The organism is Scytonema hankhaensis NUACC26 (assembly GCF_045865695.1).
Classification (GTDB): Bacteria; Cyanobacteriota; Cyanobacteriia; order Cyanobacteriales; family Nostocaceae; genus Scytonema.
The window spans coordinates 1-40,893 of sequence record NZ_BAACAP010000159.1 but is presented as its reverse complement, the minus strand read 5'-3'; the positions used below and the strand labels follow the sequence as shown (position 1 = coordinate 40,893).

Below are 40,893 nucleotides of genomic sequence, written 5' to 3'. Positions count from 1 at the left end.
GAGTTGATAAGTTCAGCAGACACAATTATCGGCATTCTCCCATTCTTTCATAGCTACGGACTGCAAATTTTCTTAAACTATAGCCTTTATTGCGGAGCTACCGTAGTTGTGATGCCGCAATTCGATTTAGAGACTTTTTTGAGACTAGTGCAGAAGTATAAAATTACTCGCGTTCATTTAGTCCCTCCGATAGTCTTAGCCTTAGCAAAACAACCAATAGTAGATAAATACGACCTTTCTAGCTTAAAGATAATTACCTGTGGAGCCGCTCCACTGGGTAATGAACTGACCTTAGAATGCGAACAGCGTTTAAATTGTGTCGTCAAACAAGCCTACGGTTTGACAGAAACCAGCCCAATAACGCATATCAACCCTGATGAATGTGAAAAAATCAAACCCGGTTCTGTCGGTCCCTGTCTAAGAAATACGGAATGTCAAATTGTAGATATTGAAACAGAGAAACCTTTGGGTTTCCACGAGCAAGGAGAGCTATGGATTCGCGGTCCGCAAGTGATGAAAGGGTATTTAAATAACCTAGAGGCGACTGCAAAAGTCATTGACGCCGATGGTTGGTTTCACACGGGTGACATAGCTTATGTCGATGAAGATGGTTATTTTTACATAGTTGACCGGATTAAAGAGTTAATTAAATACAACGGATATCCAATTGCGCCAGCAGAACTAGAAGCTGTATTGTTATCCCATCCAGCAATAGCTGATGCTGCTGTAATCCCCAGTCCCCATCCAAGCACGGGTGAAGTTCCCAAGGGTTTTGTTGTCCTCAAAAGCGAAGCTACTACTGAAGAAATTATGGAATTTGTAGCAGGGCTTGTCGCACCACATAAAAGAATTCGTCGGTTGGAAATTGTCGATAAAATCCCCAAATCAGCTTCTGGGAAAATTTTGCGTCGGCTTTTAGTGCAACAAGAGATAGCAAATATAGGAGAAAAACCACCAGAACCTCAATTGACTCAAAATTTGCAGTTGCTTCAACAATTAGCATCTTCCTCTGACGAAACAAAACGCCAAGAACTTTTGGTTAATTATATTAGAGAAAAAGTTGTCAAAGTTTTAGGTTTAGATGAATCCCAACATCTAAATTTACAAAAACCACTTAATGAAATGGGTCTCAATTCTCTAAGCAATATCGACCTGAAAAATCAGATTGATACTGAAATTGGTGTAAACTTACCTATAGAAATTTTGCTTGCAGGGTCTAATATTTATCAATTGGTAAATATATTGCTCGAACAATTAACATCAAAAAGTGTTGTAACTCATAATGTCATAGATTTAGAAGCTGAGGTTATTTTAGATCCTGCCATCTACCCAGAACATAATTATGACTCATTTATTAACGAACCAACAGTCATTTTCCTTACAGGAGCGACGGGATTTTTAGGAGCTTTTTTACTGCAAGAACTTCTGCAACAAACTCAAGCTGATATTTATTGCTTAGTTCGTGCAAATGATAAGGATTCTGCTCAAATCAAAGTGCAAAAGAACTTAGAATATTATGGTATTTGGCAGGAGGCTTTTCGTAGCAGAATTATTCCGATTTTAGGCGATTTATCAAAATTTAAGTTGGGTTTGCCAACCGAAGACTTTCAAAGGATTGCTAGTGAAATTGATGTAATTTATCATAGTGCAGCTTGGCTAAATTATGTTTACCCCTACGAGGCTTTAAAGCCTAGTAATGTTTTGGGAACGCAAGAAATTTTCCGATTGGCAAGTTTTGGTAAAGTTAAACCAGTACATCATATTTCTACCATTGCTGTTTTTGAGTCATCTTTTTATTTAGGAAAAACAGTTAGCGAATCAGACTCACTTGCTCATAGCTTTGGAATGAAACTTTCCTATTCTCAAAGTAAATGGGTTGCAGAAAAATTAGCTACTATTGCACGATCGCGAGGTATTCCCGTTTCTATCTACAGACCCCCCTTTATTTCCGGTCATAGTCAAACAGGTGCTTGGTATACAGATGATGTTATTTGTCGAATGATTAAAGGTTGCATCCAAATGGGAAGTATGGCGGGTATAACTGATGTATTGGATTTATCTCCTGTTGATTATGTCAGCAAAAGCATTGTCTATCTATCAAGACAACGCGAAGCTCTTAATAAATCTTTCCATTTAAACAATCCTCAACCCATTTCTTGGAATCAGCTAAGTGATTTTATTCGTTCTTTAGGCTATCCCATCAAGTATATTTCTTATCAAGATTGGCAGTCACAGCTTAGTAACCAAGCGCGATCGCAATCCAATCCCTTATATCCTCTTTTGCCTTTCTTTCTCAAAAATTCTCCAGAGCATCAACAAGATAGAGAACCAAAAATTAGCTGTCAAGCAACACAGACCGCGCTGGCAGAAAGTTCGATTATCTGTCCTCCGGTAGATACTAAATTGCTGAATACTTATTTTGACTACTTTATTCGTAGCAGTTTTTTGGATGCGAAATGATGAACATCAAACTTTCAAGAAATACAACAGAAGTTATAAAATCTCCCATAGCAACCAGGATGGTGCAAAGAGGCAATTTTATAACATAGACTACAATCGATGCCCGTCCCTCATTATGAAAACTTTACTTATAGTTTTTAGCAGCAGTAAGCAAAAACTAAGCAAAGGAATTAAGCGTTTTCCCGATCTCCCACTCTTCTAATCTCATCCAAAAACTTTAGCTGCTGATACATACAGCTAATCTGTGGTAAATCCACACCTGCTGCAAGCGCTTTCCGTAATGGGTTCCCAAAAATTGCTTCTACTTCCATTGGTCGCCTTTGGTCGTAGTCAATTTTCATGCTGGTACGATAAGGCTTCATCTTCACGGTGTAATCCAGCATTGTTTGAATGAAGCGATCGCTAATGATGTGCTACCACCACCACATCGCATTGTGGCATTTTTTCTACATTATTGTAGGCGTTGACTTGTCTAAGGGTGAAATCACCATCTTTTGACTCAACAACCAAACCAGATTTACTAACATATTCATAATCACTATAGAGCAGAAAGTGGACATCTAAACCAGCTTTTTGCAGTTTGGCACCATAAAAGCCACCTAGTGCACCAGTTCCTAAAATGGCGTAACTACACTCGGACATTTTGCTAACAAAGAGATTTTCTATGACGATTGTAAGGCGAATACGCCGCACACACACAGCCAAAAACTGCCCCACTTTCCAACTGGATGCAACCACCTCCAATTATTCTTTCCTCACATAAACTAAACCTTGGAGCGAAAAGTCAATCCAAGGTATAATTCTTGTGCTTGCTCCCTAATACCATTTGCTAGTCTAAAGGCTTCCTCCTTATTTTCGTCTTCCTACAAATTAGAATTAATTGTAGGTGACGACCCGAATCATCCTCACACCAATGGTAGTTCCCTCGCCTAACAATGGAATGCAATTACACAGATGAATTTGTTCTAAAGATTTATATCTCTTATTTGTTTTGAAAATAAACAATTGTTCTAAAAATAAACAATCATATCTTTGTCGCAAATCAAACTTTAGACGTAAATAATCTCAAAATTTATTAATCTTAAGAGATAATTAAATTTATACACAAGGTTAGTAGGGGCGCGGCGACCTTGTGCCCATACAGTAATGCCTTACCCTTGTACAGTGGTTAATGCTTCTCTCCTATATCTTTTATAGCTACTACTCTTCATTTCGACTTAGATATGAGTGTTTAAGCTTGCTTCTTTAGGTAGTACAAATCATGAGAGGAAAAAGCGTATGAATGAAGAAGTGTAGACATTCTCCACATCTATTTGTTCTGTAGGATATACCAGAATTAGCAATGCTTGGATGGAACCAAGTGAAATTACTACTATGCAAACACTCAATCGTATTTCTTCAAATCTAGAACAACCCGATCGCTTTCGCGACCTTCAACAAACTTTACGCGATCGCTGGCAAACAGTAGAGTTATTTGATAGCAGTGATGCAGATATTTTGATCGTTCCTTCCCTTAGCATCGATCAACGTGAATTGAGAAAAATTGACGGTTGCGAACATTATGAAGAAAGATTATTATTTTCATTGATTCGTTTGCGAAATCCTCGCACTAGGTTAATTTATGTCACATCCCTACCAATACATCCCAGTGTAATTGACTATTATTTACAACTGTTACCTGGAATTCCCTTTTCTCACGCTCGCAATCGCTTGTTATTACTTTCTACTTACGATGCTTCTGTCAAACCGTTAACTCAAAAAATTCTAGAACGTCCCCGCTTGGTAGAAAGAATACGCCAAGCTTTAAGGCATGATAAAGCATTTATGGTGTGCTATAATTCAACCGAAATAGAAGCAGAACTGTCGCTAAAATTGGGCGTACCGCTTTACGCCGCTGCACCAGATTTGCAAATTTGGGGAACAAAAAGTGGTAGTCGGCAAATTTTTGCAGAATGTAAAGTTCCCCATCCAGATGGAAGTCAGAGAGTGTGGAATTCCACAGATTTAGCAGAAGCTGCTGCTAATTTATGGGAACGCCAACCGACATTAAAGCGGATGGTAGTCAAGCTAAATGAAGGAGTTTCAGGGGAAGGAAACGCACTTTTGGATTTAAGACCATTTCAAGAATTAGCGCCCCCCAATGCTAGCTATGCTCAACGGGTAGAAGCGTTGGAAAAAAGCTTTGAGACCCTGCGCTTTCAAGCGAAAAGCGAAACTTGGGAGAATTTTTCTGGAAGAATTTCTGAGTTGGGAGCGATAGTAGAAGCTTTTGTGGAAGGCGAAATCAAGCGTTCTCCTAGTGTCCAGGGGCGCGTTACTCCCAATGGAGATGTAGAAATTCTTTCAACTCACGACCAAATTTTAGGAGGACCGGATGGACAAATATACTTAGGCTGTCGATTTCCTGCAGATGAAGTTTATAGAATGCAGTTGCAGCAGATAGGGTTGAAAATTGGCAAAAATTTGGCAGAAAAAGGAGCATTGGAAAGATTTGGGGTAGATTTTATTGCCGTTAACCGAGGTGATGGACAATGGGATCTGCAAGCGATCGAAATTAACTTACGCAAAGGCGGTACAACCCATCCATTTATGACCCTAAGATTGCTAACTAACGGACGGTACAATCTTTCAACTGGGTTATTTTACAGTCAGCAGGGGCGTCCCAAATACTACGTTGCAACAGACAACCTACAGAAAGATCGCTATCATGGCATAATGCCCAACGATCTAATGGATATTGTCGCCCATCATAGATTGCATTTTGATACAGGAACCGAAACAGGAACAGTTTTTCATTTAATGGGATGTCTTTCCCAGTTTGGGAAATTAGGGGTGACGAGTATTGGTGATTCACCGCAACAGGCGGAAGAAATTTATAACAAAGTCGCCAAAGTCTTAGACGAAGAAAGCGGACGCGAACAGTGGGACAGTTTTATAAATTTACCAGAGATAGCTTTTTGGTAAGAGTTAGTGGTTAGTTGTTAGTTGTTAGTGGTCACTGGTCACTGGTCACTGCTCACTGCTCACTAGTCACTGTCAACCAAGCGCCAATTGTGTACAATCGTGTCAGGCTGTGTCTTTAAGCGCTTGTGTCCCACCTAAATCACAATGCAATTCATTGCATTAACCCTGAATGTCCTCGCCCTTATCCCCAGCTTTGGGGAAACAAGTTCTGCAATAGCTGTGGCGCACCGCTACAGCTATTAGACCGCTATATTCCTTTACAACCTTTGGGCTCTGGTGGTTTTGCCCAGATTTACACTGTTTGGGATGGCAAAACTCAAACTGAGAAGGTGCTGAAGGTTTTGATAGAATCTTCGCCAAAAGCGCTAGAATTGTTCTCCCAAGAAGCAGCAGTTTTAGCCCGGTTGAGACATCCCGGTGTCCCAAAAGTTGAAGTTGATGGTTTTTTCCATATCGAGGTTTTGCAGACAACTTCTTCGCAATCAAAACCTTGTAAACTTCATTGTTTGGTGATGGAAAAAATTTCCGGTCAAACTCTGGAGGAATTGTTTCAGCAGCATTCCCGTGGGTGTCCGCAGGATGTGGTGTTAAACTGGTTCGCTCAAGCTATGGATATTCTACAGGAATTGCACAACCGTAAGATTATCCATCGCGATATCAAGCCTTCTAACTTAATGCTGAGATCTTCCCACAGTAAAGGGGCGACTAAGGGGGAGCGACTGGTGCTTATTGATTTTGGCGGGGCAAAACAGGTGAGTTCCAATCTGTTTCGCAATCAGTCTTCTTCTACTAGGTTGTATTCTACAGGTTACAGTCCTCCAGAGCAAATTGCAGGCGGTGTTGTTAGTCCTGCTGCTGATTTTTATGCCCTCGGTCGAACCACGATTGAGATGTTGACGGGTAAATCTCTCACAGAACTGACAGCAAATCCAGCAACGGGAGAACTTTCATGGCGCGGTGAAGTTAAAGTTAGCCCGCAATTTGCCGATTTGCTTGATGATATGATTCAGGAGGATGTGCGATCGCGTCCAGCAAATGCAGCAATTATTAAAAAGCGGCTGTCAAAGATTTCCCAACTACCCCAGCCTAGTGTTTTCTCCCAAATTGAGAAATCTGTTCGCCAAGGCTTGGGTCAAGCAGGAAGTGTGCTGTCTCAAGTTGAGGTTTCTTTAGGAAAAGCCCTCGGTCGTTCTACTCAAGCTGCAGGCAAAACGACTTTTTTTGTAGTCAAAACAATTGTTTCAGTTATACTCGCTTGTCTCGATACATTGTGGACAATGATTTTAACTGGGGTCGGTGCTAGCTTAGGTGCGATCGCGGGTTTTATTTTAGCATCTCAGATCGCGCTGGACGACCGCTTAGCCCAATTTTTATCAGAACGGTTATTTGAAGCAACGGGAATTTCGCAAACGATTTTTGGCTCGGAGATTCTTTTATTTGTTGGTGCTGGATTGGGAACTGCTTGGGGATTAACCATTGCAGGGGGGTTTGGTCAGCGACGAAGATTTGTCACAGCTTCGGTAATGAGCGTTATCGGCTACAGTTTCGGTTGGTTAATTTTACAACTGATGACTCCTGAAGGAATACCAGAGGCATTGGTAGGATTAGTTTTGGGTAGTGTTTCGCTGTTGACTTTGGGTTTAGGGCTTCGCAGCCATCATATAGTGTATGCTTCGATCGCTGCTTTTGGGAGTGCGATCGTCTTTGCATTCTTAGTCATGTTAGGGTTCCCGACAAATATCTTTAACTTCGTTAGCCCTCCTAGCTTAAGCAAGATATTGCTACCAGTCATCTTTTTTAGCTGTATGGGTATTTTGCAGAGTTTCTGGTTGGGAATCAGTCATTACTTAATTGTGCCTGGGTTGCGCTTTTTGGGATGGAAGTGAGGCGAGCGAGCTATATTGCTAGCAATCTAAAGTATTTTCCATCTCCCAAGGGGTAATATAACTATTGTAGTTATTCCACTCCTGATGTTTCAATTTTAAATATGCTGCCGTGAACCGCTCTCCTAAAGCTTGGGGTAGAACTGTGTTTGCTTTTAGGCTGCGTAAAGCATCCAATAGGTTTGATGGCAACTGTTTTGCTCCATCGCTTGTTTGTGGTTCCGTGTAGCTGTTGGAGTCACAACGCGAACCCGGATCGCGCTTGTTGGTAATTCCATCGAGTCCTGTAGCGATGAGTGCAGCGCTTAGTAGGTAGGGATTAGCCGCACCATCAGCGAGACGAAACTCGAAGCGGTCAACATCAGGAATGCGGATTGCATGAGTGCGGTTATTGCCGCTATAAGTAATGGTACTGGGTGCCCAAGTTGCCCCTGAAGTAGTAACTTTGGCGTTGATTCGTTTGTAGGAATTGACAGTGGGATTTGAAAAAGCACATAACGCCTCGGCAGAATGCAATACGCCCGCAATAAACTGGTAAGCCAGAGGTGAAAGTCCCAATTCTCCCTGCTCGTCGTGGAAGAGATTTGCGCTCAGATCTGTGTTCCAGACAGAGAGGTGAGTGTGACAGCCATTGCCAGTCAAATGAGGAAAAGGCTTGGGCATAAAGGTAGCACGCAATCCATGCTTTTCGGCGATCGTTTTGACCATATACTTGAAGAAAGCATGACGATCTGCGGTGACGAGAGCATCGGCGTATGTCCAATTCATCTCAAACTGACCGTTCGCGTCCTCATGGTCGTTTTGGTAAGCACCCCAATCGAGTTTCAACATACCATCACAAATTTCCCGAATCACCTCATAGCGGCGCATCAAGGCTTGTTGATCGTAGCAGGGTTTGGAGGAGCGATCGCGCGGGTCGGAAATGCTGTTCCCATCTGGTGAGAGCAGAAAATACTCACATTCGACTCCCGTGCGAATGCTATAACCCAATTCTTTGGCTTGGTTAAGGACGCGCTTGAGCACGAGTCTAGGTGTCTGCTCCACAGGTTGACTATTCATAGTATAGAGATCTGCAGGCATCCAAGCAACTTCGGACTGCCAGGGTAATTGAAACAAACTAGCGCGATCGGGTATTGCTAAAATATCGGGATCGGCTGGAGTCATATCTAGCCAAGCCGCAAATCCCGCGAATCCTGCACCATTAGCTGCCATAGCATCAATGCTTTCGGCTGGCACAAGTTTTGAGCGCTGCACGCCGAATAGATCGGTGAACGAAATTAGAAAATAACGGATACCCTTGGAGCGGGCAATTTCAGAAAGTAGGTTAGTCATAATTGTATTTAAAAGGGAACAGGGAACAGGGAACAGGGAACAGGGAACAGAGAACAAAGTTATGTATATCGATTGAAACCGAATGAAAGGAGCCGTTGACTTTGAAAGCTCCGGGAAACCGGAGCACGGCACAGGATGTGCCTTTCTTTAATCTTCCAGTAATTCTCGAATGGCTGTGCGGATGAAAACTTCATCTTCCGGATTTTGGTAGGGGTTACCTGCTCTGTGTCCCCAGATTGAGGGAATCGGGAGATACTTTGCCCTAGGAATCAAAGCAGCTTCGGCAGCACAATCTTCCGGCAGAAAATATAAATCAGTTGTAGCAGGCATCACTAACGTCCTAGCTTCAATTGCAGCTAGAGCACCTTTGTAGTCACCCTGATAGGTTGAGTTATCGCTAATATCACAGTGCAGCCAGGTATCAATCATGGCTAGCAGATTGTGCGGGTCTCGCTTTTTGTAATTGGACTCCCACCCGCGTAGCAAGTAATCTTCCAAGGATGTATAACCCAGTTGGTAGTAAATGCCCTCGCGGTAAAACGCATGGGAAGCAGCCCAACTTGCATAAATCCGCGCAAAAGCTTTAAATCCGCGATCTGGGACAGCTTCAAAGCATCTCCCATTCCAAGCGGGGTCTGCTGTCAGTGCTGTTCGCAGACTTAGCAGAAAAATACGATTGTGGTCAGTGGTACGAGCCGTACCGCACAGCGCTGCAATCCGAGCGACGCGATCGCTCCTCAATGCCCCCCAGTGATATGCCTGCTGTGCGCCCATTGACCAGCCGTAAATCAGCGCTAAACGTTCTATTCCGAATACTTCTCGCAACAGTTGTTCTTGAGCGCGAACATTATCTACATGGCTAAACCAAAAGCCTTGTTCGCTCAGTCCACAATCAAAGCAATTGCTGGGCGAACTCGACAGTCCATTGCCAAACATATTGGGAATGATAATAAACCAACGGCTGGGGTCGAGAATACTATCGGGACGAATCAGCCAGTCAATGTCGTAATGTTGCGCTCCGTAAGAAGTTGGGTAGAGGATGACATTGCTGCGATCGCTCGCCAGTTCGCCGTAGGTTTGGTACACCAGTTGCGCTTCGGGTAAAACCGCACCATACTGTAGTTTAAAGTTCTTTAACATTAGACAACCAATCTTGTTTGTCATTCCTCTAACTCTTACCATTAAGTTGTGATTTCCTCATAAAACCTGTTAACCTCTGCTAATTATTCGGAGGTTTTTGCCCAATCTTCAACTAAAAGCCTTAGCCAGTTCCCATAAGTCTGGTTTGGGACTTTCACTTTATCTATTTTTTCTCTCACCCAATCTTCTAACACTACTGTCGCTTGGGCTTTCTTCTGCCTATATTTCTTACCATATTCGCTTACCTTATCTTTGTGTGCGAGCTCCCAAAGTTTGGCTGATTGTTTTTTAGCCATATCCACTTGATGTTTTAAATTTATAGCGTTACGATAGCTATAGTAACGCGAAAAAAGGAGGTGAGGCAACTTGTCTAAGAAGAAAAAATCTTTAATTTCCGAATTAACTACTATCAGGAAATCGAAAGTTAAGTCAGAAAAACCCATTTATCAGCGACGTGTAGGGATAGAAGCTAAGTTGCCTCAAATTCCTAGAGCGTTGTTACTAGAAGACATGAGCTATTATTATGGGTCATATCGAAGGAGCGCTGTAAATCTACTTCAACAAGGCTTACCAGAGGAGCAGGTAGAGAAAATTCTTCAGACACAATTTGGACTTGCTTGGGCATGGGCTGATAGTATAACAACACTAGCTAAGTCAACTTATGACCAATTAACGACAGCAAAAGAAAACCGGATTGAGGAATTAAAGTCTGATATTAAATCAGGCTGGAAATATATCTTTGAAGAGGTAGAAAAACTAGAAGAAAGTATTGCAAAATTTAGCGGAAGACCCCAGCAAGGCAAGCGAATAGAGAAAAAGCTGTTAGGGCTAAAATCTAAAGCTCTTAGATTAGAAAAAAAACAGGTGGAGTTATCTAAATTAGAGAAAAGCCATCGTTTAAAGATATGTTTTGGTGGGAAAAAGTTATTCAACGCTCAACATCACCTAGAAGCTAACGACTATTCATCTCATGAGGAATGGAAAGAAAACTGGGATTTAGCTAGGTCTGGCTTAATCTATTCTGTAGGTAAAGGCAGCATTGACGGTAACAATCCAGTATGCCAAATTCATCATGTTCAAGACAATGAATTTACAGTTACTGTCAAACCATTTAGTTTTTTACAAGAGGACTACGGTCAAAAAGTTATCATACCTTTTCTTGTTAATGAGCGCCAAAAATATGACTTACTTTATGCTTTACAAAACAGTAAGCCTGTAACGGTTCAGTTATTTAGAAGAGAAGAGAAGGACAACAATTGGTACATTCATCTGACAACTTATGTTCAAGTCGTTACTACTCAAACAAGTATCAAGAATGGTTGCTTAGGAATTGATTTGAATGCTGAAAGTATCGATGTTGTCTATGTTAAACGCGATGGCAATAAGGGCGATGTTATCAAGAGCTACCCACTGCCAAGCCTCGGGATGAGTACTGGACAAAAGGAAGCATATCTACGTGATGTATCTGTTGATATTGTCCGAATAGCCGATGAATTAAAATGTCCTATCGCTTGTGAAAATTTAGATTTCTCTGCTAAAAAGTCACAACTACGTCATTCTGGTAGCAAGTCATACAACAGAATGCTGTCAGGCTTTGTTTATGATAAGTTCAGAGCTTTCTTGGTCGCACGAGCAGAGAAGTTTGGAGTTGAGGTAAAGTTCGTTTCACCTTACCTAACCTCAGTCATCGGGATGGTCAAATATATGCAGCGTTATGGCATGAACTCTGCAACGGCTGCTGCATACGTAATCGCTCGTAAAGCTATGGGATTTGTAGAGAAGATCCCGCCTGGTTTTAAGTTTATGCCCTCTGGGTCACCGGAGGATGACCTAGAGGGCTACGGTGCTTGGTTGTCCTTTTCTAAGGCAATGTCCTTGGAAAAGGTTTCTAGGCATCGGCTGTTCGAGTTGAGTACCGTGCAATGGATAGTTTCCAAAATTGGACAACCTGAAAAGGTAACTAAAGCTGAACGCTGTCGTTCAACCAAATCGAGCAGGGCTACGAAGAAAAATTCAAGTCAGTCACCGATGGGCTTGGACTGTGGATAGTAATTTATAGCTATTAACAGGTTATTTAAAGGTGTCCCAATTTAGCTATAATATCGCGGTTGACTTTGATGTAACCCCGATCGACGTGGGTAAAGTATGAACTCAACTGCTGATGGGCTTTAGGCAGTGCGTGGAAAGGAATTGATGGGTACAAATGGTGCTCTGCATGAAATGGCATATTCCACATGAAAAATCGCACAGACCATAAAGTCAGTGTTACCCGCGTATTTGTCAATGGATTAGCGTCAAGAGAACAACCTGTATGTTCCGCTAGCAGAATAAAACGCAGAATAGGTTGACCTATAATTAGTGGCAGCAGCCAATAGAGCACAAACCAAGGCTGCTGGAATGTAATTGAGAGAGCGATCGCGACTGCATAAACAGCTAATTGCCAACGGGTAGAGTGAATGACTTCGGAGCGGGAAGCAACTGGAATAAATGGGCAATCATCAAGTTGACCTAAAGCAGCGCGATAATGCCCGCGTATCTTCCCCACCCACCAAGGTAAACCGCTCAGTACCAATAGATATTCACCCCAGTTATGCGGTGTAAGATCGGTCAGTTCCGGGTCTTTGCCAGGAACCCGAGTATAAAGGTGATGCCATTTGTGGTAGTGACGATAGAAAGTGCTGTTATAAAAAGAAAGTACTCCCGCACACCAAGCTACAACCTCATTCAAACGATTGCTAGCAAAAGCAGTTCGGTGAACACCTTCGTGCATTGGCGCAAACATAGAAGCAAAACTAAAGCCATAAATTACCAGTGCTGGTATCGCCACCAACCAATTGCCCCAATTCATTGCCCAGAGGTAGCCACTGCATCCAAGGATAATAAGATGTCCAGTTAGATGAACTAGCCCGGTCGTGTCAGAGCGAGCGTTCAAAATACTTAATTCTTTTACATTCAGAATCTGACGAGCGTTGTGCAGTTTTTGGGCTTGACTATCCAATAATTCAGGTTGAATAATTGCATCACTAGACATAATTACAGCCAATTAAGGGACTTTCAAATAAAAAATATCCAACTTTCTGTTGTGGTGCAGGCGTCCCGCCCGCCACCAGTATAGAACGGGCGAGGACGCCCGTCCCACAGGCTCAAAAATTTTCCCCTCAGTCATCTCTTATACCAGACTAAGGGGAATTATAATTCGTAGACTATAGAGTTTCTGTATAGTGTAGATGATTTCATTCTATTCTGCTGATTTTTGTTTGAGTAGCTTCTTCACAAGATTTTACGGTATATTTACGTTTCCTTTACTGTTGCTTTATTCTTAGCATATGCATAATAACTTCTATATGTAAGTATAGCAGTACGCCAAATTCTCCAACTAAGGATTTATTTGAAAGAACCTATGAACGTAAAAATAGCTATTACAACTGCCTTATTAACTTGTTTCGGCTTGACAGCACACGTCTTGGCTGAAAATCCGCAAGATTTGGAACAGTTAAAGGCAACAAATGCCTGTCCGCGTTGCGATCTAAGTAAAGCCGATCTCACTCAATTTAATCTCAGTAAAGCAAGTTTGAGAGATGCTAATCTACAAGGTGCTAATTTATCTGGAGTTAATCTTGCAAATGCGGATTTAACAGGGGCTAATCTACAAGGTGCTGTGTTAAGCTCAGCAAATCTCTCAGGTGCTTCATTAATTGGTGCAAATCTTAAATCAGCTTCTCTAGAAAGTGCTAATCTTACGTATGTGGGTTTGATGAGCGCTAATTTAGAAGCTGCTAATCTTAAAGACGCGAGAACACAGTTCACAAATTTTAGAGGAGCACACTTCCGCCTCACAACCATGCCCACTGGTAATGTCACTTCTGATAAACCTTATGGATGGTCATTACAGCGCGAAAGCCCCAAAGACTGCAATGCTTTTAAATTGGAACGTGCCACTGGTACTGTATGCTACACAGAGTAATTAAACGAAAGTAGTTCGGCTTACCATAGATCTGACACCTCACCTCGTTCCCAGGCTCCGCCTGGGAACGCCTTTCAAGAGGTTCCGCCTCCTAATGCAGTCACTCAAGCGAGGCTGATTTTGTGGACAATGAGCCAAAAATTTTTCCGACTTTGGCAGGTGAGTGTCAACATAAAGAAAAACGGTAAACTGGTTGACCAATGCTTACTCGCATCAAAGATTTAGCGATCGCACTCGCACCTCGTTTAATTGAAATTCGCCGCCACATCCATTGCCATCCAGAACTGAGCGCTCAAGAGTCACAAACAGCTGCCTTTGTTGCTGGTGTTTTATCTTCGAGTGGTCTTTCTGTCAAAGAAGGCGTTGGTAAAACTGGTGTTATCGGAGAACTCAAAGGAACTGGTAACTCAGACCGATTGTTGGCAATACGTGCTGATATGGATGCTTTGCCAATTTACGAACAAACAGCTTTGGATTACGCTTCTCGCACTCCTGGAATCATGCACGCCTGCGGTCATGATGTCCATACAACAGTTGGTTTGGGAACTGCAATGGTACTGTCTCAGATAGCTGAGGAATTACCTGGTAAAGTACGGTTCTTATTTCAATCAGCCGAGGAAATTGCTCAAGGGGCTAACTGGATGGTAGCTGATGGAGCCATGAAAGATGTTTCCAGTATACTAAGCGTTCATGTTTTCCCATCAATACCAGCTGGTTCTATTGGTGTTCGTTATGGCGCACTCACAGCCGCAGCTGACGATCTAGAAATTATCATTATTGGTGAATCCGGACATGGTGCTCGACCTCATGAAGCGATTGACGCTATTTGGATAGCTTCACAAATTATAACGACGCTGCAACAAGCGATCGGTCGGACGCAAAATCCGTTACGTCCCGTAGTCGTAACCATTGGAAAGATTGAGGGTGGAAGAGCACCAAATATTATTGCTGATAAAGTCCGGTTACTGGGAACCGTGCGTTCTCTCCATCCTGAAACCCGCGCTAATCTGCCACAGTGGATTGAAAAAATTGTTGCGAGTGTTTGCAATACTTACGGGGCAAAATATCAAGTGAATTTCCGTCAGGGCGTACCGGGAGTGCAAAACGATTACTTTTTGACGCAACTGCTACAATCAGCTGCTGAAGAAGCTTGGGGTAGCGATCGCGTCCAAATACTTCCCGAATCATCCCTTGGTGCTGAAGATTTTTCTGTCTATTTAGAACACGCTCCTGGTTCCATGTTTCGATTGGGTGTAGGATTCAAGGATAGAATTTTGAATTATCCATTGCACCATCCTCTTTTTGATGTAGATGAATCTGCCATTATTACTGGAGTCGTTACCTTGGCATACGCGGCTTATAAATACTGGCAAGAAATTGAATCAGTGAGCAGTGACCAGTAACCAGTGACCGGTGTTAGAAGAAGTTAAATCGACAAAAGTTATTCATCATATAGCATTCCTATTTGAATGACAAACACCTCGTGAGGGTAGGGAACTCTTAACTCTTAACAGGGAACAGAATTATTTAGAAATCATTTAGGATTGCTATATGTTTGATACATTCAGTAGTGATTAAACAACTTATTTTTTAGCAACTGAGTTGACTAGAGTGTTCCACGTTATTAAACACATGGCTCATAAGATGCGGACATTAACTGAGTGTTTATAGTTGCTAATGAAATCAGCTTATGCAGTACTTTACATTAACTCATACATTTCACTTTTTTGGTGATACAAATACCCTGGTAGGAGCGCAAAGCCGCCGCGCCCCTACGACCAATGTATATGTATCGTGCATTTTGTGAATTGGTATCAGTTTTCAGGGCACAGCTGATTTTAATTTTTCTTATTTACTTCCATCAGATCCAAAGTCATCTCATTAAACGGTTTTAAAACACTCTTAAGTTCATCTTTAAATGGAGGGAATTTAACTTCAGGATATTTTCTTATATCAATATTTGTGGCTTCATTTATTGCTTCTCTTAGCTTTTTAATATCTTTAAACAATAAATCCATTATAGAGATATCAGGATTTCCTTTTTTGTAATAAGAGTCTTTACTTTCAGTAAAAGTTAATTTTAGATATATAGAAACTATTATTTTTATAACTTCTTGAAAAATTAAAAGTTTCCGGTCTGAAATTTTTTTCAAAAAAAAGTTTTTTAAACCTTCTTCATCTACTAGTTTTTCTTTAATTTTTATTTCCATTTCAATATTTGTATCCTTGATTTTGAGCATATTAATCTTACTATTAATAAGGTCTGTAATGTATGGCTTACTTTGTATATTGTTATCAATATTAACAAAAAATATTTGATAAATATATATTCCTATCATATTTAAATAATACACACAAGGATCTATATATTTCTAGTATATACACTCTTCGCTATTAGATATATGGTCTTTAATATTTGTCAGATCTGTAGTACTTTTATCACTAGAGACTAACATAACATTCTCTATAGTATTATTATTAAAGATTCCCCCAACTTTAAATAATAAATTATTGCTATTCTTTGACTTTAATATAATCCAATCGTCTTTTCCAATAACATCTCCATATGGTGATGAGTCAAGAAACCTATATGTTATCTTTTCGTTACTCCCATTTTTTATTAAAACTATTTTTCGACGCATAAATGCTAAATAATTAGGCACAAAAGGATTTCCTATATCTCGTGTAATTTTAGTGTATACAAAATCACTTCTCAAATCTCTCTCATAAAATGTTGTTGTTTTATATAGTTTAAATTTAAGATTTAGAGCATTTGGTAGATTATTCCTTTTAGAAATAGCAAAATTTGTTGGTAGGAGTTCGCTAAATGAAAAATTGCTAGATTCATCTTGAGAGTTAAGTAATTCTTCTACTAATGTACAAATTTCATTTAAATACCAAAATCCTTTCCCAAATCGTTCCCATAACCTATCTGTCTCCATGTTTTGTAACTCTTTTATTGTTTCCAAAAAGCCGAGGTTTTGTGAAGATTTTGCGCTATTCCACTCGCGTTCAAAAAGAGGATTATTTCTGTTTTTAACTTTATACTTGCCACCGCGATCCTCAGTTATTTTTAATAAGCTTTCTAGCAAAATACCTACTGCAGTTTTTGATTTATGTTCGGAATTATTAGCCTTACTTAAAGAATAAAAAGTATTATCTACTTTATAAAGCATACACTGCAAAATAATTTCAACAATATCAGATGGAGCATAAGATGACGAGGCTTTATTAAGTTTAAATGGCTCAAATACTTGAACTAAACTTGGTTCGCTAGATTGAAAATCAGAAACTTTAAGATAATCTTCCATTATATCCTTAACATTTTTCCCTGCTCGATCGTAAATCACTCTAATATTCTCGTAAAAACGCTCTGGTGATTCACCACAAGTGATTAAGTCATATACAATAGCTCCAAAACCGAACAAGTCAGTTCGTATTGTTTGCTTTTTGTACAAAATAACTTGAGTTTTTTTATCATTATTTAAATTATTTGTTTTTGTATTTAAAGTAATATATATGGGTGAATTTTCAGTTTTATTATCAATAACAATTGACTTAATACGATATGCTTTTCTATTCTTACTGAAGACTATATAATCATCATTCTCAATAATTGTATCGCGAAGTTTAGGATCGTAAGTAATTAGCTTGACATCACAATTATCTCCATTGCGATCGCTTACTTCAACTTCTACATCACAAATATCGAAATAATCTTTTTGTTCGGGTGAACGATAGTGGCGGGTACCAAGAGGTAGTTGTAAATTAGCTACTGGCAAAGCTTCAAATTTTAGCTGCTCCCCTGTATAAAGGAAACCTAAGTCACCAATCACACTCTTAACCTCAAGACCATCTGCTTTAACAAAGATGTTTGCAGGTTTTAAATCAAGGTGATATAAATCTGCTTTATGAATAGTTTCAAGACCTTGAGCAATATCCAATAAATACGGGAGTATAGTAGCTATACGATCTTCAAAAGTCATTTGTCTTAGAGGATGTTTTAAAAGTCATGATTGATGTATCAAATATTTTTTACCCCACCCTAACCCTCCCCTTATAAAAGTCCGGGAACTCGATTTCTCTTATTTCCCCCCTTTATAAGGGGGGATTAAGGGGGGTAATAATGTGATGAAAATGACAGACAGCCACTTTTCAAACATCCTCTAATACTGAATTGGTCAAGTCTTTTACCAATTATTCAGTAGCTCTCTAACTGGGAACTCTATCGATGTATCTTACCAGTTTTAACGTCCGAAAATGGCGAGACGGCGAGTGAAATTCCTTTTATGCTGAGGTTATTCCACTTGACATAAGTTTATGCTGACTGACGAGCAATGTTATCGTGCTATTTTGAGCCGAGATCGGCGTTTCGATGGAATTTTTTTTGTTGGCGTCTCCAGTACGGGCATTTACTGTCGCACGATTTGTACGGTTAAAACACCCCGTCGTGAGAACTGTATGTTCTATCCTAGTGCAGCCGCAGCAGAACAAGCTGGTTACCGTCCTTGCTTGCGCTGCCGTCCTGAATTGGCTCCAGGACAAGCTAAAATTGATGCAGTGAGTCGGTTAGCGGCAGCAGCAGCAAGTTACATTGAAGATGGCGCATTGACAGAACAATCGGTGAGCGAACTGGCAAACTCCCTCGGTATTAGCGATCGCCATTTACGTCGCGTACTTCAGCAGGAATTTGGTGTCTCTCCCATTCAACTCGCACAAACACAGCGATTACTGCTGGCTAAGCGGCTTCTAGCTGACAGTAATTTATCGATCGCGGATATTGCATTTGCTAGTGGATTTTCAAGTGTGAGAAGGTTGAATGCACTGTTTCAAAAGCGCTATCGACTGAATCCCACGGCATTCCGCAAAGCCACAAATCAGCCACAGGATATTTTGTGCTGCGAGCTTGCTTATCGTCCACCTTTAGATTGGCAAGGGTTACTCAGCTTTCTGCAAGGTAGAGCGAGCAGAGGTGTAGAAGCGATTGAAGGCGATCGCTATCAGCGTACAGTTAGAATAGACCAACATCAAGGCTGGATTCGGGTGTCTTCCATTCCCAACCAAGACAAATTGCAAGTAGAACTCTCAGCCTCGCTAGTTGCGGTCATTTTACCCGTTCTAACCAGAGTAAAAGCACTCTTCGATCTAGCAGCCGATCCAGTATTAATCGCTCATCATCTTAGAGATCTCACTGTATCCTGTCCCGGCTTGAGAGTACCAGGTGCTTTTGATGGATTTGAAGTTGCAGCACGTGCAATTCTCGGTCAACAAGTGAGTGTTAAAGCTGCAACAACTTTGATGGGAAGATTAATTGAGACGTTTGGTACGCCAATTCAAACTCCAATTTCTGGACTGACGCATCTGACACCCACTCCAGCCCAAATTGCTCAATTATTACCACAGGATTTAACTGCATTAGGAATCTTGCTAAGCAGAGCAACGTCAATTATTGCGATCGCTCAAGCGATTGTCAACAGAGACTTGCGACTGGACGCTTACTCAGAAATTGATACGACAATTGCTCGTCTTAAAACACTCCCTGGAATTGGAGAATGGACGGCTCAATACATTGCGATGCGAGTGCTAGCATATCCAGATGCGTTTCCCTACGCCGATTTAGGATTACGTCAGGCATTAAACGTTGAGAAGCCCGCACAAGTCTTACAAATTGCCGAAGCATGGCGTCCTTGGCGAGCATATGCAGCAATGTACCTTTGGAAATCTTTGGAGCAAGTTGGATGATTTACTACAGATGGCTAGACAGTCCTCTAGGAGAGTTATTGCTCGCCTCAAATGGGCGATCGCTAATCGGATTATATCTAAAAGGACAGAAGTTTTTCCCAGAACAAACCGAAGACTGGCATAAGTCAGAGCAAATCGACCCCTTTGTCCAAACTCAAGAACAGATTGCTGAATACTTTGCCCACCAACGCCAACATTTTGACATACCCATTGAGCCACAGGGAACAGCGTTTCAAAAACAAGTTTGGCAACTATTGCTTCAAATTCCTTTTGGTGAAACAATTTCTTACGGAGCATTAGCCAAAAAGATTGGAAAACCCGTCGCATCTCGTGCTGTTGGAACCGCTAATGGACGAAATCCAATCTCGATTATTGTGCCTTGTCATCGAGTCATTGCATCTAATGGGAAGTTAACAGGCTATGCAGGTGGACTCGATCGCAAACAATGGTTGCTTCAGCACGAGCAGACAAAGATAGCTGTCAATTATTTTAATCCAGTTCCGCGAGCGCTTGCTCTGTTTGACGAAAATTAATACCATTTTTCAAAAATAAAGAATGCAATACATAGATTTTGTAGGGGTGCAAGGCATTGCGCCCCTAAGCCTAAATCTGTTACAAACATTTTTTGATTTAGTATTAAATCTTCGTTTTTCACAATTTCTATTTTGTCAATCCAACATCATGAAAATTTCAGATACCCTTGAGCTTTTGTTGCTTGCAGCATTGTGGGGTGGTTCGTTCCTATTTATGCGAATTGCAGCCCCTGTGTTAGGTCCTGTTTGGTTAATCGAGTTTCGAGTATTATTAGCTGGATTAATACTACTGCCAGTTCTGATGCGATTGGATCTGTTGCAAGAGATTCGACGAAATATCATTCCACTCATTGTCGTTGGATGGATGAATTCTGCCATTCCATTTTTACTCCTTGCTTTTGCATCTGTGTCTCTTCCTGCTGGATTTACGTCTATCTTGAATGCTACAGTACCCTTATTTGGCACTATTATTGCTTCCGTTTGGTTAAAGGAGAAATTAACCACGACTCGAATCATTGGCTTTGTGTTAGGGTTCACAGGCGTAGTCATTTTGGTCGGCTGGAAAGCTGTTGTAGGCACACCAACTTTCTTTATAGCAATATTGGCTGGATTATGTGCAGCTTTGATGTATGCGATTTCAGCCCCATACATCAAACAAAATCTCACAGGTGTTCCTTCACTAGTCGTTACAACTGGCAGTCAACTCAGTGCAGCATTCTTACTCTTGCCTGTGTTACCGTTTACAATACCTCAACAAACACCATCTATGGCTGTTATAATATCGGTTATTGCTTTAGCTTTATTATCAACAGTTTTTGCTTATTTTCTCTACTTCAGACTGATTCAAAATGTTGGTTCAACTAAAGCTTTAACAGTGGCTTATCTCATTCCTCTATTTGCAATGCTCTGGGGTGCGATCGTATTACAAGAAGCCGTAACGATGACAATGATATTAGGTTGTGGTTTAGTGTTGTTGGGAACTGCGATCGCGAACATGACAAAATCATTTACACTTAAATAGTGTAATCTATTATCATATTTTTGATAGTAAAATTATAATTTACAGGAATTATGAATTAGGTTTGCTCATGCTACAATCAATTGAAGGAGTGTATAAACACGGTCAGATAGAACTTTATGAACTACCATCAGACGTATCAGAAAGCCGTGTTATTGTAACTTTTTTAGAGCCGAAAACAACTCTGGTGCAAAAGCAGATAATGCGGTTTAGTATGTTTTCTGGAAATAAACAATCAACGGAAGAAGATTTTCACATTGCCAGATTTCATGGGGATACAGACGATGGCTTAGATTGGTCATAAGCAATTATGAAGTATGTCGTTTCTCAAGAAATTGTAAAGCCAAAATCAGAACATCCATGGATGAAGTTCACGGGTAAGTATAAGGATGATCCTCAATTTGATGATATGCTTGCCGATATTGAAGCATATCGACGCGAACTAGATGCGGAAATGGAAGAATCTACTGTAAGATACAAGTAGGATAAATAATTACACTTTTTTAAAATCATGAGTCTTGAACAAGCCGTCTTGGAAAAATTCCGCCAGTTACCTGTAGATAAGCAGCAAGAGTTATTGAATTTCGCAGAATTTTTATATCAAAAAAATACTGCTAAAACTCCCCTACGTAGTATTAGAGGGTTGTGTGCTGATTTAGCAATAGATATCACAGAAGAAGACATTACCCAAGCGCGTCAAGAAATGTGGGGGAATTTTCCAAGGGATATAGTCTAATGACATCAGTAGTAGCAGATACACACACTTTAATTTGGTATATTTGATTAACTGTTCCTGATATGCCAGATAGGATTATAGCAGCTACTGCTTTCTCTTTAGGTCTTCCCCTAGTTACCTGTGATTCACGAATCCAAGGACTAACAACTATTCAAACTATTTGGTGATGAGGTGAGAAAAATGCAAGCTGACAAAATATCAGAGCAAAAATTACTTGAAAAAATTCATCAGCTAATTCCCGAACAAATTGTGCTAGTTGAAAATTTTATCGATTCCCTATACCAACAACATCCGGATTTTAGCCTCACTCTAGCAGCTGCAAAGCTTTCTGAGCCAACTTTGAAAAAAATCTGGGATAACCCCGATGATGCTGAATATGACCAACTATAAATTTGGTAATGATGAAGCTGAAATCACTCAGCAACGCCCGCCTGTTTTTCTCGATCCCATTCATTGACACCACAATAACAATTGTCAGGCGAGAGCGCTATAATCTACTGAATCGCAAATACATTCGTTCGTTAGCTTGATTCATTCAACTATCACCTTAAAGGTAATAAGCTCTCTAAAACTTCTGCTAAATAATAAACAGATTGCACTATAATATCAACAAATATGATAGAAATTAAGGTTATAGATGATGTCTTTAAAGCTTTAAGCCTCTGGTGGTTTACTGACTCTCCTTATAGAAAACATAAGAGGAATACCGAACACAAAGAAAATGATAAGGCCAACTATCAAGTTGGTAGGCCATGGAATAACAGCTAAAGCCAGAGAGATTTGGATTACTATTCTCATAATTTGACTTAATACACTATCAATCTGAGGACTGCGCCAGTGACCAGTTTTGCACCATACTGCAAAATGTTCACAGTTCCGTCTTCCAAGATCATACAGATTTCATCGCATTGTTATATTTTTCTTCTACAGCTATGAAATCTAGAGGATTTTTTCTTAGGTCGTCTCCTAGTAATGTAATATATTCACTAAAATATTTACGTATACGTAATTCTTCTTGAACCAGTAACCCATCTACATAAACTTTATTTGAGATCGCAATCAATCCTCCTGGTTCGGGTTGTCCTTCAGTTGCACTCTCACCTTTAATATATATTTGGATATTACTATCCGTGCATAAAATAGCTTGCTTCAGCTTGTTACGACGAAGTTCTTGGGTAAATAAGTTGGTGAGAAATTTGGCGATCGCAACTCCGGCTTTTACTTCTTTTTCTTTAAATAAAGCTCGTGGCGTACTTGTTGGAGAAGTAGAAAATTTTAGATTTACCAGGGAATCTTCCAAGTTTTTATAACTTTCATCAAATGAATTTTTTTTTCCTTTTTCTCGCTCCCCGTTTGCTATCATAACTAAAGCAGTCATGTAATCAATCAAGACCTTATTTACTGTTCTTGTTTGTGTTGATACTCTTTTAAAATTCCCATGACAAAATTCTTCTAGAGGTAGACGCTGTGTAAATACAGTTGGAGAAGCAGGTGTTCCAGCAAATTGAGTGGCTCTGATACATGATTCATACATATCTTCAGAAATAAATTCTGCAGAACCATTAAAGTTTTCAAGCGCACTTTCAACAGCTTTTAATGATGGAATGTTGCGTCCGCAACTACTTAGTAAAATACTGACAGCAATTAGCATTATAGATTTGTGGGCATTAGGAAAAATCTGTTTCAATTAATAAAGTCCTTCATGTAACATCAAAATTAATCAATCCTCTCAAAACTTAGGAAAAGCGTTTATTATGAACTACAAAGATTCTGCGTGTTGTTGTCTTTAGTCCTGATGGAGCAATACTAGCAAGTGGAAGTGACAATCGCACTATCAAACTTTGGGATGTAGAAAGCGGTCAATGCCTCCATACTTTGCAAGGACATACTCATGCCGTTTGGTCGGCTGTTTTTCATCCCAATGGTCAGACACTAGCAACGGGAAGTGGAGATAAAACAGTCAAGTTTTGGGATATCAGTACAGGCAAATGCTGGAGAACTTTACAAGGAAATCAATTTGAAGCTGTTGTTTCAGTTACTTTTAGTCCCAATGGAGAAACTTTAGCGGCGGCTGGCGAAGCATCTGTAATTAGTTTGTGGGATGTCACAACAGGGAATTGTATCCAAACGTTCGGAGAATACACTAGACGTATTTGGTCAGTGACTTTTAGTCCTCAAGGTAATATTCTTGCAAGTGTTGGTAGAGACCAAACTATAAGGCTGTGGCAAGTTAGTACAGGAAAGTGTCTCAAAACTTTACAAGGTTGTGGAATATTAAGACAGGAGAATGCTCGCAAATATTACCCGGTCACACAAACGTAGTAACTGGTGTAAAGTTTGGTCTTGATGGCGATATAGTTGCTAGTTGTAGTCGCGATCGCACTATCAAACTTTGGAATAGATACACGGGAGAATGCTTAAAAGCACTTTTTGGACACAAGCATTGGGTTTTGGGAATTGCTCTCCATCCTAACGAACAAATTCTAGCGAGTGCGAGTCAAGACCAAACAATTCGACTTTGGGATATTTTGATAGGAGAGTGTCAGGAAATATTGCGATCGCCTCGTCCTTATGAAGGTATGAATATCACTGGTATCTCTGGCTTAAGCACACCCCAGATAGATACTCTCACAGCTTTAGGAGCTATTTATTTTCACTAAGGTTAAACTATCAAATACTCATAGCGATTTTCATCCGAATGAGGTACGGCTTCGTCCGCGTGCATCAGCGTGCATCAGCGGTTCCATATTGAAAGAAATTCTGAGTGCAACTTTAGAAGAAGCACTGGAACTTTTACGTTTGGGAGAAGCATTAGTAGAAATTAGTGGAGAATAAGACAAAAATAGGACTGACAGTTATGCCAGTCCCATTGAAATTATGACTCAAAAAAGCAAAACTAAGTTTTTAGACGTAAAACAAAGCGGTATAGGTTGCATGCTTTGCTAGAAACCTAGTTTTTACACAAGTGTAAAAATTAACCTGGTTGATTTGCAAGGCGAGTTTCACTCAAACGCCATTTTTCAAGCATTTCTGCTCGATTTTGACTGAGGTTTATACTATCGCGCTGTGTTGTGTTATTCGTCATTGGTAAAGATTTTAAGTAGGGTGGGCATTGCCCACCACCAAGTCTTTTGGTAGGCATTGCCCATCCTAGATAGCAAACAAATAAAAACTCCCGACACTTGATGTGGGAGCGATTGTCTTTGACTTTTAACCGAACTAGAGACGCAAAGAGTTGCGTCTCTACATCCCTAGGTTACTTAGCACCAACTACGCCAAGGTTCTTTTGAATTTCAGTCTTAGCAGCTTTGAATTGAGTTGCAAGTTGCTCGCTTTGATCGGAGCTTAAGTTGTTGCGGATAGCAGCAAACATTGTGCTTTCTTCTTGACGGATATGATCGCCAACAACATCCATGAGCTGTTTGATCTTATCCTTGAACTGATCCACGTTAGAAGGATTGATAGCCTTGATTTGCTCTAACAACTTCTTGATTTCATCTTGCTCGTCGTAAAGCTCTTGAGTGTCGTTCTGACCGTAGAAAGGACGCACTGCAGGATATACAACTTGCTCTTCAGCTTCAGAGTGAGCAGTTAGATCCTTATAGATTTGACCGAAGTACTCTTGAATCTTTTGAGGATCGTTGCTAGCTAAAAGTTCGGTGAACAGGGTGTTTACCTTATTGTGATCCAGACGGATAACGTCTTGAACGTTCAGGTCGTCCTTATCAGAGGTTTGGGTAACGGCGCTACCAAATACACCGCTTAATGCAGCCATAGCGTCTTGAACGCGACCCCAAATACCTTGATCCGCGTCTTGACCAGTGAGTTCGCGAACACCCAGAATCTCTAGAACACCCTTGAGTTGCTCTTGGTGAGCGCGGTTCTCAAAGTTAACAGTGTTCAAGGGTCCAATTGCAAGCAATACGTCAGCACCAACTTTTTGTGCTGCTTTATGAATGGTCAAGCCAGTCATTACTTGCTGGTGCTTCAGTAATTCGTGCTGGAATACTTTTTCATACAAGCTCAATTCGGAGCCTTGCTGCAACTGACTTATCTTCTCAATCATTTGTGCAACGGTTTTTTCTGGCTCAGCTTGAATGCCATACTGACCGATTACAGTTTCCAGAACACCTATGTTCTTGTTGTCATCATCAAGCATCTTGCGGAAGCGATCGGCAACTTCTGAATCGCTAATTTGACCTAGCAACTTTTGCTCATTTTCAATGATTAGCTTTTGGATTGCCTTCATATCTGCTAACTTAATAGCAATAGCAGAACGCTTGGTATCATCTAAAGTTGCAACCATTTTCTGGTTCCCCTCTGGAATATTTTGTGTATTGATTTCAATTTCAAATTTGCCCAATGATTTATTATCTTCCATCTTTCTTTTGACCGATAGCTTTCAAAACTTCGGGTAGAAAAAAGGAAATTTCCCTGAATTCAAGTAAATCTATGCTCTTAGAGAGACTAATCTCTTATTTTGATTACCCCATAAGACAGATTAATTCTTTACGCCAATTTTCTAGATTGGCGCAAGGAAGGTCAAGTAGGAGATAAAGACGCAATGCCCGATAGTCCGGGACTCGGAGAGCAAGCACTCAATAAAGCTGCTGAAGTAGGGTTATCTAGCCAATTAGACGCGGTAGAGAATCTGGACGTAAATATTCAAACAGATCCCATTAAACTCATTCAGGGTGAAGTGGATGCTGTGAATATTGAAGGCGAAGGTTTGGTTATGCAAAAAGACCTTCGCATGGAAGAATTGGAGATGCATACGGGTAGTGTAGCTATCAATCCCCTAAGCGCTGCTTTTGGAAAGATAGAACTTACAAAACCAACAAAAGGAAATGCCAGGGTTGTTTTAACTGAAAAAGATATTAACCGTGCCTTTAACTCTGAATACGTTCGCTCCCAACTGCAAGAGCAAAAAATTCAGAAGAATGGGCAATCTATGACAGTTGTTCCCCAACAAGTTGATTTTCAGTTACCTGGTAATAATCAAGTTACGTTAAGTGCTAATGTAATTTTAAAAGAAAATAACGAACATCATAAAGTAGCCTTTTCAGCAGTACCTAAAGTCAGTGCAAACGGACAAACGGTTTCTCTAGAAAATGTTGAATACGGTGATACTCAAGAAATTTCTCCCGAACTTACAAAATCTTTAGTAGATGCAACAAGTGAAATTTTAAATTTGAGTAACTTCGACTTAGAAGGAATGACTCTCCGAATTCAACAATTAGAAGCTGAACAAGGTAAACTTATTATCCAAGCAGAAGCTTTTGTAGAGCAAATTCCTACAGAGTAGTTGATAAAGGAAGAAAAATGACAGAAACTCAAGAGAGAAACACAACACCTTATCCAAATATTCCTGCTTTTTTGGAAAGTGACAGCAGAGAGTTTCGGGATACTGGTATACCTAGTACCGTCTCCGTAGTAGGACACCCAATACACCCAATTCTCGTTCAATTCCCTATCGCTTTCCTTGTAGGAGCATTGTTAACTGATGCAGTTTTCTGGTTAAATGGAGACGTATTCTGGGCAAGAGCTTCTTTTTGGTTAATCGTTGGTGGTTTGGTAGGGGGTCTAGCAGCCGCTTTGACGGGTCTTTTGGATTTTCTCAGAATACCCAGAGTTCGCAAGCGCACAGCAGGCTGGGCGCATATGTTTCTTAATGTTGCGGCTCTTTTATTGACTGTTGTTAACCTTGCAGTCCGTTGGAATAATCCTATATCGGCTGTACTACCTTGGGGACTTGTTATTTCAGTTGTTGTGGCTACTCTTCTTGGTGTGTCTGGCTGGTATGGTGGCGAATTGGTTTACCGCCACAAAATCTCAGTTATTGGTAATGGTAGCCCAGACTACCCATAACGATCGCGCAAAGTACCCGTCATAGGCGATCGCATCCCACTCCGGATTTTTTGGTTAGAGATGGTCTACAAATGTATAGCGTTTTTCAGTTAGCTGCAATACATTAATAATGGTCTCGTGGAACGGGGCGTCCCCCCTAATTCTAAAATAATGCTATCTAGAAAAACTCTAAACTTTCACATCCTCTTATCTTTGCTCATCGTTACAACGGTGGGCTTTTTCTTTAAGTATTATGTCGGTCCCGCTCATCAATGGTTGAACAATTACGGGGCTGCAGTTTTTTATGAAATTTTTTGGTGTTTGTTTGCATTTTTATTTTTCAAAGGTCAAGCAGCTATTTGGCAAATCCCCTTATGGGTTTTTGTCATTACTTGTATACTAGAATTTTTACAACTGTGGCATCCACCTCTATTAGAGCAATTTCGCGCTACCCTAGTAGGTAAATGGTTGATTGGTACGACTTTTGCTTGGTGGGATTTTCCGCATTACTTGTTAGGGTGTGTTTTAGGGTGGTTGTGGTTGCAAAAATTACCAAGTCAAGGCAGAGGGTAGATACCTGTCCTCTTAACATAATGCAAAAAAAAGTCAAAGTTAAACCCAATTCAAAAGTTCTCAAAGTTGAGGAAAACGCTGATGGAAGTCTTACTGTGCGTTTAAAATCTCCGCCTGTAGATGGTAAGGCTAATGAAGAATTAATTCGATTACTGGCAGAAAAATTTGATGTGCCAAAATCTTGTATCACAATTAAATTGGGTCTATCGTCGCGGCAAAAGTTAGTTGAAATTGATACCAATCAGTGAACAGTAACCAGTAACCAGTGACCAGCGTAATAACTCACAACTCGACAGTTTGAAATGTTTTAATTTCTTCCGTGATGCGAATATATCCTGGTTGTGCTATCACTCTTTCTATCCAAGCTTGTATTGCAGCAAAGGGTGATAGGTTAAATCCGCCTTCCTCCGCTACATGAGTGTAAGCAAATAAACCAATATCAGCAATTGTGTATCGGTCTCCTACAAAAAAATGATGATTTGATAGATGATTTTCCATAACTTTAAAAGCCGCGTAGCCTTGTTCGCGTTTTTGCTCTATCGCTACACTGTATTCTTCAGCTTTGCCTAGTATGGAAATCCAATATCTCGGTGTAGCGATGTAAGGTTCGTGGCTGTATTGCTCAAAAAACAACCACTGTAGTACTTGTGCTCGTAAATAGGGATCGTATGGTAAAAACTCTGTTCCTTCACTGAGATACACCATAATAGCATTTGATTCGGTTAAATACTTCCCTGGTTGAATCTCCAAAACAGGAATCTTGCCGTTCGGATTTTTACTTAAAAATTCTGCTGTTCGGGTTTCACCATTGGTAATATTAACCTCTACTCTCTCAAATGGGATGCCAATTTGCGTCAATAAAAGACGTATCTTGTAGCCATTCCCTGATGGTAAAAAATCATACAAACGGAGGGTTTCCATGCCAAAAAAATTGGGATGAATTGGTTGATTGGTCATGTTGTAAAAATACAGCATATCTTTGAAAAAGACAAATAAATATGATAAAATATACAAAGAATAAAACATTTTACTAGAAAGAAGAATTCTCTGAAAAATAAAAAATAAAAGTAATCTTTAATGCCTTATCTGTAGAAGTTTAATATTAATCGTTGGTTAAGAAAAAAGTATGTGTGGAAGATTTACTTTGAGCCAGTCAGCAACAACTTTAGCACAAACCTTCCATGTGGAAACTTCTGACTTGGAGCCGAAATATAACATTGCACCTACGCAAATGGTATGGGCAGTCTTATACGACCAAATAAGTGAAAAGCGTAAATTAGAGCAGTTACGATGGGGACTGATTCCTTCATGGGCAAAAGACTCAGGGATGGGAGCCAAACTGATTAATGCTAGAGCAGAAACAGTGGCAGAAAAACCCGCTTTCCGTTCAGCGTTTAAACGCCGACGTTGTTTAATCGTGGCAGACGGTTTTTACGAATGGCAGCAACGCGACGGGAAGAAACAGCCGTTTTATTTTCGCCTACAAAATGGGGAAGCTTTTGGGTTTGCAGGATTATGGGAGGAATGGCGAGCGCACTCAGAAGAAACTGTATCTTCCTGTACAATTTTGACAACAAGGGCAAACGAATTACTCGAACCAGTCCACGATCGCATGCCAGTGATTCTCCATCAGAAAGATTACGATTTGTGGTTGGCTCCGCAAGTACAAACGTCAGAGATGGTACAACAACTATTGCAACCCTATCCATCTGAAGCAATGACTGCCTATCCTGTCAGCACAAGAGTGAACAGTCCCAAACACGATAGTCCAGATTGCGTTCAACCAATGAAAATGTAGCAGCAAATCAGTTAGATTAGCTAATGAGCAATTGGTTTGTAGTGAGTGCTAAGTACTCAAGTTCTTACTACACACCTTGCCACCCGCAATTATATTGACACTCGTATCATAATAAACTCAATATGCCCAGAACTCAGAGAAACGACAATTTCATTGACAAATCCTTTACAGTGATGGCAGATCTGATTCTCAAGATTCTGCCAGCAAATAAGAGAGCCAAAGAAGCCTTTGTTTACTACCGAGATGGAATGTCGGCGCAATCAGAAGGGGAATACGCTGAAGCCCTAGAAAACTATCAAGAAGCTCTAGAGTTGGAAGAAGACAGCAACGATCGCAGCTACATCCTCTACAACATGGGGTTAATTCATGCCAGTAACGGGGATCACGATAAAGCTTTGGAATTGTATCATCAAGCTTTAGAATGCAATCCCCGCTTACCCCAAGCCTTAAATAACATTGCTGTTATCTACCACTATCAAGGAGAAAAGGCAAAGGAAGCAGGAAACGAAGACCTTGGAGAATCGCTATTTGACCAAGCTGCTGATTATTGGATTAGAGCAATTCGCTTAGCTCCCAATAACTACATTGAAGCCCAAAACTGGCTCAAAACAACCGGACGCTCTCAAATTGACGTATTCTTTTAGTCAATAGTCAATAGTCATTTGTCCTTTGTCCTTTGTTAAAGGATTAAGGACTAATGACCAATGACCAATTCCCAATCCCCAATCCCCAAATTATGATTGACCGCGAACAAGTCCATAAAGTCGCTCTTTTAGCTCGATTAGAGTTAACGCCAGAAGAGGAAGAGCAGTTCACCACACAGTTGGGGGATATTCTTGATTATGTCCAGCAACTGAATGCATTAGATGTGACTGATGTACCACCTACAACACGGGCAATTGATGTCAGTAATGTAACACGACCAGACCGACTGCAACCCTATAGCGATCGCGAAGCTATTCTTCAAAGCGCACCCGAACAAGAAGGTGAGTTTTTCAAAGTTCCAAAAATACTTAATCCTGAAGAATAGTTACCAACCACTAAATACTAACTAAAACAATGAGCTTGGGAATCCTGAAAGATGGTAAGTGGGTCTCACAACGGGAACAAGAGGACTCAAAAGGACAATTTGTCCGTCCCTCAACTACCTTCCGCAACCAAATTACAGCTGATGGTTCTAGTGGGTTCAAAGCTGAACCAGGACGCTATCATTTGTACATCTCTTGGGCGTGTCCTTGGGCAAACCGTACTGCCATTCTCCGTGAATTGAAAGGGCTGCAAGATGCGATCGGTCTTTCAGTAGTTGCACCAGAAATGCGGGATAATGGTTGGGAATTTTCTGATGAACCAGGATGCATTCCTGATACTATTAACAATACTCAGTATTTATGGCAACTTTATCTCAAAGCCGATCCTAATTACACTGGACGAGTTACAGTTCCAGTTTTGTGGGATACACAAAATGGCACGATAGTCAATAATGAATCTCGTGAAATTATCCGGATGTTAGACGCGGAGTTTGATGCTTTTGCCAAGCACAATGTTACTTTTTACCCAGAACACTTGCAAAAAGCTGTTGATGAGACAATTGATGCCATTTACCAACCTATTAATAATGGGGTGTACCGAGCTGGATTTGCTACAACTCAGTCAGCTTATGATGAAGCAGTCACTGAATTATTTAATGCTCTTAACCATTGGGAGAATGTTTTAGGAAAACAACGCTATTTGTGTGGAGAGAAAATCACTGAAGCGGACTGGTGTATGTTTACGACGCTGTTTCGCTTTGATGCAGTCTACTACCTGCATTTCAAATGCAATTTGCACCGGATTACTGAGTTTCACAATCTCTGGAATTATCTTAAAGACCTGTATCAACAGCCAGGAGTCAGAGAAACTTGTAACCTCGACCATATTAAACGCCACTATTACAAAAGTCATCCCAAGGTTAATCCAACTCGGATTGTTCCAAAAGGTCCGATTATTGATTTTGATGCTCCTCACGATCGCATGACAGTGACCAGTGACCAGTGACCAGTGACCAGTGACCAGTTCAGACACTCTCGTTCCCATGCTCTGCATGGGAACGAGGAAATACTGGTGACCACCAATGATGACAGGCGAGACGCCTGTCCCACACAACTAACCACCAACAACTAACCACTAACCACTAACAACTAACAACTAACCACTAACCACCAACAACTAACAACTAACCACTAACCACCAACAACTAACCACCAACAACTAGTCTTTGTTGTAATGTGGTAACAAATTCTGGGTAAGAGACTGCAGCCGCTTCCGCACGCTGGATGTGAGTGGTTCCAGAAGCGTTGAGAGCTGCAATCGCCAAACTCATGGCAATGCGATGATCTGTGTAACTATCAACCTCAGCACCGGAAAGGGGAGTCCCTCCAGTAATTTCCATACCGTCAGGTAACTCTGTGACTTTTGCTCCCATTTTATTCAGTTGATGCGCCATAACTGCAATGCGATCGCTTTCCTTGACTCGCAACTCTTCAGCATCTCGGATGACTGTTGTGCCTTCCGCAAAAGCTGCTGCAACTGCTAAAATAGGAATCTCATCAATTAACCTGGGTATAATATCGCCTGCAATCGTGCAACTCTTCAAACGGCTGGAACGTACCCGCAAATCTGCTACTGGTTCTCCTGCTACCGTGCGCTCATTTTCTAGCTCGATGTCAGCACCCATCATTTCTAACGCTTCTAAAATACCTGTACGGGTGGGATTGACGCCAACATTTTCAATCGTCAATTCGGAATTTGGTACGATCGCTCCTGCGACTAACCAAAATGCAGCCGAACTGATATCTCCCGGTACAATTACCGTTTGTCCGTGAAGTTGAGATGGTCCGGTGATGGTTACGCTGTTGGTGTCGGGGTCTACAGTTAATTCTGCTCCAAAAGCCTTTAGCATTCGCTCGCTGTGATCGCGAGAGAGGGCTGGTTCGGTGACTGTGGTTTTTCCCTCTGTTAATAAACCTGCAAGCAGAATGCAGGATTTTACTTGTGCTGATGCAATGGGAGAATTGTAGTGGATGGGTTTGAGAGATGTTCCCTGAACTGCAAGAGGAGCTAGCGAATTTCCTTTACGCCCCCATATTTGTGCTCCCATCTCTTGTAAAGGTTTAATAACACGAGACATGGGTCGCGATCGCAATGAATTATCTCCCGTAACAGTAAAGAAGCGTCCCGGATGAGATGCGAGAAGCCCTAACATGAGACGCATTGTTGTTCCAGAGTTTCCAGCATTGAGCACATCAACGGGTTCTTGTAAATTTCCCAACCCAATACCTTTCACCTTCACGAGTTCCGTATTTAATTCGGAAATTTCTGCTCCCATAGCTTGGAAACAACTGGCTGTGCTGCAAGGGTCTTCCCCCAAAAGCAAACCTTTAATAGTGGTTTCTCCAGATGCTAGAGCACCCAACATTAAAGCTCTGTGGGAAATGGATTTATCCCCAGGAACTCGGATACGACCTTGTAAAGATAAACCAGTAGTTGGTCGCTCAATGATTAAGTTTTGAGAAGTATTTTCCCTGATTTCTACAGTTATGACAGAAGCTGACATTAGGATAATCTGACGTGTGACTGCGCTAGTATCCTATCGCTTTCTCAGTACCGTCAGATCTACCGATGTTTGTTAATTTCTGAAACGTTTATTGGCTTTTAACCCTTTTCGCTCCCATGCTTACTCACCATCGCAAGCCCGTGTCCTTATCACTCGTTTCTACAGACCTACCTGTTTGGTCTGTTGTTGAAACTGCCGCAACTCTTTATCAAAAAGATCGCGATCGATTCCACTTACTTTTAACAACACCACCTGTAAAGAATTGTAAAACAGAAAGTTTTCATTACCAACAGAAGCATTTATCGCAAGAATTAAGCAATGCTGTTCTGACTAGCCCTAGAGTCCTTTGGTTAGAGATTTCTCCTTACCGAGTCATTATGACCATGCAAGGTAACAATCAGTTGAGTTACCGTCATTTTTGGGAACAAGGCGTTTACGGAATCACCCGTTACTGGTTACCTGGCGAACCGATCCAACAGAACGATCCCATACGCTTGCGTAATTTTACTCGCAATTTAAAATTAGACGGACATCCTTTTCCCCAGCATTTGCGAGTAGAGTACGAATTGTGGACTGGAGAAGTTCAATTGGGAAATTACGTTCTTCAATTAGATATTAAACACTAATTGCTATTAGTAGGTAGGGCTAAAGCCCACCATTTAGTACTGGTGGACATTGCCCACTTTACGCCTAATAGCCATTAGCCAAAATAATTAGGTTCGTTACCAGGTTTCCATTTAATATTGCAACCTACACTTGGCTTTTGCTCGCTTAAGAGCGATCGCTCTGCCAAGACATCCTCCACAGCAACACGTAAATCTGCACCTGTTACAGGTTTGCCGTTACTTGGACGACTATCATCTAATTGTCCCCTGTAAGCAAGCTTGCGATCGCTATCAAATAAGAAAAAGTCAGGAGTACAGGCGGCGGTGTATGCTTTTGCTGTTTCTTGGGATTCGTCATAACAAAGGGGAAAGTTAAAATCTAGCTCTATAGCCATTTCCTTTAATGACTCAGGTGAGTCATCTGGATAGTTTTTGGCATCATTAGCACTGATAGCAACAATAGCCAGACCTTTACCTAGGTAATCTTTACCCATTTGTGTCAGTTCTTGTTTTACGTGCTTGACAAACGGGCAATGCTGACAGATAAACATAACTAATAATGCTTTCTTCCCCGTGAAGCTAGAAAGCGAAATTGTTTTCCCAGATCTGACATCCGGTAACTCAAAATCCGGTGCTTGAGTACCTAGCGGTAACATCGTTGAAGCAGTTAAAGCCATAGACCACCGAATTAGTTATTGGTTAACAATTATCATTGTAAGGAAAAATGGTTTTAAAAGGAAACTTTTAGTATAGATAAATCATCATCAAACTTAGTTCTAGCACTGACAGAGTGAATTGCTGCCAACACCTGCTTGAGATAGCAATTATTTGTCTTTGTGTAACGAGTTAATAAATCTATCAAAGCATTAAGTCCCCAAATTTCTCCATCGAGTGTTGGAACTTCATACACCCCATCACTAAATATATATAAAGTACTGTTTTCTTCAATTTCAACAGTGTTATCTTCAAATTCATCATCAGGCAAAAATCCTATTGGACAACTGAGAGAGTCGAGTTTTTGCACTACAATATCTTGTTCGGATGTGTGGGATAACAGTACGGCTGGTGGATGTCCCGCATTAGCATAAACAAGTCGCCGTTGTATACGGTTGTATACTCCATACCAAATTGTAAAGTACTTATCATTGTGGTTTTCCATTTGGAAGGATTGATTGAGCGTACTTAAAACTTGGCTAGGTTGACAAAAATCAGTTTTGGGTAAAGATTGCGATCGCAAAACGTTGAGTACGGATACGGATAGCAAGGCTGAACCGACTCCATGTCCAGATACATCTAGTAGATAAATAGCCAGATGTTCGTCATCTATCCAATAATAGTCGAAACAATCACCGCCTAGCTGTATAGAGGGAAGAAACAGTGCTTCTGTAGAGATAGTATCTGAAAGTGGTGGAGGTAGGAGCGATCGCACATAACCTGCAGCCTCAGATAACTCTGTTTCTAAGATTTGTTTTTGAGTTTGTAAATCTTGATTGAGAATTTGTAAAGCTTGTTTCTGGTTCTGCAAATCTTGATGAAGTTGATGCAATCTTAACCCTGCTCTTACCCGTGCTTTGATTTCATTAACTTCAATAGGTTTAGAAACAAATTCATCTGCTCCCGCATCCAAACCCTGTACTCGGTCTCTTTCCTCACCTGGAGCTGCACCCCTAGCAGTCAGTAAAATAAAAAAAGTTGTTGCTAAGTTTGGATTTGACTTAATTTGACGGCAAACTTCCAGTCCATCTAAACCAGACATCATCCAGTCACAAATAATTAAAGCTGGCTGTAGTTGTTTTGCTAAGATAATTCCTTCTTCACCGTCACTAGCTACAGAAACATCGTATCCTTGCTTCTGAAGTGTGTTTTTCAGTGCCATTCGTACAATGGGATCGTCATCGATAATAAGAATTTTAAACATAAATTTAGAACCTTTATTGAAAAAACTTAACATCTTTAAAGACGACGATTACTCCCTTTCAGCTATAAAATTACCGCTCTTTGTAGTGTGCAATGCCCACCAATAGCGGCGAATGGTGGGCATTGCACACCCTACGTGTTTGGGTAATCTTCTGACGGGAAGGGAGTAGGTAATCTTTTGGCGGGAAGGGAGTAAACTCCAAACTATTATTAAGTTATAAGTTTCTTAATTAAACAAGTGAATTATAAAATTTTTCTAAGAGTCGATACAAATCTGACTGCTTCTTCCGCTATTTTGTCATGGTTTGAGCAAATTAACCAACCACCGCTTCTCGATAAAAAGATTTTGTGGCAATGCCAAACATTGCTTATAGAAGGTTTTACTAATGTAGTAGAACACGCTCATAAAAATCTACCCATAGAAACTCCCATTGAGATAGAAGCTGTACGCTTAGAAAATTCTATAGAAATCTGTATTTGGGCTTATGGAGAAGCTTTTGACCTCAAGCAAAAGTTACAAGAAATAGGTCAATTGGAAGCAAACGAAGAAGAACGCGGGAGAGGCTTGAAAATAATGGCTCTTCTGGCAGACGAGCTGAGGTATGAGCCTACAATAGATAATCGCTACTGCTTGTTTATACGTAAATACTATTAATTTTGGACACGAGATATTTAGTTATTTTTTCTTAAGACTTATTTTATAAACTGTAAATTTACGGTAGTAAAATAAATTTTTTTCCTTACGATCGTTTTCTTAGATTATAAAAATATAACTAAGATTAGTAGTTTAACATATTGGCAATCATCAAGCATATGAAACCCACTGTTAGTGTACTTCCCCTGTCTGGTGTCATAGATGGCGTTAGAGGCGATGAATTGCGTCGTGAAGTCAGAGATATCATGACGAATGGATCTGATATTGTGCTTATCGACCTTCAAGAAGTAAAATTTATCGATAGTTCTGGCTTGGGTGCCTTGGTGTCTGCAATGAAGGTTGTACGAAACTCAGGTGGTAAGCTTTATGTGTGCTCAATGAACGAGCGAGTCAAGATGTTGTTTGAGCTGACTAAGATGGATCGAATTTTTCAAAAGTTTGTCGATCGCGAAGAATTTAATCGCCATATACTGAGCAGTAACCAGTAATCAAGGTCACTGGTCACTGCTCAGGTGGTCACTGAGTAAGGTTTTTCAAAGTCATTCTTGGTTGGCTCTTGTTCAGAATGACTGCCTCATAAGGTACAACTCCAGCTAATTCACTACCAATACAGCGAGCTGCAACCTTAGATAAATCTAAAGTTCTAGGGGGAATATATGGACCTCGATCGTTGACTCTCACAATAACTGTCTTGCCATTTTTCAAATTAGTCACTTGTAAGTATGTGTTAAATGGCAATGATTTGTGAGCAACTGTCAACTCGTTTTGATTGAATGTCTCTCCATTAGCTGTCATGCGACCGTGAAAGTACGGACCATACCAAGATGCTAAGCCTACCATTCTTTTCTTGGAAGAAGTCAAGCCATACATTTCCTTCTGTCCTTCAACTAAGGATAGCTTAGGCACTTGCAACGCTTGACGCAAATTATTGACCCATTCTATCGCCAATAAGTCCCCACTCCGATGAGTTTTTCGCGAGACTTCTTTCCCAATTCCAAACAAAAAGCGATTGCCTGACATTAATGCTGGTATACCATCAACAAGAGCAGGACGTAATCGAGAGGCATCAAAGTTGGATGATTTCACAAGTCTTGCCAAGCGTTGTTGTATTAAACTAGCTTGTTGTTTGTCTGGTAAATTTACTACTACACGGTTGTTTAGCCACACTTCGTAATTGCTTATGCCTCGATTAACAACTACAACAGGCGAAGAAGTAGAATCAAAACCTGGTTCGATAGGATTGGGAAAGCGAAAGAAGTTTTGGAGCGATCGCAGTATTTGATTTGGTAGAAAATCTCGAGCGTCGGTCTCTGTGTCTATCAGATTTGGAACGGGTAGAAGACTTGCAACTTTAACAGCAGACCGCCTGGTTAAATTATCTTGTTGAAGACCGCAAAACCGATATGAGCTATTTTTCTCTTTCTTTAAGAGCTGAGTTGGTGGTTTATTGACATTTGGTTGTGATTCCTTATCGCCCCAATCTATTTTTAAAAACCTTGGTGACAGCATTGTTGTACTTACAACACTTATTTGCTGCTTATCGGGGATTAAAAATGGGAGAGGTTTGTTAACCAGTTTCCCTAAGTTGGATGACACTTTTGCCGGAAGAACATTTGTAGTCAAACTTGGTGGCAAGTTTTGGTTCAACGACAAAAAGGAACCAATCCAGGATGTAACCCAAAGTAGTCCAATCAATATCATGTTTCAGTAAGTTTTCAGGTAATGACACCTTTTGATGGTGCTAACCTTGTTCTTTGATAATGACAACCTCTCAATCACTAAACAGGTACTGTCTATTCTTACAAAATGTAAGAATTTACGCACAATTACGATTGAGATACTGAGCGATCCCAGCACGTATCATATTATCCTGTTGTTGCTAAACAAGCAAATAAAAGTTTTAGATATTTTTTGATTATTCCTCTAGTTTCAATTTAATTTTTTTATAACTGATTGCCCTCAAGCCCAGCAAAATGTGTATAATTTGCCTGTTTGACACCGTTTTTTGGAATTATGAATTTTGGAAAAAGTATTAACCTAAGATAGATTTACAACGGCTTTGGTATTAGGGATTGGGGATTGGGGATTGGGGACTGACGACTGGGAAAGAGGCATTTTCTTGTTTGGTTGTGCGATAAATTGGGGATTGGGGATTGGGGACTGGGGACTGGGAAAGAGACATTTTCTAGTTTGGTTGTGTGATGAATTGGGGATTGGGGACTGGGGACTGGGAAAGAGACATTTTCTAGTTTAGTTGTGTGATGAATTGGGGATTGGGGATTGGGGACTGGGGACTGGGAAAGAGACATTTTCTAGTTTGGTTGTGTGATGAATTAGGGATTGGGGATTGGGGACTGGGGACTGGGAAAGAGATATTTTCTAGTTTGGTTGTGTGATGAATTGGGGATTGGGGATTGGGGACTGGGGACTGGGAAAGAGACATTTTCTTGTTTAATTGTGTAATGAATTGGGGATTGGGGGACTGTCTTGAAATTGGGGGGGCTGTCTTAAAATTGGGAAGTGATGTTTGAGTTTTCTCAAACCATTCCAGGCTGAGTCTTCCGGTCGAGAATCTTGATTGCCTAATCGCCAGTCCCCAATCCCTAATCGCCAGTCCCCATTGCCCCTCAACAAGGAGGGGGCCCCGAGTTCCCCAATCGCCAGTCCCCAGTCCCTAATCCTCAAGAGATTGAAAAAAACAATGCTAAATGTAACGGATTGCAAAGTATAATGAAAACGAGAAAACAATTAAGAATTATTCAATATCACAAAGGTTAAATGCGAGTAGCGATCGCCGGAGCGGGTTTAGCAGGGTTATCCTGTGCCAAATATCTCACCGATGCAGGTTACACTCCAATCGTCCTAGAAAGCCGGGACGTATTGGGGGGACTGGTAGCAGCTTGGAAAGACAAAGACGGCGACTGGTATGAAACCGGGCTGCATATCTTCTTTGGAGCATATCCAAATATGCTCCAGTTACTGAAAGAGTTGGGTATTGACGATCGACTGCAGTGGAAAGAACACTCGATGATTTTCAATCAGCCGAACAATCCTGGCACTTACAGTCGCTTTGATTTTCCTGATATACCAGCGCCTTGGAACGGCATAATCGCTATTCTACGGAATAACGATATGCTCACCTGGCCGGAAAAAATTCGCTTTGGCATCGGTTTGATACCGGCGATGGTTCAGGGGCAAAAGTATGTAGAGGCAATGGATAAATACTCTTGGAGAGAGTGGATGAAAAAGCAAAATATTCCTCCGAGGGTAGAAAAAGAAGTTTTTATCGCCATGTCTAAGGCGCTGAATTTTATCAATCCAGAAGAAATTTCAGCAACGATTCTTTTGACGGCTCTCAATCGATTTCTTCAAGAAAAGAATGGCTCGAAAATGGCTTTTCTGGATGGTTCGCCCACAGAAAGGATGTGCGAGCCGATGGTGGACTACATCACCTCACGAGGCGGAGAAGTTCGCTTGAATGCGCCATTAAAAGAAATTTTGCTGAACGAAGATGGCACTGTCAAAGGATATGTCATACGCGGGTTGAATGGGGCAAGTGATGAGGTTGTGACAGCTGATATGTACGTCTCGGCAATGCCCGTGGACGTGATGAAGGTGATGATGCCAGAACCTTGGAAGCAAATAGAATTTTTCCAAAAGCTAGAAGGTTTGGAAGGCGTCCCAGTGATAAACTTACAGCTATGGTTTGACCGTAAACTAACAGATATCGACCACCTGCTGTTTTCGCGATCGCCCTTGCTAAGCGTTTATGCTGACATGAGCAACACTTGTCGCGGTTATGAAAGCTCCGATAAGTCAATGCTGGAGTTAGTTCTAGCACCAGCAGCCGATTGGATTGCTAAATCTGATGAAGAAATACTACAGGCAACCCTTGCCGAATTAGAAAAGCTATTTCCCGACCACTTCATTGGAGACAATCCTACAAAGTTGCTAAAATACCATGTCGTAAAAACGCCGCGATCGGTTTACAAAGCAACGCCCGGTCGTCAGCAGCACCGTCCAGAACAAGTGACTCCAGTTTCCAACTTCTATCTAGCAGGTAGTTACACGATGCAACGTTACTTGGGAAGTATGGAAGGTGCCGTACTTTCTGGTAAGCTGACAGCGCAGGCG

The 40,893-nt window shown here is 40.8% G+C and carries 42 protein-coding genes and 2 pseudogenes; 29 read left to right on the top strand and 15 right to left on the bottom strand.

Annotated features, from left to right (window positions below; genetic code table 11):
* Positions 1–2,460 (top strand): thioester reductase domain-containing protein (locus ACKTT2_RS12570; RefSeq protein WP_407887225.1); only part of this gene is annotated, 2,460 nt, incomplete at its 5' end.
* 170 nt (positions 2,461–2,630) lie between these two features.
* Here ACKTT2_RS12570 and ACKTT2_RS12565 read toward each other — a convergent pair.
* Positions 2,631–3,102, bottom strand: a pseudogene (locus tag ACKTT2_RS12565) (2-dehydropantoate 2-reductase N-terminal domain-containing protein).
* Between the two features lie 732 nt (positions 3,103–3,834).
* Between ACKTT2_RS12565 and ACKTT2_RS12560 the strand changes: the two are divergent.
* Together ACKTT2_RS12560 and ACKTT2_RS12555 are read left to right on the top strand one after the other, a co-directional pair.
* Positions 3,835–5,424 (top strand): peptide ligase PGM1-related protein, encoded by a 1,590-nt coding sequence (locus ACKTT2_RS12560; protein ID WP_407887223.1) that lies wholly within the window; start codon positions 3,835–3,837, stop codon positions 5,422–5,424.
* 125 nt (positions 5,425–5,549) lie between these two features.
* Positions 5,550–7,310 (top strand): serine/threonine protein kinase, encoded by a 1,761-nt coding sequence (locus tag ACKTT2_RS12555; protein WP_407887221.1) that lies wholly within the window; start codon positions 5,550–5,552, stop codon positions 7,308–7,310.
* Positions 7,311–7,328: 18 nt separating this feature from the next.
* On the opposite strand, the gene glnT is transcribed toward ACKTT2_RS12555, so the two are convergent.
* The 3 genes from glnT to ACKTT2_RS12540 form a co-directional block, all read right to left on the bottom strand.
* On the bottom strand, positions 7,329–8,639 hold the full coding sequence (gene glnT, locus ACKTT2_RS12550) for a type III glutamate--ammonia ligase (RefSeq protein WP_407887219.1): 1,311 nt from the start codon (positions 8,637–8,639) through the stop codon (positions 7,329–7,331).
* A 147-nt stretch (positions 8,640–8,786) separates the two neighbouring features.
* Positions 8,787–9,803, bottom strand: a complete 1,017-nt coding sequence (locus tag ACKTT2_RS12545) for an alpha/beta fold hydrolase (protein ID WP_407887217.1) — start codon at positions 9,801–9,803, stop codon at positions 8,787–8,789.
* 59 nt (positions 9,804–9,862) lie between these two features.
* Complete coding sequence (locus ACKTT2_RS12540) at positions 9,863–10,075, bottom strand: hypothetical protein (protein ID WP_407887215.1); 213 nt, start codon at positions 10,073–10,075, stop codon at positions 9,863–9,865.
* Positions 10,076–10,145: 70 nt separating this feature from the next.
* On the opposite strand from ACKTT2_RS12540, the gene ACKTT2_RS12535 reads away from it, so the two are divergent.
* The gene (locus tag ACKTT2_RS12535) at positions 10,146–11,828 is read left to right on the top strand and encodes an IS200/IS605 family accessory protein TnpB-related protein (RefSeq protein ID WP_407887212.1); all 1,683 of its coding nucleotides are present in this window, start codon (positions 10,146–10,148) and stop codon (positions 11,826–11,828) included.
* Positions 11,829–11,853: 25 nt separating this feature from the next.
* On the opposite strand, the gene ACKTT2_RS12530 is transcribed toward ACKTT2_RS12535, so the two are convergent.
* Positions 11,854–12,810 carry a fatty acid desaturase family protein gene (locus ACKTT2_RS12530; RefSeq protein ID WP_407887210.1) on the bottom strand — a complete coding sequence of 319 codons (957 nt, stop codon included), beginning with the start codon at positions 12,808–12,810 and terminating at the stop codon, positions 11,854–11,856.
* A 369-nt stretch (positions 12,811–13,179) separates the two neighbouring features.
* On the opposite strand from ACKTT2_RS12530, the gene ACKTT2_RS12525 reads away from it, so the two are divergent.
* Both ACKTT2_RS12525 and ACKTT2_RS12520 read left to right on the top strand, forming a co-directional pair.
* Entirely contained in the window at positions 13,180–13,743 is a 564-nt protein-coding gene (locus ACKTT2_RS12525) for a pentapeptide repeat-containing protein (protein ID WP_407887208.1), read from the top strand.
* 200 nt (positions 13,744–13,943) lie between these two features.
* Positions 13,944–15,146, top strand: a complete 1,203-nt coding sequence (locus ACKTT2_RS12520) for a M20 family metallopeptidase (RefSeq protein ID WP_407887206.1) — start codon at positions 13,944–13,946, stop codon at positions 15,144–15,146.
* A 435-nt stretch (positions 15,147–15,581) separates the two neighbouring features.
* Here ACKTT2_RS12520 and ACKTT2_RS12515 read toward each other — a convergent pair whose 3' ends face one another.
* Positions 15,582–16,082 (bottom strand): hypothetical protein, encoded by a 501-nt coding sequence (locus ACKTT2_RS12515; RefSeq protein ID WP_407887204.1) that lies wholly within the window; start codon positions 16,080–16,082, stop codon positions 15,582–15,584.
* Between the two features lie 33 nt (positions 16,083–16,115).
* The gene (locus ACKTT2_RS12510) at positions 16,116–17,729 is read right to left on the bottom strand and encodes a protein kinase domain-containing protein (protein ID WP_407887201.1); all 1,614 of its coding nucleotides are present in this window, start codon (positions 17,727–17,729) and stop codon (positions 16,116–16,118) included.
* Between the two features lie 334 nt (positions 17,730–18,063).
* Here ACKTT2_RS12510 and ACKTT2_RS12505 point away from each other — a divergent pair, with 334 nt between their 5' ends.
* From ACKTT2_RS12505 to ACKTT2_RS12475, 7 genes are all read left to right on the top strand, one after another.
* Positions 18,064–19,485 carry an AlkA N-terminal domain-containing protein gene (locus tag ACKTT2_RS12505; protein WP_407887199.1) on the top strand — a complete coding sequence of 474 codons (1,422 nt, stop codon included), beginning with the start codon at positions 18,064–18,066 and terminating at the stop codon, positions 19,483–19,485.
* Positions 19,482–20,018, top strand: coding sequence for a methylated-DNA--[protein]-cysteine S-methyltransferase (locus tag ACKTT2_RS12500; RefSeq protein ID WP_407887197.1), 537 nt, complete (start codon positions 19,482–19,484; stop codon positions 20,016–20,018). The genes ACKTT2_RS12505 and ACKTT2_RS12500 overlap by 4 nt, the downstream gene beginning before the upstream one ends.
* Before the next feature lie 148 nt (positions 20,019–20,166).
* Complete coding sequence (locus ACKTT2_RS12495; protein WP_407887195.1) at positions 20,167–21,039, top strand: DMT family transporter; 873 nt, start codon at positions 20,167–20,169, stop codon at positions 21,037–21,039.
* Between the two features lie 67 nt (positions 21,040–21,106).
* Complete coding sequence (locus ACKTT2_RS12490; protein WP_407887193.1) at positions 21,107–21,340, top strand: hypothetical protein; 234 nt, start codon at positions 21,107–21,109, stop codon at positions 21,338–21,340.
* A 6-nt stretch (positions 21,341–21,346) separates the two neighbouring features.
* Complete coding sequence (locus tag ACKTT2_RS12485) at positions 21,347–21,520, top strand: hypothetical protein (RefSeq protein WP_407887191.1); 174 nt, start codon at positions 21,347–21,349, stop codon at positions 21,518–21,520.
* Between the two features lie 27 nt (positions 21,521–21,547).
* A complete protein-coding gene (locus ACKTT2_RS12480) occupies positions 21,548–21,772 on the top strand; it encodes a DUF2281 domain-containing protein (protein WP_407887189.1) in 225 nt (74 codons plus the stop codon).
* Between the two features lie 180 nt (positions 21,773–21,952).
* Complete coding sequence (locus tag ACKTT2_RS12475) at positions 21,953–22,162, top strand: toxin-antitoxin system, antitoxin component, Xre family protein (RefSeq protein WP_407887187.1); 210 nt, start codon at positions 21,953–21,955, stop codon at positions 22,160–22,162.
* Between the two features lie 499 nt (positions 22,163–22,661).
* Here the strand turns inward: ACKTT2_RS12475 and ACKTT2_RS12470 are convergent, their stop codons facing one another.
* Positions 22,662–23,459, bottom strand: a complete 798-nt coding sequence (locus tag ACKTT2_RS12470) for a hypothetical protein (protein ID WP_407887185.1) — start codon at positions 23,457–23,459, stop codon at positions 22,662–22,664.
* An 80-nt stretch (positions 23,460–23,539) separates the two neighbouring features.
* Here ACKTT2_RS12470 and ACKTT2_RS12465 point away from each other — a divergent pair.
* From ACKTT2_RS12465 to ACKTT2_RS12455, 3 genes and pseudogenes are all read left to right on the top strand, one after another.
* A pseudogene (locus ACKTT2_RS12465) lies at positions 23,540–23,611 on the top strand (hypothetical protein); the annotation flags it as partial.
* Positions 23,612–23,647: 36 nt separating this feature from the next.
* Positions 23,648–24,094, top strand: a complete 447-nt coding sequence (locus tag ACKTT2_RS12460) for a WD40 repeat domain-containing protein (RefSeq protein WP_407887182.1) — start codon at positions 23,648–23,650, stop codon at positions 24,092–24,094.
* Complete coding sequence (locus tag ACKTT2_RS12455) at positions 24,037–24,432, top strand: WD40 repeat domain-containing protein (protein WP_407887180.1); 396 nt, start codon at positions 24,037–24,039, stop codon at positions 24,430–24,432. The genes ACKTT2_RS12460 and ACKTT2_RS12455 overlap by 58 nt, the downstream gene beginning before the upstream one ends.
* Before the next feature lie 314 nt (positions 24,433–24,746).
* On the opposite strand, the gene ACKTT2_RS12450 is transcribed toward ACKTT2_RS12455, so the two are convergent.
* Complete coding sequence (locus tag ACKTT2_RS12450; RefSeq protein ID WP_407887178.1) at positions 24,747–24,914, bottom strand: hypothetical protein; 168 nt, start codon at positions 24,912–24,914, stop codon at positions 24,747–24,749.
* Between the two features lie 114 nt (positions 24,915–25,028).
* On the bottom strand, positions 25,029–26,078 hold the full coding sequence (locus ACKTT2_RS12445) for a hemerythrin domain-containing protein (RefSeq protein ID WP_407887231.1): 1,050 nt from the start codon (positions 26,076–26,078) through the stop codon (positions 25,029–25,031).
* A 258-nt stretch (positions 26,079–26,336) separates the two neighbouring features.
* Between ACKTT2_RS12445 and ACKTT2_RS12440 the strand changes: the two genes are divergently transcribed.
* From ACKTT2_RS12440 to ACKTT2_RS12425, 4 genes are all read left to right on the top strand, one after another.
* Positions 26,337–27,077, top strand: a complete 741-nt coding sequence (locus tag ACKTT2_RS12440) for an LmeA family phospholipid-binding protein (RefSeq protein WP_407887176.1) — start codon at positions 26,337–26,339, stop codon at positions 27,075–27,077.
* Positions 27,078–27,094: 17 nt separating this feature from the next.
* A complete protein-coding gene (locus ACKTT2_RS12435) occupies positions 27,095–27,640 on the top strand; it encodes a DUF2231 domain-containing protein (protein ID WP_407887174.1) in 546 nt (181 codons plus the stop codon).
* 150 nt (positions 27,641–27,790) lie between these two features.
* A complete protein-coding gene (locus tag ACKTT2_RS12430; RefSeq protein WP_407887172.1) occupies positions 27,791–28,192 on the top strand; it encodes a ribosomal maturation YjgA family protein in 402 nt (133 codons plus the stop codon).
* A gap of 20 nt (positions 28,193–28,212) precedes the next feature.
* Positions 28,213–28,440: a DUF167 domain-containing protein gene (locus tag ACKTT2_RS12425; protein ID WP_407887170.1), complete on the top strand. Its 228-nt coding sequence runs from the start codon at positions 28,213–28,215 to the stop codon at positions 28,438–28,440.
* Positions 28,441–28,474: 34 nt separating this feature from the next.
* Here ACKTT2_RS12425 and ACKTT2_RS12420 read toward each other — a convergent pair whose 3' ends face one another.
* Entirely contained in the window at positions 28,475–29,113 is a 639-nt protein-coding gene (locus ACKTT2_RS12420) for a glutathione S-transferase family protein (RefSeq protein WP_407887229.1), read from the bottom strand.
* A 205-nt stretch (positions 29,114–29,318) separates the two neighbouring features.
* Between ACKTT2_RS12420 and ACKTT2_RS12415 the strand changes: the two genes are divergently transcribed.
* The 5 genes from ACKTT2_RS12415 (at position 29,319) to ACKTT2_RS12395 (ending at position 32,150) form a co-directional block, all read left to right on the top strand.
* Positions 29,319–29,990, top strand: coding sequence for an SOS response-associated peptidase (locus tag ACKTT2_RS12415; RefSeq protein WP_407887168.1), 672 nt, complete (start codon positions 29,319–29,321; stop codon positions 29,988–29,990).
* Positions 29,991–30,112: 122 nt separating this feature from the next.
* Positions 30,113–30,634, top strand: a complete 522-nt coding sequence (locus tag ACKTT2_RS12410) for a photosystem I assembly protein Ycf3 (RefSeq protein ID WP_407887166.1) — start codon at positions 30,113–30,115, stop codon at positions 30,632–30,634.
* Positions 30,635–30,726: 92 nt separating this feature from the next.
* Positions 30,727–31,020, top strand: a complete 294-nt coding sequence (gatC, locus tag ACKTT2_RS12405; RefSeq protein ID WP_407887227.1) for an Asp-tRNA(Asn)/Glu-tRNA(Gln) amidotransferase subunit GatC — start codon at positions 30,727–30,729, stop codon at positions 31,018–31,020.
* Between the two features lie 29 nt (positions 31,021–31,049).
* Positions 31,050–32,024, top strand: a complete 975-nt coding sequence (locus ACKTT2_RS12400; RefSeq protein ID WP_407887164.1) for a glutathione S-transferase family protein — start codon at positions 31,050–31,052, stop codon at positions 32,022–32,024.
* A 3-nt stretch (positions 32,025–32,027) separates the two neighbouring features.
* A complete protein-coding gene (locus ACKTT2_RS12395) occupies positions 32,028–32,150 on the top strand; it encodes a hypothetical protein (protein ID WP_407887161.1) in 123 nt (40 codons plus the stop codon).
* Between the two features lie 73 nt (positions 32,151–32,223).
* Here the strand turns inward: ACKTT2_RS12395 and aroA are convergent, their stop codons facing one another.
* Positions 32,224–33,582 carry a 3-phosphoshikimate 1-carboxyvinyltransferase gene (gene aroA, locus ACKTT2_RS12390; RefSeq protein ID WP_407887159.1) on the bottom strand — a complete coding sequence of 453 codons (1,359 nt, stop codon included), beginning with the start codon at positions 33,580–33,582 and terminating at the stop codon, positions 32,224–32,226.
* A 116-nt stretch (positions 33,583–33,698) separates the two neighbouring features.
* Here aroA and ACKTT2_RS12385 point away from each other — a divergent pair, with 116 nt between their 5' ends.
* Positions 33,699–34,208, top strand: a complete 510-nt coding sequence (locus tag ACKTT2_RS12385) for a hypothetical protein (protein WP_407887157.1) — start codon at positions 33,699–33,701, stop codon at positions 34,206–34,208.
* Positions 34,209–34,282: 74 nt separating this feature from the next.
* Here ACKTT2_RS12385 and ACKTT2_RS12380 read toward each other — a convergent pair whose 3' ends face one another.
* Positions 34,283–34,864 (bottom strand): thioredoxin family protein, encoded by a 582-nt coding sequence (locus ACKTT2_RS12380; RefSeq protein ID WP_407887155.1) that lies wholly within the window; start codon positions 34,862–34,864, stop codon positions 34,283–34,285.
* A 53-nt stretch (positions 34,865–34,917) separates the two neighbouring features.
* The gene (locus ACKTT2_RS12375; protein WP_407887153.1) at positions 34,918–36,105 is read right to left on the bottom strand and encodes a SpoIIE family protein phosphatase; all 1,188 of its coding nucleotides are present in this window, start codon (positions 36,103–36,105) and stop codon (positions 34,918–34,920) included.
* A gap of 237 nt (positions 36,106–36,342) precedes the next feature.
* On the opposite strand from ACKTT2_RS12375, the gene ACKTT2_RS12370 reads away from it, so the two are divergent.
* A complete protein-coding gene (locus tag ACKTT2_RS12370) occupies positions 36,343–36,759 on the top strand; it encodes an ATP-binding protein (RefSeq protein ID WP_407887151.1) in 417 nt (138 codons plus the stop codon).
* Between the two features lie 158 nt (positions 36,760–36,917).
* Positions 36,918–37,247 (top strand): STAS domain-containing protein, encoded by a 330-nt coding sequence (locus ACKTT2_RS12365; protein ID WP_407887149.1) that lies wholly within the window; start codon positions 36,918–36,920, stop codon positions 37,245–37,247.
* Positions 37,248–37,275: 28 nt separating this feature from the next.
* On the opposite strand, the gene ACKTT2_RS12360 is transcribed toward ACKTT2_RS12365, so the two are convergent.
* The gene (locus ACKTT2_RS12360) at positions 37,276–38,460 is read right to left on the bottom strand and encodes a septal ring lytic transglycosylase RlpA family protein (protein ID WP_407887147.1); all 1,185 of its coding nucleotides are present in this window, start codon (positions 38,458–38,460) and stop codon (positions 37,276–37,278) included.
* A 1,077-nt stretch (positions 38,461–39,537) separates the two neighbouring features.
* On the opposite strand from ACKTT2_RS12360, the gene pds reads away from it, so the two are divergent.
* On the top strand, positions 39,538–40,893 hold a 1,356-nt coding region (gene pds, locus ACKTT2_RS12355; RefSeq protein WP_407887145.1), incomplete at its 3' end, for a 15-cis-phytoene desaturase.

What these genes read in the sequence shown, in the direction of transcription:
- ACKTT2_RS12560 (WP_407887223.1), top strand. Translation starts at nt 3,835, where the DNA reads ATGCAAACACTCAATCGTATTTCTTCAAATCTAGAACAACCCGATCGC.
- glnT (WP_407887219.1), bottom strand. Translation starts at nt 8,639, where the DNA reads ATGACTAACCTACTTTCTGAAATTGCCCGCTCCAAGGGTATCCGTTAT.
- ACKTT2_RS12545 (WP_407887217.1), bottom strand. Translation starts at nt 9,803, where the DNA reads ATGACAAACAAGATTGGTTGTCTAATGTTAAAGAACTTTAAACTACAG.
- ACKTT2_RS12540 (WP_407887215.1), bottom strand. Translation starts at nt 10,075, where the DNA reads ATGGCTAAAAAACAATCAGCCAAACTTTGGGAGCTCGCACACAAAGAT.
- ACKTT2_RS12530 (WP_407887210.1), bottom strand. Translation starts at nt 12,810, where the DNA reads ATGTCTAGTGATGCAATTATTCAACCTGAATTATTGGATAGTCAAGCC.
- ACKTT2_RS12525 (WP_407887208.1), top strand. Translation starts at nt 13,180, where the DNA reads ATGAACGTAAAAATAGCTATTACAACTGCCTTATTAACTTGTTTCGGC.
- ACKTT2_RS12520 (WP_407887206.1), top strand. Translation starts at nt 13,944, where the DNA reads ATGCTTACTCGCATCAAAGATTTAGCGATCGCACTCGCACCTCGTTTA.
- ACKTT2_RS12515 (WP_407887204.1), bottom strand. Translation starts at nt 16,082, where the DNA reads ATGATAGGAATATATATTTATCAAATATTTTTTGTTAATATTGATAAC.
- ACKTT2_RS12510 (WP_407887201.1), bottom strand. Translation starts at nt 17,729, where the DNA reads ATGACTTTTGAAGATCGTATAGCTACTATACTCCCGTATTTATTGGAT.
- ACKTT2_RS12505 (WP_407887199.1), top strand. Translation starts at nt 18,064, where the DNA reads ATGCTGACTGACGAGCAATGTTATCGTGCTATTTTGAGCCGAGATCGG.
- ACKTT2_RS12500 (WP_407887197.1), top strand. Translation starts at nt 19,482, where the DNA reads ATGATTTACTACAGATGGCTAGACAGTCCTCTAGGAGAGTTATTGCTC.
- ACKTT2_RS12495 (WP_407887195.1), top strand. Translation starts at nt 20,167, where the DNA reads ATGAAAATTTCAGATACCCTTGAGCTTTTGTTGCTTGCAGCATTGTGG.
- ACKTT2_RS12490 (WP_407887193.1), top strand. Translation starts at nt 21,107, where the DNA reads ATGCTACAATCAATTGAAGGAGTGTATAAACACGGTCAGATAGAACTT.
- ACKTT2_RS12485 (WP_407887191.1), top strand. Translation starts at nt 21,347, where the DNA reads ATGAAGTATGTCGTTTCTCAAGAAATTGTAAAGCCAAAATCAGAACAT.
- ACKTT2_RS12480 (WP_407887189.1), top strand. Translation starts at nt 21,548, where the DNA reads ATGAGTCTTGAACAAGCCGTCTTGGAAAAATTCCGCCAGTTACCTGTA.
- ACKTT2_RS12475 (WP_407887187.1), top strand. Translation starts at nt 21,953, where the DNA reads ATGCAAGCTGACAAAATATCAGAGCAAAAATTACTTGAAAAAATTCAT.
- ACKTT2_RS12450 (WP_407887178.1), bottom strand. Translation starts at nt 24,914, where the DNA reads ATGCCTACCAAAAGACTTGGTGGTGGGCAATGCCCACCCTACTTAAAA.
- ACKTT2_RS12445 (WP_407887231.1), bottom strand. Translation starts at nt 26,078, where the DNA reads ATGGTTGCAACTTTAGATGATACCAAGCGTTCTGCTATTGCTATTAAG.
- ACKTT2_RS12440 (WP_407887176.1), top strand. Translation starts at nt 26,337, where the DNA reads ATGCCCGATAGTCCGGGACTCGGAGAGCAAGCACTCAATAAAGCTGCT.
- ACKTT2_RS12435 (WP_407887174.1), top strand. Translation starts at nt 27,095, where the DNA reads ATGACAGAAACTCAAGAGAGAAACACAACACCTTATCCAAATATTCCT.
- ACKTT2_RS12430 (WP_407887172.1), top strand. Translation starts at nt 27,791, where the DNA reads ATGCTATCTAGAAAAACTCTAAACTTTCACATCCTCTTATCTTTGCTC.
- ACKTT2_RS12425 (WP_407887170.1), top strand. Translation starts at nt 28,213, where the DNA reads ATGCAAAAAAAAGTCAAAGTTAAACCCAATTCAAAAGTTCTCAAAGTT.
- ACKTT2_RS12420 (WP_407887229.1), bottom strand. Translation starts at nt 29,113, where the DNA reads ATGGAAACCCTCCGTTTGTATGATTTTTTACCATCAGGGAATGGCTAC.
- ACKTT2_RS12415 (WP_407887168.1), top strand. Translation starts at nt 29,319, where the DNA reads ATGTGTGGAAGATTTACTTTGAGCCAGTCAGCAACAACTTTAGCACAA.
- ACKTT2_RS12410 (WP_407887166.1), top strand. Translation starts at nt 30,113, where the DNA reads ATGCCCAGAACTCAGAGAAACGACAATTTCATTGACAAATCCTTTACA.
- gatC (WP_407887227.1), top strand. Translation starts at nt 30,727, where the DNA reads ATGATTGACCGCGAACAAGTCCATAAAGTCGCTCTTTTAGCTCGATTA.
- ACKTT2_RS12400 (WP_407887164.1), top strand. Translation starts at nt 31,050, where the DNA reads ATGAGCTTGGGAATCCTGAAAGATGGTAAGTGGGTCTCACAACGGGAA.
- aroA (WP_407887159.1), bottom strand. Translation starts at nt 33,582, where the DNA reads ATGTCAGCTTCTGTCATAACTGTAGAAATCAGGGAAAATACTTCTCAA.
- ACKTT2_RS12385 (WP_407887157.1), top strand. Translation starts at nt 33,699, where the DNA reads ATGCTTACTCACCATCGCAAGCCCGTGTCCTTATCACTCGTTTCTACA.
- ACKTT2_RS12380 (WP_407887155.1), bottom strand. Translation starts at nt 34,864, where the DNA reads ATGGCTTTAACTGCTTCAACGATGTTACCGCTAGGTACTCAAGCACCG.
- ACKTT2_RS12375 (WP_407887153.1), bottom strand. Translation starts at nt 36,105, where the DNA reads ATGTTTAAAATTCTTATTATCGATGACGATCCCATTGTACGAATGGCA.
- ACKTT2_RS12365 (WP_407887149.1), top strand. Translation starts at nt 36,918, where the DNA reads ATGAAACCCACTGTTAGTGTACTTCCCCTGTCTGGTGTCATAGATGGC.
- ACKTT2_RS12360 (WP_407887147.1), bottom strand. Translation starts at nt 38,460, where the DNA reads ATGATATTGATTGGACTACTTTGGGTTACATCCTGGATTGGTTCCTTT.